Below are 56,960 nucleotides of genomic sequence, written 5' to 3' on the forward strand. Positions count from 1 at the left end.
GCCGGGACGCGCCCTGGACCTCGGGTGCGGCGAAGGAGCGGACGCGGTCTGGCTCGCCCGCCTGGGCTGGCGCGTCACCGCCACCGACATCTCGCGCGTCGCTCTGGACCGGGCCGCCGAGCACGGGGCCGAGGCGGGGGTCGAGGACCGTATCGACTGGCAGTTCCACGACCTCGGGGTCTCCTTCCCGGACGGGGAGTACGACCTGGTCTCCGCGCAGTTCCTGCACTCCATGGGCGACCTGCCGCGCGAGCAGATCCTGCGCCGGGCCGCAGCGGCGGTGGCTCCCGGCGGCGTGCTCCTGATCGTGGGGCACGCCGGCTTCCCGCCCTGGGAGCACGACCACGCGGACATGGAGCTCCCGACTACGGACGAGGTGCTCGCCGCCCTCGAACTGCCCGAAGGCGCATGGGACGTCCTGCTCAGCGCGGAGCACGAGCGGGTCCAGCACGGCCCGGACGGCACGCCCGTCACCCGCACGGACAACGCGCTGAAGGTGCGCCGCCGTTGAAACGGGGATGAGCCGCGCCGGAAGCCATTCGGGTCAATCTCCGGTGCGCGGCGGTAGCCGACGTCGCGCACCGGGGAGGGCCTCTGGCCTGACGGCGAGGTGCGGGAGGACGCGTGGTGAACGGAACAGCGGAGCCGAACGGGGGCGTCGACGCGGATGACCTGTACGGCCGGATCGACGAACTGGCCCGGCACGTCGAGCAGGATGTCATCGGCTGGCGCCACCACCTGCACCAGCACCCGGAGCTGTCCAACCGGGAGGTGAACACCGCCCGCTTCATCACCGAGCGCCTCCGGGCCCTCGGGCTGGACGAGGTGCGGACCGGTATCGCCGGGCACGGGGTGGTGGGGGTCCTCCGGGGCGGCCTGCCCGGTGAGCGGGTGATCGCGCTGCGGGCGGACTTCGACGCCCTGCCGGTCAAGGAGGCCTCGGGGGTGGACTTCGCCTCCACCGTGGTCGACGAGGACTATCCCGGCGGACCGTTCCCGGTCGCGCACGCGTGCGGTCACGACTGCCACACCGCGATGCTGCTGGGCGCGGCCTCGGTTCTGGCGCAGGTGCGCGACCGTCTCGCGGGAACGGTCCTGCTGGTGTTCCAGCCCGCCGAGGAAGGGCCGCCGGTCGACACCGACGGCACGGTGGAGAAGGGCGGGGCCCAGCAGATGGAGGACGAGGGCGCCCTGGCGGACCCCCGGCCGACCATGGTCTACGGCATGCACGTGGCGCCGCTGCCGAAGAACTGCGTCGGCTACCGGACGGGCAATCCGTTCGGCGCCTCCTGCATGATCAAGATCGTGGTGTCGGGCAAGCAGGTGCACGGTTCGACGCCGTGGGAGGGCGTGGATCCGATGCCGCCCGCCGCGGAGATCATCACCGCCACCGGCCAGCTGTACCGGCAGATCAGCGCCTTCGACCCGATCACCGTCACCATCGGACACGTCCAGGACGTGGGCCGCTTCAACATCGTCGGGGAGCGGGTGACCCTGCTCGGCACGATCCGCTGTGCGGCCGAGTCCGACATGGAACGGGTGCAGGGGCTCGTGCGCCGCACCGCCGAGCACATCGCCCAGGCGTACGGCTGTGCCGCACGGACGGACTTCCTCCAGGACGTGCCCGCCGTCCACAACGAACCGGCCTGGGTCGAGGCGGCACTGCCCACGCTGGAGCGGGTGGCGGGCCCGGACCGGATCATGAACACCCCGCCCACCCTGGGCTACGACGACGTATCGGTGTTCGTGAACAAGTACGGCGGACTGTACGTGGTGCTGGGCTGCCAGGACCTGGAGTTCACCGACGGGGAGCCCCGGCCGGTTCCCGGCGGGCGGGGGGTGGTGTTCAATCACAACCCGGCCTTCTACGCGGACGACTCGGTCCTGGTCACCGGGGTCCGGCTCCACGCCAACATCGCGGTCGATCACCTGTCCGGGAAGATCTCCGCTGGAGGGTGAGGCGACCGGCCTCCCACCGGTGCGCCGCGCCCACGAGGCAGGTCGCCCGTGACCGCGGGGCAGCCCGGGACGCGGCTCCCGCGAGCCGAACCCCGTTCCGCGGAGGGGCGATTGAAGCGGAGCCGCCGGCCCGCGAGCCGCTCCCGGAAGGCCGCTCATTCAGGCCGTGATCTGACCTATATGACTTCTAACGTGGTCCTTGCCCGCGCGACAGGAACGACAGAAGGCAGCGATCATGACCGTCAGCGAGACGACCACCCGCGACGTGGCCGAGACCCCGGCGCTCACCGGCGAGCGCGCCGACCTGCTGGAGATGCTGGCCAAGCACCGGCACTTCCTCCGCTTCACCACCCGTGACCTCACTGACGAGCAGGCCGGGCTGCGCACCACGGTGAGCGAGCTGTGTCTGGGCGGTCTCATCAAGCACGTCACCAGTGCCGAACGGGGCTGGGCCGGCTTCATCGTGGAAGGCCCCTCGGCCATGCCGGACTTCACCGCGATGACCGAAGCCGACTGGGCGCGGCGGGCCGACGAGATGCGCATGCTGCCCGGCGAGACGCTGGCCGGAGTGCTGGACGCCTACGAGGACGCCGCCCGCCGGACGGACGAACTGGTGGCCACCCTGCCCGACCTGGATGCCACCCAGCCGCTGCCCAGGGCCCCGTGGTTCGAGGGTGCGGCGCACTGGTCGGCGCGCCGGGTGCTCATGCACATCATGACCGAGACCGCCCAGCACGCCGGCCACGCCGACATCATCCGGGAATCGATCGACGGCGCGAAGAGCATGGGCTGACCTGGACGGGCCGTTGCCCGGCGGGCAGCCGAACCGCAGCGCCCCGCGGGGAGCGGACCTCCGCCAAGGCCCGGGCGCCGCGGCGGAGCCGGGCCGCCGGGAGCCGGCCGTGGCAACGGACGCGTCGCTGTGCGGCTGCGGGCTCGCAGCGGTGGTCGGTGCGCGAGCGTCGCCGAACGGGCCCGGTGGTCGCCGGTGTGACGACAGAATGCGCCCATGGAAGCTGAAGTCGCCGCGCTGCTCGGTGCTGCCGTCGGGTCGCTCGCCACACTCGGCGCGGCGTTCGTGACCGGGCGCGCCGCCGCGCGTTCGCAGTTCGACCAGTGGCGCAGACAGCACCGCAGGGACGCGTGTCTGTCCTACCTCGGCGCCCTGCACGACCGTGATATCGCGATGGACGCGATATGGGAGGCGCTGCGGCCGAGCGCTCCCGACCTGGCGCAGGTCGACGAGCGGGTGGGGCGCTTCGTCGGTCTGGCGCGCGAGGTGCACCGCGCGGCCGAGGTCGTCCTCGTCGAGGGGCCGCCGGTTCTGGTGAAGGCGGCCGGCCGGGTCGGCAGGGCGTCCGGTGATCTCTCCGATGTCATGCGGCGGATGGTGCGGGACGCCCACGCGGCCGACACCGCTCGCAAGGCGGCGGACGCCGCCCTCGCCGCCCAGCGGGAACAGGCCCTCCACGAGGCGGTGAAACGCTTCCGCTCGGTGGCGGCCGAGGTCTTGGACAAGCCGCGCTGACGGCGCCGCCGCACACGCCGAGCGCCCGCCGTCCTCCCCGGAAGGGGCGGAAGGCGGGCGCGCTCGGTGCGGGGTGTCCCCGGCAGGCCGGCCTGCGGGACCGGGTGTCCCGGGGGATCAGGCCTGCGGGGCGGCGGCCTTGATCGCGGAGATGTCGAAGTTCAGCTTGACCTTGTCACTGACCATCACGCCGCCGGTCTCCAGCGCCGCGTTCCACGTCAGGCCCCAGTCGGAGCGCAGGATGTCCGCGCTGCCCTCGAAGCCGACGCGCTCGTTGCCGTAGACGTCCGTCGCGGAGCCGTTGAACTCCAGGTCGATGGCGAGCGGGCGGGTGACGTCCTTGATGGTGAGGTCGCCGGTGACGCGGTACTTGTCGCCGCCCAGCTGCTCGGCTGCGGTCGAGCGGAAGGTCATGAGGGGGAACTTCTCGGCGTCGAAGAAGTCGCCGCTGACCAGGTGACCGTCGCGGTCGGCGATGCCGGTGTCCACGCTGGCGATCTTGACGTCGATCGAGGCGGCGGAGTTGGCCGGGTCGCTGCCGTCCAGCTTCAGGCTGCCCTCGTGCTCACCGAAGGAGCCGCGCACATTGGTGACCATCGCGTGACGGACGGTGAAGCCGATGCTGCTGTGGGCCGGGTCGATCGTGTAGTCGCCGGTGAGGGCGGCCAGGGCCGGGTCGACGGCGACGGTGGTGGCGGCGGGGGCGTCGTTGTTCTTGCGGTTGAACAGAGCCATGGCTCCTCCTCGGGGACGTGATCGAGCGGGGCTCGAAGTAGTTGTTTAACCTTCAACGAGATTCACTGTAGACCCATCTTGTTCAAAGTTCAACATCTGCGGTCCCGACTGTTACGGAAGGCGGCGCGGCGCGGCCGCGTGTTCACGCGACCGTCACCGCATGCCCTCTGGCGGACGCGCGTAGAACTCGGGCAGTATTTTCCTGCCCCATTGTCATGCACAGGAGGAGTCCCTCATGGTGTCCCGTATGACGCTGCGCCCCGTCCTGACCGCCCTCGCCCTCGTGCTCGGCGTCCTCTTCGCCCCCGGAATCGGCGTCGTCGCCGGGACAACGGACGCCTACGCCGTCACCAAGCTCACCCACAGCCAGGCGACCGCCAGATTCAGCTCGTCCGGCATCACCTGGTCGTCCTCCGGCGGCTGCTCCAACCGCAATGTGTCCACCTGTACGTCGTTCGACCAGCTCAACCTGGCGACCGCCCAGGGTGCCCAGACCCTCAAGAGCGCCACGGGCTGCGCGCTCAACATCACCGGCGGCACCGAGACCGGGCACGCCAGTGGCACGTACTCGCACTGGAACGGCTACAAGCTCGACTTCGGCAAGACCACCTGTCTCACCAACTACGTGCACGGCGTGTTCAGTTACATCGGTGTACGCGGCGACGGCGCGCCCCAGTACAAGTCCGGCTCGGGCAACGTCTACGCGGACGAGGGCAACCACTGGGACGTCACGTACTACAACTGCGGCGGCTGCTGACCCGCGCCGCCTGCCGGGAGCCCCGGCGGGCCCGGGCCGCGGGGCTACCGTCCCACGCGGCCCGGTCCTGCCGGGGTGCGCTGCCGCAGGCGCTCGCCCTGCGGCCCGAACATGACCAGGTATTCGACCGGTCCGCCGGGTCCGGCGTTCGTGACACCGTGGGCGGTACGGGTGTCGAACTCGGCGACGTCCCCGGCGGCCAGGATCAGGTCCTGCTCGCCGAGTGCGAGCCAGAGGCGCCCGTACAGGACGCACACCCACTCGTAGCCGTCGTGGGAGATCTGCCGCGGCCGCCCGGGCGGCTCCTCGACCGGCGGCAGGACGTGCTTGTGCGCGTGCAGACCCCCGACGTACGGGGTCAGCGGCAACACCGCCTTGTCGTCGCCGAAGCGCTGCGACGTGGAGATGCGGGGCCCGGACTCCGGTGCCAGCCCGGCCAGTTCGTCCAGTGAGACGCCGTACTCCTTCGCCAGCCGCAGCAGCACCTCCAGGGTGGGCCCGCGCCGGCCGGTCTCGATGCGCGACAGCGTGCTGAGCGAGATGCCGGTCGCGCGGCCGACACCGGTGAGCGTGGCGCCGCGGTGTTCGCGCGCGGCCCGCAGCCGGGGGCCCATGGCCGCCATCGCGGCGGCAGTCCCGTCGTCCGTCATTCCCGTCACCGTGTCTTCCGGTCGTGCCGCGTCCACCCTCTGTGCTGCAAGTTTGCCAGCACGGCAAGGCTTCTCGCCTCCGGTGGCCGCCGCGCCGCATGATCGGCGGGTAGCCACGTCCGCCCGTGAACCGAGGAGAACCCATGCAGCCCGAGCTGTCCGCAGCCCTTCGCCACCGCACCGTCGAGGCCCCGGCCGGGCGCCTGCACCTGGTCGAGCAGGGGACCGGCCCGCTGGTGCTGCTCGTCCACGGCTTCCCCGAGTCCTGGTACTCCTGGCGGCGCCAGCTCCCGGCCCTCGCCGCGGCCGGATACCGGGCGGTGGCGCTCGACGTGCGCGGCTACGGCCGCTCCTCCAGGCCGGCCGCGGCCGACGCCTACCGCATGCTCGACCTGGCGGAGGACAACGTCGCCGTCGTGCGCGCCCTCGGGGAGGAGAGCGCGGTGGTCGTCGGCCACGACTGGGGCTCCAACATCGCGGCCGCCTCCGCCCTGCTCCACCCGGACGTCTTCCGCGCGGTCGCCCTGCTGAGCGTCCCCTACGCACCTCCCGGCGGCCCGCGCCCCACCGATGTCTTCGGCCACATCGGCGGCCCCGAGCAGGAGTTCTACGTCTCCTGCTTCCAGGAGCCCGGACGCGCGGAGGCGGAGATGGAACCCGACGTGCGGGGCTGGCTCGCGGGCTTCTACGCGGCCCTGTCCGCCGACACCATGCCGGGGGCGGACGAGCCCGATCCGCACTTCGTGGCCCGCGGCGGCGGCCGCCTTCGCGACCGCTTCCCCGCCGGCGTGCTGCCGGCGTGGCTGAGCGAGGACGATCTCGACTTCTACGCGGGGGAGTTCGAGCGCACCGGGATGACCGGCGCCCTCAACCGCTACCGCAACATGGACCGCGACTGGGCGGACCTCGCCCGGTTCGAGGGGGCCCCGGTCAGGCAGCCGTCCCTCTTCATCGGCGGTGCGCTGGACGCATCCACGACGTGGATGGCCGATGCCATCGACGCCTTTCCCACGACCCTCCCCGCGCTGAGCGCCTCCCACCTGCTCGACGGCTGCGGCCACTGGATCCAGCAGGAGCGCCCCGACGAGGTCAACCGCCTGCTGACCGACTGGCTCGGGCAGCTCGCGTGACGGACCGGGCCGGGCGGGGGAGCGCACCGGTCGCCACGTCGGCGGCCCCCGCCCGCCGGAACGGGGGCCGCCGGCGTACGGCAGGGCTCAGGACCCCACGGTCACCGTGAAGCGCCTCGGGTTGCCGTCGTTGGCGGCGCCCGAGACGTCGGGCTCGCCGTCGGGGCGTACGTCGTCGTACGGGAAGGCGTAGCCGATCGGGCTGTTGGCGTGGACGACGCGCGACCAGTGGTTGGTCACCGCGCCCTGGTAGTAGTCCGCCACCGTGGTGCCGTTGGGCTGGTCGGGGTGGCTGAGCATGATCGAGCGGTTGAAGCCCGCCGCCAGCCGGGCCAGCAGGCCCTTCTTGTCGTCGGAGTCCGCCGGGTTGTTGGTGAACGGCCCGTGGTTGCAGGTGAAGATGTCCTTGGACACGGGCTTGGTGAAGGTGTGGCCACCGTTGAACGTGAGGGTGTCGCCGCTGACCCGGCCGGTGAAGACGCCGCGTCCGCCCTGGAGGTCGATCCGCAGATCGGTCGAGCGGTACTTCTCCCAGACCTCGTCGATCTGCGCGGTGAACAGGTCCCGGAACGGCATCTGGTCCGGACGGTCGAAGAACGGGGCCATCAGGTTCTGCGGCGAGATGACCCGCAGGACGCTGCCGTCCGAGCCGCGCGTCACCAGCTGGTCCCACGGCTGGCCGTCGGCGGCGGCCTGCGCGGTGAGACCGTCGGCGATCCTCTGCACGGCACCGTCGGGAAGCGGGGCCACCGTGTGGGTGGCGTCGCCCTCCAGCGTCAGGCCGATGGGCAGCGCCGTCACCAGGTCGACGTAGCTGATGTTCGCGTACAGCTGCTGCGGGTTGAACGTGAACTCGCAGAACGACCAGGTGCGCCCGTAGTTCGCGTCCGTGGACGTGGCGAAGGCCGGCTCGACCAGGGCGGGGCCCGGGTTGAGGTAGAAGTCGAGGGTGTCGTCGCGGACGAAGTAGACCCGGGCGCCGTACATCTGCGGCAGCGTCAGGACGACCGGGGCGCCGCCCGCCGCGTTCAGCGGGATGGCGCAGTCGACCGGGAGCGGGGTCTGCGGGGCGGCGGGGGAGTCGGGGCGGTAGACGCTGCCRTCCGGCCGCAGCAGCACCCAGCGGTCGGTGCCCTGCTCGTGACCGGTGACGTAGGCGTTCACCCGGCCGGGCAGCGAGCGGTTCTCCAGGGCCAGTTCGCACGTCGGGTTCCATCTCCGCCTCCGCGCGTCCGGGCTCCTGGAAGCAGGAGACGTAGAACTCCTGCTCGGGGCCGCCGATGTGGCCGAAGACATCGGTGGGGCGCGGGCCGCCGGGAGGTGCGTAGGGGGGCGGTGCCGTTGAGCGTGACGGCGGTGACCGGGCGGGTGCTGCCGGACAGCTGGGCCCCGGTGGCCCGGTCGGTGTACGTGAGGACGCGCGGGAAGTCGTCGGCGACGGCGACGGCGAGCTGCGCCGATCCGATGACGGGTGCGTCCGCCGGGACGGGCGTCAAGACTTGCGACTGAGAGCGCTCTCAAAAGAAGGAAGTCTTCACAACTCGACGCAGGTGGCCGGTATTTGGCGAGGCGACGGTGAACTCACCGCGTTGCGGTGATCAGGAACTGAACACGGCGGGCGCGATGACCTGCGGACACGGACTTGGACTTACGCGGCACGGTTGTTGGACTGGAGAGGCCCTCGGGGCCGTACGTCGTTGACGGTGTCACGACACGGCGACTACGCAGAGCACATGTCGCCAAGATTTACTTCGGTGGGCGCCGCAGCCGCCGCCTCAGCAGCCGTCCTGGCTCTGGTGGGGACCGCCCTGCCCGCCTCAGCCGCCGCCCCCGCCTCAGCCGCGGCCGAATCCGCCGTCCCGGCGGACGCACCCGTCATCGGATCGGCGCAGCTCGCCGTCGCCGTCGCCGACGACTTCCCGCGCGTCCTCACGTACACCGACCGGGCCACCGGGGCCCAGCTGTCCGGCAGCACCCGCCCGGTCACCGCCGTCACGCTCAACGGCACCGCCCACCCGGTGCGCCTCAAGGGCGCCCCCGCGATCACCGCGTCGGCCGCCCGCTACACGCTCGTCTTCGACGGTCTGCCCGGCGTCGAGATCGACGCCTCGCTCTCCGTCTCCGGCCGCGCCACCACCTTCAAGGTGACCGCCGTCCGCGACACCGAGGCGTTCCGGGTCGGCACGATCGACATCCCCGGCCACGACCTCGTCTCCGTCGCGAGCACCGACAACGGGGCCGCGACGGCCTTCACGAAGCTCGACCCCGACTCGACGAAGACCGCCGACGTCTTCGCGAAGGTCACCGACGCCACCAAGGCCGACGCCGCGCCGGTCGGCGGGACCTACGCGATCGTCAACACCGGCTCGCTCGCCGCCGCCGTCGAGTCCAACTCCTCGTACGACAAGCCCTCCGGCGCCACCGGCGGCGACGACGCCCGCTTCTGGCACCAGGCCCGCAAGGACGCCGACGGCTCCACCCGGGTCGGCGTCTGGTCCGGCCAGTGGACCTACCGCGGCGACGGCGCGCCGAAGCCGGAGAGCGGTGACGACCTGCCCTGGGCGAAGGTCGTCGTCACGCCCGACGCCAACGGCGACAAGGCCGTCGACTGGCAGGACGGCGCCGTCGCCTTCCGCTCCATCGGCGTGGTCGCCCCGGGCAGCGAGGACACCGCGGACCGGGTCATCACCCACATCCCGTTCAACTTCGCCAGCCAGGCCACCCACCCGTTCCTGCGCACGCTCGACGACGTCAAGCGGATCTCGCTGTCCACGGACGGCCTCGGCCAGCTCGCGCTGCTCAAGGGGTACGCCTCCGAGGGCCACGACTCCGCCCACCCCGACTACGGCGGCAACTACAACAAGCGCGCCGGCGGGCTCGGGGACCTCAACGAGCTCCTGAAGGACGGCAGGAAGTGGGGCGCCACCTTCGGCGTCCACGTCAACGCCACCGAGGCGTACCCGGAGGCGAAGGCCTTCGACGAGAACCTCGTCGACAAGTCGAAGCCCGGCTGGAACTGGCTCAACCAGAGCTACTACATCGACCAGCGCCGCGACATCAACAGCGGTGACCTGGCCAAGCGCTTCCAGCAGCTGCGGGACGAGACGGACAGCAACCTCAGCATGCTGTACATCGACGTCTACTACACACACGGCTGGATCGCCGACAAGACGCTCCAGTCCCTCCAGAAGCAGGGCTGGAACGTCTCCAGCGAATGGGCCGACAAGTTCGAGCGCGGCTCGCTCTGGTCGCACTGGGCCAACGACCTGAACTACGGCGGCGCGACCAACAAGGGTCTCAACTCGCAGATCATCAGGTTCATCCGCAACGGCGAGAAGGACGTCTGGAACAACGACCCGGTCCTCGGCCAGAGCGCCATCGACGAGTTCGAGGGCTGGACGGGCGAGACCGACTGGAACGCCTTCTACGACAACATCTGGCAGCGCAACCTGCCCGCGAAGTACCTCCAGCAGCAGAAGATCACCCGCTGGGACGGCAACGACATCACCTTCACCGGCGGGGTGAGCGGCACCGTCGAGGACGGGAAGCGCACCTTCTACGACCACGGCCGCAAGGTGCTCAGCGGCACCGACTACCTGCTCCCGTGGGACGGCGGCAAGAAGCTGTACCACTACAGCAAGTCCGGCGGTACGAGCAGGTGGGCGGTTCCCTCCAAGGGCGCGTACACCGTCTACAAGCTCACCGACAACGGCCGGGTCAAGACCGGCACGGTCCGCCCCGTCGACGGGAGGATCACGCTGACGGCCGAGGCCGGACAGCCGTACGTCCTCTACCCGGACAAGGCGCCGAAGGCCGCCGGCGCCCAGTGGGGCGAGGGCACCCTCGTCGACGACCCCGGCTTCAACGACAGCAAGCTGACCGCCTGGTCGAAGACCGGTACCGCCGTCCGCGACACCGACAGCCAGGGCCGCAACAGCGCGAAGCTGTCCGGCACCGGGAAGGCCGCGCTCTCCCAGACCATCGGCGGACTGAAGCCCGGCACGCGCTACACCGCGTCCGCCCTCATCGAGGTCCAGCCCGGCAAGTCCCGGCACACCACCCTGTCGGCCGGCGGGAAGTCCGTCGCCGTGGACCGCTCCACCGCCAAGGACTACGTCGCCGCGTCCGACTGGCACGGCACCTACTTCCAGCGGGCGAAGGTGAACTTCACCGCCCCGGCCAACGGGCGCGCCACCCTGCGCGTCGAGGCCGCCGGCGGCAGCGCGGCGACCGTCCGCGCCGACGACGTACGCATCGTCGCCAACGCCCCCGCCACCAGGAAGAACACCGTCGTCCACGAGGACTTCGAGGACGTCGACCAGGGCTGGGGCCCCTTCCTCAAGGGCGACGCGGGCGGCTCCACCGACCCCCGCACCAGCGTCTCCCAGCTGCACGCCCCGTACACCCAGGCCGGCTGGAACGGGAAGCTGATCGACGACGTGCTCGGCGGCAAGGAGTCCCTCAAGGCCCACGAGGAGAACACCGGCCTCGTCTACCGGACCGCGCCCTGGACCGTGCCGATGACGGACGGCCACCGCTACCGGGTCGCGTACGACTACCAGTCCAGCCACGCCGGCGCCTACGAATGGGTCGACGGCTACGACCGGATCACCGCGGACGGCGACCCCGATTCCGTCGAGACCCGGACCACCGCGATCGGCGCCCAGCACACCACCGCTCACTTCAGTGAGACCGTCACGGCGGGCTGCGGTGACACCTGGACCGGGCTGCGCAAGCGCGGCGACGCACCCGACGGAGCCGACTTCGTCCTCGACTCCTTCACCGTGACCGACCTGGGCGCGGCCCCCGCCGGCGAGCAGGCCGCCTGCGGCACGCTCGGTCTCGACCCGGCCGCCGAGACCCTGGAGCCGGGCACGGCCAACACCGTGAAGGCGAGCCTCACCAACTACGAGGCCACCGCGGCCACCGACGTCTCGGTCGGCCTCACCCTCCCGGAGGGCTGGAAGGCCGAGCCCGCCGGAGCCGTCACCTTCGACTCCGTCGCGGCCGGGGCGAAGGTCACCGCGAGCTGGCAGGTCACCCCGCCGGTGGACGCCAAGTACCAGACGTACCCGCTGAGTTCCGAGGCCACCTACACGGTCGGCGGTGCGCGGCGGACGCTCGGTGCGCAGACCTCGGTACGGACCCTGCCGCCGCCGCCCACCACGGACAGCTGGGCCAGTGACCTCGACTGGACCGCCACCTCGAACGGCTGGGGACCGGTCGAGCGCGACCTCTCCAACGGCGAGACCGGCACCGGCGACGGCACCGCGCTGACCATCGGCGGCACGGTGTACGCGAAGGGCCTCGGCAGCCACGCGCCGGCGAGCATCCGCTACTACCTGGGCGGCCAGTGCACCTCCTTCACCGCCGAGGTGGGCGTGGACGACGTGCAGAGGAGCGCCGGCAGCGTGCAGTTCTCCGTCAAGGCCGACGGCACCGAGAAGGTGAAGTCGCCGGTCCTCAAGGCAGCCGACACCGCCTGGTCGCTGACGGCGGACGTCACCGGCGCGAAGTACGTCGAGCTGATCGCCGGTGACGGCGGCGACGGCAACGGCAACGACCACGCCGACTGGGGCAACGCCCGCTTCCACTGCGGAAGCTGAACGGCTCCATGCGCGGGAGGGCGGGGCCTCTGGCGGCCCCGCCCTCCCGCGCACCATTCTGTGCAGGCCCCCCCACGCGCCCACCGGAGGTAGCCCCGTGTCACTCCTGCCCGTCTGGTCCCGCCGCACCTTCCTCGCCACCGGCAGCGCCACCGCACTCGGTCTGGCGCTCGCCCCGACGGCCCGCGCGGCGCAGGACGAGTTCGAGACGCTCCGGCTGCGCTGGAACGACCTCTCGCTCGGCACCGGCTACGACCCCGCCACCGAGCCCTACGCCTCCAAGCTGGCGGAGACCGGCACACTCGCCGCGGAGTTCCGGTCCACGATGGCCCCCGCCGCCGACTCCCTCTGGGCCGGGCACACCTTCGACCCGCCGTCCGGCATCACCTGGAGCTACAGCCGGCTGTGGACGATGACCCAGGCGTACGCCCAGCAGGGCACCGGCCACACCGGCGACGAGGGCCTCCTCGCCGACATCCTCCGCGGCCTCGACCACCTCTCCACGACGGTCTACAACCCGTCCACGGCCCGGTACGGCAACTGGTGGGAGTGGCAGATCGGCAGCCCGCGGATGCTCATGGACATCGTCGCCGTCCTGCGCCCCCACCTCGGCGAGGAGCGCGTCGCCGCCGCCTGCGCCGCCGTCGACCACTTCATCCCCGACTCCATGCTCACCGACTACAGCGGCACCTCGACCGGCGCCAACCGCGTCGACCTGTGCCGTTCCGTGGCCCTGCGCGGCATCCTCGGCCGGGATGCCACGAAGACCGCGCTCGCGCGCGACGCCCTGTCGCCCGTCTTCCCGTACGTGACGAAGGGCGACGGCCTCTACGCCGACGGCTCGTTCGTCCAGCACACCTGGGTCGCCTACTCGGGCACGTACGGCCAGGTCATGCTCGACGGCCTCGGCCGGCTCTTCGCCCTGCTGGCCGGCTCCACCTGGGCGGTCACCGACCCCAACCGGCAGATCGTCCTCGACAGCGTCGAGCACGCCTACGCCCCGCTGATCCACGACGGTCTGATGATGGACAGCGTCAACGGCCGCGCCATCAGCCGGGGCCTCCTCAAGAGCGACGAGCTCCGCGTCATGCGCAGCGACCACTTCCACGGCCAGGGGCTGATCGCCGCCGTCGCGCTGCTCGCGGGCGGCGCGTCCGCCGCCGAACGCGACCGGTGGAACGGCATGGTGAAGGGCTGGATCGAACGGGACACCGTCAGCCCGGTCCTCGCCGCCCCGCAGTTCGGCGTCGCCGACCTGTCCAGGCTCCAGGCGGCGGCCGACGCCCCCGTCCCGGCCGCGCCCGAACCCGTCGGGCACACCCTGTTCGCCGCCATGGACCGGGCCGTGCACCGGCGCCCCGGCTGGGTCGCCAACCTCTCCATGTCCTCGGAGCGGATCAGCGCCTACGAGTGCGGCAACGGCGAGAACCCGCGCGGCTGGCACACCGGGGCCGGAATGCTCTACTGGTGGGCCGGACCGGCGGGCGGCGGCCAGTACACCGACTGGTTCTGGCCCACCGTCGACTGGTACCGGCTGCCCGGCACCACCGTCTCCACCAAGCGCCTCGCCGACCGGGCCGGCGGCGAATGGGGTGAGCCGAAGCCCGCCGTGCAGTGGGCCGGCGGCGCCCACGACGACGAGTTCGCCGCGGTCGGACAGCATGTGAAGGGCCTCGGCTCCACCCTGGAGGCACGTAAGTCCTGGTTCTGCGCGGCCGATGCGGTCATCTGCCTCGGCGCCGGCATCACGGCAGCCGACGGGGTCCCCGTCGAGACGGTCGTCGACAACCGCAACCTGGGCCCGGACGGACGGCAGGCCCTCACCGTCGACGACCGCGAACACCCCCGCTGGGCCCATCTGGAGGGCCACGGCGGCTGGGTGCTGCCCGGCGGCGCCGCTCTGCGCACCCTGCGCGAGGCCAGGACCGGCGCCTGGTCCGACATCAACACCACCAGCTCCACCGAACGGCAGACCCGTCACTGGCAGACCCTGTGGCTCGACCACGGAACCGACCCCGCCGACGCCGGCTACCTCTACCTCCTGATGCCCGGCGCCTCCCGGCGCACCGTCGCCGCCCGCGCCGCGGACCGGCACTGGCTGACCGTGCTCGCCAACACGGCCGCCGTGCAGGGCGTCGCCGTGCGCTCGCTCGGGCTGACCGCCGCCAACTTCTGGCAGCCGGGAGCCGCCGGACGGCTCTCCTCGACCGGACCGGCCAGTGTCCTCGTACGCGAGGGCCGGAGCACCGCGGCCGTCCGCGTCAGCGGGCCCGACCGGAGCGGCGCCCCGTTCGACGTGGTCTGGGACCGTCCGGTGCGCGAGGTCGTGTCGGCCGACCCCGGCATCGAGGTCCGCGCCACCGGGCGCCGCCTCGTGCTCCGCGTCGACCCGGGAACGGCCGGCGCCACCCTGGGGTGTGACGTCCGGTAGCCCGTTGGACGGACTGTGCGCGCGGTCTGGGAACCATGCGCGGTGCACGCGTACTCTCGGTGGCTATGGGGGAGTTGAGAGCGGACTGGCGGCTCCGGCTACGCCGCGGCGGAGCGGACGGACCGGTGTGCGGAGCCGGAGTGCTCCTCACCCAGGACCGGATGCTGACCTGCGCCCACGTCGTCGGCGAGGCGGACGCCCGGATGTGGGTGGAGTTCGCCGAGAGCCCCGGCATCCCGCCGGTCGGCGCCCGGGTCGCCCCGGACGGCTGGCTGCCGGGCCTCGACGGTGCCGACCGCGAGGACATCGCCGTGCTCGCCCTGGACAGCCCCCGCCCGCAGGCGGCGCCCGCACCGCTCGGCAGGCGGCTGGAGCGCGGCCGGGAGGTGTGGATCGGCGGCTACGCCCAGGCCTTCGACGACGGGATGTGGCTGAGCGGCCGGATCAGCGGACTGCACGGCGACTGGGTGCAGCTCGACGCCGGGACCCACGCGGAAGCCGTGCGCCCCGGGTTCAGCGGCGCCGCCGTCCAGACCCGGGGCGAGCGGCCGGGGACGGAGGAGGTCGTCGGCCTCGTGGTCAGTTACCTGCACGGTACGGACGCGGCCCCGCCCACCGGACCGGGCCTGGCGTTCTCGTACATGATCCCCGTCGACCGCGTCGCCGCGCTCGTTCCGCTCGTCGCCGAGCTCAGCGGGCCGGACGGCTGGGACCGCGGGCTGGAGCGGCGGCTGCGGCACTGGTTCGCGGGCGGTGAGGAGCCCGCGGTGCGGTTCGGGGTCGTCGCGCGCGGAACCGGCCGCGACCGCGCCCTCCAGCACCAGCTCCACCGGGCCCACCTCGTCTGCCGGGGCGGCGCCACCCGGCGCGAGGAACTCGTCGAGACCCTGGTGGCGCAGCTGCGACCGCCCCGCTACCAGCGCAACGCCTACCGCGACTGGCTGCTGGAGGGCGGCAGGGCCCCGGACCGCTCGGACGGCGGCCGGCCCGCCGGATCGGGGCCCGTCCTCGCCGTGATCGGGCTGGACGAGGACCCTGACCCGGTCGCGCTCGTGTCGCTCCTCGTCCGGGTCAGGACGCTCGGATTCCGGCTGCTCGTCATCTTCCGCCGGGCCGACGGCGCCGGACTGGCCGAGGTGGCCGAGCAGTTGCTGCTGCCCGCGCTGGAGGAGCGGGCCGAGGTGCTGGTGCGCCGGGTCGAGCACATCGAGCGGGAGTGGGCCGGGCTGCGGGGCATGGTGGAATCGGCTTCCCTGGCCCCGCTCCCCGCGGTCGACGCGGCGACCCGCCGCCAACGGCTGCGCGAACTGGGCATGCCGGCCGATCCGCAGGACCGGCTGACGGGACTGAAGCAGCTGTTACGGGAGTTACGTGACGACCTCGACCGGTCGAACGGAGCCGTGCAGCCGGAACAGCGGGATCAGCGGGGCCGGCCCGGGCGTCCGGATCAGCAGGATCGGCCCGCGCCGCCCGGTCTGCCGGGCCAGCGGCCCGGACGCGGACCGGCGGAGCGCCGATGAGGATTCCGTGCCCGCACCGCCGCTTCACCGGCGCACCGTGCGGCGGAGCGGTCGAGGCGACCGGCTACTGCGACACCTGTGGCCGCGAGGAGAGCGCCCCCGGACTGCCGCCGCTGCCCGCAGAACCCGAGCGGTACGGCCCCGCCGGACTGCTCGAACTCCCGCTGCTCGACCCCGGCAGCCCCACCGAGCGCCTCGCCGCCGCCGAGCAGCCGGTCCGCATCGCGATGACGTGCTCCACCGAGGCGTGCCGCACCCCGCTCGTCCCGCCGCACACGGCGGCCCCGCCACCGGACGAGGGGTACTGCCCGCAGTGCGGTGCCCCGTACTCCTACCGGCCCGAGCTGACGAAGGACGGGCCACCGCTCCAGGACCAGTACCGCATCCGCGGTCCCATCGCCCACGGCGGCCAGGGCTGGGTCTATCTGGCGGAGGACACCCACCTGGAGGACTTCGTCGCGGTCAAGGGCCTGCTCAACCGCTACGCGGAACGCGGCGCCGCCCAGGCCGGCGAGGAGCGCCGCAGCCTGGTCGCCATCCGGCACGAACGCATCGTCCAGATCCGCGACTTCGTCAGCACCCGCAACGCGGACGGCACGGTGTCGGGCGGCTACATCGTGATGGAGGACGTCGGCGACCGGACCCTGACGGCCGTCGTCGAGTCGACCCGTCAGGGCGCCTTCGTCCTCGACATCGAGCACGTCATCACCTACGGCTGCCAGATCCTGGAGGCCCTCGCCCATCTGCACGGCATGGGCTTCCTGTACGGGGACATGAAACCGTCCAACGTCATCCACCACCTCGACGGGATCAAGGTCATCGACCTCGGCGGCGTCCGCAAGGCGGGCGCAGTCGACCCGCCGCCCGTCATCACCCCGTGGTTCGCCGCCCCCGAGACGGACGGCACGGGCCCCCTCACCGTCGCCCACGACCTGCACACGGTCGGGGTCACCCTGGCCGAACTGGCCGGCTGGGCCGTCGGCGACGATGTGCCGGGGCTCGGCATCAGCTCGTTCCGGCTGGTGGTGGAACGGGCCACGGCCCACGACCCCGAGCGCCGGTTCGGCTCCGCGGAGGACATGGCGGGCCAGCTGCGCGGAGTGCTGCGCGAGATCCGCGCCCTGCGCGGCAAACGCGACCAGCCCGAACCCTCGGCCTACTTCACCCCGTCCACCGAACTGCTCGGCGCCCGCCTGGGCTCGGTACCGGACTACGCGCACTGGCTGCGCCGCCCGCTGTACGGCCGCCGCGAGACACCCCGGGCGCCCGTGCTCGACTCCGGGCTGCCCACCCCGACCGAGATCGCCCGCAGGCTGCCCGTGCCCCGGCCCTATCCGCGGGACCCGCAGGCCGCCCGGTTCGGGGTCAGCAGCTACGACCCGGGGCAGCCGCTGACCCAGCCGGACCGCGGCGAGCGGTCGGTGGAGATCTGCCTGCACAACGCCCGGCTGCTGCTCGGCCAGGACGGCGACGAGGCGCTTGTCGCTGCCCGGGAGCAGGTCCAGGCCGCAGCCGCGATACCGGGCCCGGGACCCGTCCGGCAGTGGCGGCTCAGCTGGCACTGGGGCCTCGTCGCGCTGCGCAGCGCCGATGCGCTGGACGACCGGCAGCCCATGCTCGAAGCGGCCCTGGAACACTTCTCCGCCGTGCACCGGGCCCTGCCGGGCGAGTACGCGGCCAAGCTGGCGCTGGCGTACTGCGCGGAACAGCTCGGCGACGGCCGGCCGGCCGGGGCGGCTCCCTCCGCGTACGAGCTCTTCCGGGCCGTGCACGCCCGCAACCCCTCGCACGTCGGCGCGGCCCTGGGCCTGGCCCGGCTCGCTCTGGCGCGTGGCGACCGGACCGCGGCGACCGAGGTCCTGGACCTGGTGCCGGACGAGTCGCGGGACCACACCGTCGCCCGGATCGCCGCGCTCCGCATCCGGGCGGCCCGGCTCGCGACGGGGGACCGGCCGCTGCCCGGGGAGGCGGAGATCGACGCCTGCCTGGCCGCCCTCGCGCCGGAGCCGGGCACGCCGTCCCCGGTGGTCACGGGCGACGAGGCGGCCTGGCTGCTGCGGACCGAGCTGTACGAGTGGAAGCTCGACGCCGTCCGCGCCGCGGGCCGGGACCCGCGGCCCCGGGGCGGCCCGCTGCGGATCGGGCTGCCACCCCCGGCCGTTCCCGGGGAGCGGGCGGTACGGGCGGAGCTGGAGCAGTGCTACCGCCGGCTGGCCCGGCAGCGGCGGCTACCGGCCGAGTACGAGCGGCTGATCGACCTCTCCCACGCGGTCCGCCCGCAGACCCGCTTCTGAGGCCGTCACCGAGGGCCTCCGGAGCGAACGCAGGACCTGCCCACCCCGTCCCGTACCCCTGGAGGCAGTTCATGGGCGCCATCGCCCCCTCGTCCGGGCTGGAGTTCACGGTGTCCCTGGACGTCCGGCGCGATCAGCAGCCGCACCACGACACCCGGATCGACGCCCATCTGCGGGTCAAGGCCGCCGGCACCGGCCCCCACGACGAGGTTCCCGCCGTCGAACTCGCCGTCGTCATCGCGCTGGACGTCGCCGCCGGGCGCCGGGAATCCGCGGCGGCGGCCCTCGCCGCCACGTTGCGGGCCCTGCCCGACGGGGTCTCCTTCGCCGTCCTGGGAGGCGCCGACGCGAGCGGGGAGCCGTCCCGCTGCTACCCGCTGCGCGGCCGGTGGGCGCTGGCCGACACGATGGAGAAGCGCCGCGCCGCGTTCAGCGCGGGCCGGATCGTCCCGGCGGCGGACGACCGGCCGCCGCCCGGCTATCCGGCCTGGCTCGCCGCCGCCCGCGCACTGTTCGCCACCCGCTCGCTGCCCCTGCGGCATCTGCTGCTGATCACCGACGGCAGCGGCGGGGACCCGGCGGACGACGCCGGGACCGACAGGGGCGGGAGCGCCCTCCGGGAGGAACTCGCCACCTGTGACGGCGCGTTCACCGCGGACGTGCTGGCGGTCGGCGGCGACTGGGACCCCGCGCCGCTGCTCGCCGTCGTCGAGCGCCTGCACGGCACCGCCGAACACGCCCCCGACCGGTTCGCCCCCGCGGCCACCGGTGCACTGCGACGGCTGCGCCGGGTCCGCAGCCCCGAACTGCCGGTCGTGGTGACCGCGCGTCCGGCGGTGCGCGCGGTCGAACTGACCGAGACGGCCCCCCGCCAGCAACGGCTCGCCCCCGCCCCGGGGCAGGAGGAGCCGCTCCGGGTCCGCTTCCCCACCCACCAGTGGGAGCCGGGCACCCGCGACTACCTCCTCACCGTGCACGCCGACGCGAGCACCGACCCGCTCGGCGTCCTGCTGCAACTGGCCACCGTCTCCGTCGGCGACGCCACCGCCCCCCTGCTGGTCCGCTGGCTGCCGCCGGGAGTCGCCGTGGGCGCGGGGGCCACCGGCGGCGGGGGCGGCACGCTCCAGGCGATGAACGCCGCCACCCAGATGCGGACCGCCCTCAACCGCGGATACGCCGCACTCGACCCGATGAGCCGCGACGAGGCCGAGCAGCAGTTCGGCCTCGCGGTCCGGCTCGCCACCGAGATCGGCGCCGACTGGGTCCTCCAGGACGTGCGCGAGGTGGCCGACATCCTCGACGGCCCGCGCGGACTGGTCAGGGTCGGCCCGACCGTCGACCGCGGGACCGTACGCCGGGGACAGCTGCACGTCGCCTCGGGCCACGGGCTGGAACTGCCGGGCCACACCACGGGGAAGCCGGTGAAGTGCCCGCACTGCCGCCATCTCGCCGGGCCCCGCGCCCGGTTCTGCATCGCCTGTGGAAGGAGCCTGTGATGCCCTCGCCCACCCGGTGGACGCACGCCTTCCGGACCCGCCGCCGCACCCGCTCACGCACCAGGCGGCTGCTGGAACGGCACTTGGTCGTCATGGTGGTGACCGCGCTCGTCTCGATGACCGCTCTGCTCGTCTCCTACCGCGAGGTGCAGAACGCCGCGGGCGAGATGCGCACCCGGGGCGCCCCCGCCGTCCAGGGGGCCGCCGCCACCCAACTCGCCCTGCTGCGCGCCCACCAGGAGGCGAAGAGCTCGCTCGAGAACGGGATCGACGAGGTGGTCGGCGCCGGGGCGCGGTACGAGACTCAGCTGGCGGCCGCGGACCAGGGCCTGTCCCGGCTCTCCGACGTACAGATCGACGGGGAGCGCGGCCGCGGCGTCCTCAAGACGGTCAAGGGCCTGCTGACCTCGTACAGCAGCTCCATCACGCCCGGCGCCGTCAAGTACGTGCACGACGAGCGGATGCAGCAGGAGAAGTTCACGGAGGCCGGAACCATCCTCGACCGGCCGGGCACCGGGGTCGTGCCGCGCCTGGACGTCCTCCAGGAGCACCAGATGCGGCGCGTGGACCGGGTCAGCTCGCTGGGCGCCCTCCAGCAGACCGGCTGGACGGTCGCCGAACTCGGCCTGCTGGTCCTTGCCCTGACCTGCCTCAGCGCCCTGTGGGTGCTGCGCACCCGCTGCGGCCGCAGCCAGGACCCCTGGCTGCTGGCGGCCCTGCTCGTGACCGTCGCGCTCGCCGTCGTTCCCCTGTGGGCCACCGCCCACACCCAGGAACGGCTGGACACCGCCCGCCACCGGCTTGTCGCCATCGAGCGGCGGGCCCACGACCACGCGGACCTGGCCGCCTCCCAGACGCACGTCACCGACAACTCCACCGCCCTGCGCGGCCGGCTGGCCGCGCGGAGCTGGCAGAGCTGGACGTACTACGGGGCACTGGGCGGCGGCGCCCTGATCGTCCTGCTGCCCGCCATCGGCATCGTCCGGCGCCTGAACGCCGACTACTGGAGGGCCGGATGATCCCGCACCCCCGCGCGCTCCTGCTCGTCCTGGCCCTCTTCATGACGGCGGCCGGCTGCGGACTCGCCGCCCCCGGCGGCAGCGACGAGGAACCGAAGGTGACGATCCTCGGGCCGTGGACCGACGACCAGGAGCAGCGGTTCAAGGACGTCCTGGACGGGTTCGGGATCCCGTACACGTATCAGGGCACCGCCGCGACCCGTGAGGTGCTGCTCGCGGAGGTCCAGGCCGGCGACCCGCCCGACATCGCGATCCTGCCGGGCGTCGGCGAACTCGTCGAGTACGCGGACGAGGGCCGGCTGCGCTCCCTGAAGGGGCTGTACGACCCCGAGGAGTACGGCAACCCGTGGCGGCCCGGGGCCCAGGGCGTCAAAGGTGATCTGTGGGTACCGCTCAAGGCCGACCTCAAGTCCATCGTCTGGTACCGCGACGGCGACGCCCCGGAGCCCCGCCCCGCACCGCTGGCCTCGTGGTGCGTCGGCATGGGCGACGACGGGGCGTCCGGCTGGCCCGGCAGCGACTGGATCGAGGACCTCATCCTCCAGCGCGCGGGCCCGGTCCTGTACGCGCGCTGGGCGACCGGGGACCTGGAGTGGACCGACGACCGCGTGGTCGCCGCCTGGACCACCTGGGCCGGGATGCTCGCCCAGGACCCGGACCGGGCCGGCGCCATGCTGCCCGCCGACCACCGCGGAACGGCCGGGGGACACGGGCTCCTCTTCGGCGGCGGCTGCGACCTGGAGCACCAGGGCTCCTTCGCCCGCGCCTTCTACGGCGACCACAAGGACCGGGCCGCCTTCGCGGACTCGGCGCCGCTGCTGCCGGGCGGCCCGTACACGGTGAAGGCCCATGAGGTGTCGGCGGACTTCGCGGCGCTCTTCGGCCGGAGCGGCCCGGCCCGCGAGATGATCCGGCGGCTCGCCTCCCGGGACGCCCAGGAGGAGTGGGGCCGCACGGGCGGGGTGTTCTCGGCGAACGCCGCGGTCCCGCCCAGGACGGGTACGGTCGACCGGCAGGTGAGCCGGCGCTTCACGGACCAGCGGGTGCCGCTCTGCCTGGACGCGTCGGACGTCATGCCGGCGGCGGTGCGGGACGCGTTCTACGAGGCCGTGCTGCTCACGATGGCGCACCCCGCGGAGCCGGTACGGTCGAGGCTGGCGGACATCCAGAAGGTCCAGGACGCCCAGGCCCGGGACACCCGCAGGCTGACCGGGGTGTGCGGCAGACCACAGTGAACCTTTGTGGAACATCAACAAACGAAGACCGGTACGGGCTGGCACTTCGCCTGCATGGCCCAAGGCTTCTGTCAGGCTCCACCAGGAAACCGGGCAGGAGACTGTACGGAGTCGACGGCAGGGTTTTCCCGCTCGGGTTCGTAGGGTCGGTACATGACCGTTGTGGACGAAACCCAGGGTGAGCCGAGCGATACCCGTGGCCGCGTGGCGGAACTGCTGGCACTGCGTGAGCAGGCCCGGCGCGGACCGAGTGACCGGGCGACCGAGGCGCAGCACGCCAAGGGCAAGCTGACGGCGCGCGAGCGCATCGAGCTGCTCGTGGACCCGGGTTCGTTCAAGGAGGTCGAGCAGCTGCGCCGGCACCGGGCGACCGGTTTCGGCCTGGAGGCGAAGAAGCCCTACACCGACGGGGTCATCACCGGCTGGGGCACGGTCGACGGCCGCACGGTCTTCGTCTACGCACACGACTTCCGGATCTTCGGCGGCGCGCTGGGCGAGGCCCACGCCACGAAGATCCACAAGATCATGGACATGGCCATCTCGGCCGGTGCCCCGCTGGTCTCGCTCAACGACGGCGCGGGCGCCCGTATCCAGGAAGGCGTCTCCGCCCTCGCCGGTTACGGCGGCATCTTCCAGCGCAACACCCGGGCGTCCGGTGTCATCCCGCAGATCAGCGTGATGCTCGGCCCGTGCGCGGGCGGCGCGGCCTACAGCCCCGCCCTCACGGACTTCGTCTTCATGGTCCGTGAGACCTCGCAGATGTTCATCACCGGTCCGGACGTCGTCAAGGCGGTCACCGGCGAGGAGATCACCCAGAACGGCCTCGGCGGCGCCGATGTGCACGCCGAGACCTCGGGCGTCGCGCACTTCGCGTACGACGACGAGGAGACCTGCATCGCCGAGGTCCGCTACCTGATCGGGATGCTGCCCTCGAACAACCGCGAGAACCCGCCCGTCGTGGAGAGCGACGACCCGGCCGACCGGCGCGGCGACGTCCTGCTGGACCTGGTCCCGGCCGACGGCAACCGCCCGTACGACATGCACAAGGTCATCGAGGAGCTCGTCGACGACGGCGACTACCTGGAGATCCACGAGCGCTGGGCCCGCAACATCATCTGCGCGCTGGCCCGCCTGGACGGCAAGGTCGTCGGCATCGTCGCCAACCAGCCGCAGTCGCTCGCCGGCGTCCTGGACATCGAGGCGAGCGAGAAGGCCGCCCGCTTCGTCCAGATGTGCGACGCGTTCAACATCCCCATCGTCACTCTGCTGGACGTACCCGGCTTCCTGCCCGGCGTCGATCAGGAGCACGGTGGAATCATCCGGCACGGCGCGAAGCTGCTCTACGCCTACTGCAACGCGACGGTGCCGAGGATCTCACTGATCCTCCGCAAGGCCTACGGCGGTGCGTACATCGTCATGGACAGCCAGTCCATCGGCGCGGACCTCACCTACGCATGGCCGACCAACGAGATCGCGGTGATGGGCGCCGAAGGTGCCGCCAACGTCATCTTCCGCCGGCAGATCGCCGACGCCGAGGACCCGGAGGCCATGCGGACCCGCATGGTCAAGGAGTACAAGGCCGAACTGATGCACCCGTACTACGCCGCCGAGCGCGGCCTGGTCGACGACGTCATCGACCCTGCCGAGACCCGCGAGGTCCTGATCGCCTCGCTGGCGATGCTCCGCTCCAAGCACGCCGACCTGCCGTCCCGCAAGCACGGCAACCCCCCGCAGTAGTCCGCGGCCCCGCAGCAACCCTGCAAGGCCCCCGCGAAGACCTGCCGAACAGACGGAGAGACACACATGAGCACTGCCACCGAGTCCGTGCTGCGCGTCGAGAAGGGTCTGGCCGACCCCGAGGAGCTGGCCGCCATAACGGCTGTCCTGCTCGCCCGCGCCGCCTCCCAGCCCGCCGACGCCCCGGCCCGCCTCGGCCGCAACACCGCGGGCTGGCGCCGCCTGGAGCGCACCCCGGGCTTCCGCGCCCCGCACAGCTGGCAGGGCTGAGAACGGCCGGGCAGACGGCCCGCAGCACGCGAGAGGCCCCGCATTCCCGAAGGAATGCGGGGCCTTCCTGTCGAGCAGCAGCGACACGCCCTAAGGGCTTGCAGAAGAGTAAGTTGCGTGTTTCCAGCCCTGACACCACAGTTCAGGCCGCGTGTTCGACAGCAGGTTGATTCCCTGCAAGCCCTTAGCCGCAGTGCACGTTGTTGAGCTTCCGCGTAAAGGTCACCCCAGGCACGGTAGCGCTGCCGGGGAACGACAGGCTGCCTTGGGCGTCGATGCAGTCTCCGGGGGCAGAGACGTAGACCGGACCGGCATAGTAGGTGTAATCGCCCAGGTCGTAGTCCGCGCTGGTGCCGTTCGCCTTGCTGATGTGGACCCACATCTCAGTGGTCTCACCCTGATTCTCGCTCGTCGGGTAGACGACAGCACAGTTCTTTCCCGTGCCCGAGCTGTAGTAGATGTCCAAATACCCCGCGGCGCCCGATCCGTAGATGGGGTCCACGGAGTAATGCCCCACGCGGGAGTATCCGGATCCGCATGCGGCGGAAGGGCTGGCCGCGCTCGCCGAAGGGGCGAGAACCAACATGGCCGCTGTGGTGGCGAACAGCGTCGACATGACAGTAAGAACATTCCGGAACCGCATGGTGCCCCTTTTCGGTGGTGCCGATTGACTGGTCGTGATCATGCCAGAAGAATCGGCGTCCCGACCCGCCAACGCATGGCTGTGGCCCCGCACCTGCGAGGTGCGGGGCCACAGCCGCCATGGCAGGGGAAGAGCCGGGGGCCTCAGCGCAGGCGCGCCATCAGAGCATGCTCCACCAGAGTGATCAGCGCACTCTTGGCGTCGGAACGATGCCGCGCATCCGTCGTGAGAATCGGCGTGTCCGGCCCGATCTGGAGCGCTTCGCGGACCTCGTCCGGGGTGTAGGGCTGGTGTCCGTCGAAGCCGTTGAGGGCGATGACGAACGGCAGTCCGCTGTTCTCGAAGTAGTCGACCGCGGGGAAGCAGTCGGCGAGGCGGCGGGTGTCGACCAGGACGACGGCGCCGATGGCGCCCCGTACGAGGTCGTCCCACATGAACCAGAAGCGGTCCTGTCCGGGCGTACCGAAGAGGTACAGGATCAGGTCCTGGTCCAGGGTGATGCGGCCGAAGTCCATGGCCACCGTCGTGGTGGTCTTGTCCCCGGTGTGGGTCAAGTCGTCGATGCCCGCCGAGGCGGACGTCATCACGGCTTCGGTACGCAGCGGATTGATCTCCGAAACGGCACCGACAAACGTGGTCTTACCCACGCCGAAGCCCCCTGCCACCACGATCTTCGCCGAGGTAGTGGAGCGGGCCGCTCCGCCGCTAGAGCTTGCGAAGTCCACTGAGCACCCTTTCGAGCAGTGTCACATCTGGCTGGCCGCCGGCGGACTCGTCGCCGCCGGGCTGGTGGATAGCGACGAGTCCGGCCTCAGCCAGGTCGGCTACGAGGATCCGGGCAACGCCGAGCGGGATCGAGAGCAAGGCCGAGATCTCGGCCACCGACTTGATCTCGATGCACAGCCGGCAGATCCGCTGGTGCTCGGGCAACTGCCCTTGCAGCCGGGACGGATCAGCCGTAGTACTGACCAACGCCTCAATGGCGAGTTGGTAGCGCGGTCGGGTCCGTCCACCTGTCATGGCGTACGGACGCACGAGCGGATTGTGCGCCGCGGGCGCGGCCGGCTCGGGGGCCCGCCGCGGCTGCACCGGCTGAATGCGGGGCTGCTGGGGGGAGTCGTACCGGTGCGGGCGCTGCGGCCGGTGGGGCTGCTGCGGCTGCTGCGGCCAGTCGGAGCCCTGGACGTGCTGGGGCTGCTGCGGCTGCCGGTATGGCTGATAAGGCTGCTGCGCGCCCTGTCTGCCGGGTGCGGAGGGGAAGCCGAAACCATTGTCCCCGTGCTCACCCGGAGTGTGCTGGCCACCGTTGAACTGGTGCCCGCCTGGGGGTGTACCCACGATTCCTCCTCCGCCTGCCGGTCCCGATCCCAGTGGGTCCGCGCCACCGCACCCTATGGCGCGGTGACGCGAAACGCACTGTCTGTCTACTAGTTAAGAAGACTTCCCTGAAGCTCGGCACGGAGGTCCGGGGTGAGGACACTGCCGGCGCGGTCGACCAGAAGGGCCATTTCGTACCCAACCAGACCGATATCGGCGTCCGGGTGTGCGAGTACGGCCAACGAAGATCCATCGGAAACGGACATGATGAAGAGGAATCCTCGCTCCATCTCCACAACTGTCTGATTCACGGCGCCGCCCTCGAAGATCCGCGAGGCACCCGCGGTCAGCGAGGTCAGACCGGAGGCGACAGCCGCCAACTGGTCCGCACGGTCGCGCGGGAATCCCTCGGACATCGCCAGCAGGAGTCCGTCGGCGGAGACCACCACGGTGTGGGACACCCCAGGGGTGTTGTCCACGAAGTTGGTGATCAACCAGTTCAGATTCTGCGCCGCCTGGCTCATCGGGCTCACACTAACGCTCCTGGTTGTAGGTATTACTGGTGTCCGAACCCGCGTTACGTCCGCGCAGCACGCCACGTCGCAGGTTGCTCAACCTGCCACGCACGTCCTCCGGGGCGCGGGAGACCTGGGGGCCGCCCTGCTGGGTCTGTTCGGCCGTGCCCTCGACCAGATTGGCCTTGGGCACGCGCCGGGGAAGACCGGACGGGGTGATCCCGCCCGCCTTCGGCTCCCGGAGCTTCTCGGCCCGCTCCCAGCGCTCGTCGTTCGCCGAGCGCCAGTCCTCGGGACCGGTCTCCTCCGCCTGCGCGGGCGACGGCTGCCGCTGCGGCAGTTCCTCCTGCTGCTGCGGCGCCGGCTGCTCGGCGACGGGCTGCTCGTTGCCGCGGCCGGTGGGCTGCCAGTGCTGCTGGCCGCCGCGGCGCGGCAGACCGGCATCGGTCAGCTCGTGGCCGGCGTTCGGGACGGGTCCCGAACGGTCGAAGCCTACGCGTTCCTGCGAAGGCGCGGGAGCGCTCGGAGGAGATTCCGGCCCGTCCTGCGCCACCGGCGCGAACGCGCCCTGGTACGTGCCCTGATCAGCCCACTCTTCCTGCTGGGGCTGGGCGGCGTACTGCCCGTCGTAGGCCTGAGCGGGTGCCTGGGGAGCCGCGTACGGCGTCTCCTGGTAGCCCTCCTGGCCGCCGCCGTAGCCGGGCTGTCCGGCATAGCCGGTGTCCCCACGGTACGGGTCGTAGCCGCCTTCGTAGGAAGGCTGCTCGTACTGCTGCTCCTGCTGTCCGCCGGCCTGCTGCTCCTGGGCGTACGGGTCCGGGGCGTAGGCGGCCTCGCCGTACGGGGCCTCGGCGTACTGCTGCTGCGGCTCCTCCTGCTGCGGGAACGGCGGGCGCTCGCCACCGGTCTGCGCCTCCAGCGCCGCACGGCGCTCCTCACGCATCAGCGAGCGGCCCACCGGGTCGAGCTGAGCGGAGTCCTCGGACGGCTCCTCGTAGCGCGAGTCGTCGAAGCCGAGCTCCGCCGCCGTACGCAACTGGGGCTGCAGCGGAGCCGCGTCGAACGCCTGCTGCTGCGGAATGATCGAGGAGACGGTGAAGTCGTCCTGCGCGGGGGCGCCGTCGCCGCCGCCACCGTGGGTGATCGCGTCCGGCAGCATGACCAGCGACGTGGTTCCGGCCTGCTCGCCCGAGGGGCGCAGCTGGACCCGGATGCCGTGCCGGTCGGCGAGGCGGCCGACCACGAACAGGCCCATGCGCTGGGACACCGCGGCGTCCACCGTCGGCGGGTTGGCGAGCTTGTGGTTGATGTCGGCGAAGTCCTCGGCGGTGAGGCCGATGCCCTTGTCGTGGATCTCGATCATCACGCGGCTGTCGGGCAGCCGGGTCGCGGTGACCCGCACCTTGGTCTGCGGCGAGGAGAACGTGGTGGCGTTCTCCAGCAACTCGGCCAGCAGGTGCACGAGGTCGGTGACGGACTGGCCGTGGATCTCGGTCTCCGGCACGCCCGAGAGCTCGATGCGCTCGTAGGACTCCACCTCGGAGGAGGCGGCCCGCAGGACGTCCACCAGCGGAACCGGCTGGTTCCAGCGGCGGCCGGGCTCCTCGCCGGCGAGGACGAGGAGGTTCTCGCCGTTGCGCCGCATACGGGTCGCCAGGTGGTCCAGCCGGAAGAGGCTCTCCAGCTGGTCCGGGTCCGCCTCGTTGTTCTCCAGGTCGGTGATGAGGGTCAGCTGGCCCTCGATGAGCGACTGGTTGCGGCGCGAGAGGTTGGTGAAGATCGCGTTGACGTTGCCCCGCAGCATGGCCTGCTCGGCTGCCAGCCGGACCGCCTCGCGGTGCACCTGGTCGAAGGCGCGGGCGACCTCGCCGATCTCGTCCTGGGTGTTGATCGGGATCGGCTGGACACGGGTGTCGACCCGGCCCGGGTCGGTCCGGGAGAGCTGGTCGACGAGCGAGGGCAGCCGCTGCTCGGCGATGGAGAAGGCGGCCGTACGCAGCCGGCGCATCGAGCGGCTCATCTGCCGGGCCATGAGCCCGGCCAGGATGAAGGCGGCCAGCAGGGCGATGATCACGATCGCGGCGTTGACGATGGCGTCGGTCCGGGCGCTGGAGGAGATCTCCGCGGCCTCGGTCACCGCCTTGTCGACGAGCTCGTCCTCGACCGTGGTGTAGCCGTCGAACTTCGCGGTGGCGGCGGCCATCCAGGTCTCGGGGGTGATCCCCTTGGCCTTCAGGTCGGCCTGCAGGGTGTCGGACGACTGTCCCTGGCCGATCTGCTGGGCCATGCCGTCGTATACCGAGCCGTCGACGGTGGGGGGCATGACGAACGGCACACCGGCCGCGTCCGCCTGCTCCTTGGCGGCCTTGAGCTTGGCGGCGCCCTCGGCCGCCTTGCCCGCCATGACCGTCTTCAGCCGGGCGGCGTCGGCCTCCGTACCACCGGAGACGAATTCGCCGAGGGCGATCTGCTCCAGGTAGTTGTACGAGCCGAATGCCTTGACCTGGTCGTTGAACTTGCCGCTCTCCCGGCTGGGCCGCACCAGAAGGTGCATGCCGATGGAGCGCTGAAGCGATTCTGCAGCCTTGGCCAGCTCGATCGCGTAGACGGTACGGCCGTAACTGGTGATGTTTCCGGTGCCGAGGCCCAGCTCGTTGCAGAACTCCATCAGGGAGTGCTGGACCTGGGTGTATCCCTCTTCGGTCTTCACCGGGTCCATGGCGGCGGTGTAGGCGGCCTTGCGCAGCTCCGGGAGCTTGGGCTCCTCCAGCTTGAACAGCTTGAGGCGGCGATCCAGACCCTGCTTGCCGGGCATGTCCTTGACGGCCGCGTCGAACTTCTGAGCGGCGGCGTCGGTGGTGGCGCGGGCCCGGGTGACGACGTCGGAGTCGCGCTGGTTGGACAGCAGCGGCTGAGCGGTGAGGTCGCGCTCGTTGAGCAGCGCCTGTCCGTACTCGGCGGACGCGCGCACGATCAGCGCGGTCTTCTCGGCGTCCTGGGCCTCCTGCCAGGTGTCGAGCGAACCCTTCACCTGGAAGCCGCCCATGATCAGGCCGACCAGAACCGGGATCAGGAGGATCGCGTTCAGCCGGGTGGGCACCCGCCAGTTGCGCGGGGACAGCCGACTGGTGCTGCCACCGGCCGGTATCCCTTCGGACACATCGGCGGACGGCGGCACGGTGCGCGCCGGCGGGGTGAAGTTGCCCCGCTCGGCCTGCGCCGTCGCGCCCTCGTTGTTACGCCTCACTCGACCAACAACCTCTCGGCGTCGGCACCTACGTTGTGCCGTGTTTCGTTCAGGGCCGTACTACTCGGGAGTTCGTCGAATTGCAGCACGGCTACCGGCCGCGTTCCAAACAGTCGGAATGTGCGATTCCGAGTGGCTCACGCCTCAGATAAAACGGGCATAAAGAACGAGCCCCGCCAAAAGGCGGGGCTCATGTGAGCACAGCGATACCGCTCGTGCGCATCGGGTATTGACCGTGGGGTAATTCTCTTTCGAAACGTTATGAACACGGGGGTGGATCGTGTCAAAGGACACAGTCCGCCCCCGTGTGACTACGGCAATTGTCGTACGGCAATACCGACTTGTGCCTACTTGAGCCGCGCCATCAGAGCGTGCTCCACCAGCGTGATCAGACCGCTCTTGGCGTCACCGCGGTGCCGCGCGTCAGTCGTGATGATCGGGGTGTCGGGTCCGATCTGGAGCGCTTCGCGGACCTCGTCGGGGGTGTAGGGCTGGTGTCCGTCGAAGCCGTTGAGGGCGATGACGAACGGCAGTCCGCTGTTCTCGAAGTAGTCGACCGCGGGGAAGCAGTCGGCGAGGCGGCGGGTGTCGACCAGGACGACGGCGCCGATGGCGCCGCGTACGAGGTCGTCCCACATGAACCAGAAGCGGTCCTGTCCGGGCGTACCGAAGAGGTACAGGATCAGGTCCTGGTCCAGGGTGATGCGGCCGAAGTCCATGGCCACCGTCGTGGTGGTCTTGCCGCCGGTGTGGGTCAGGTCGTCGATGCCCGCCGAGGCGGACGTCATCACGGCTTCGGTACGCAGCGGATTGATCTCCGAAACGGCACCGACGAACGTGGTCTTGCCCACGCCGAACCCACCCGCCACCACGATCTTCGCCGAGGTGGTGGCCCGGGCTGCACCGCCGCCACTAGAGCTTGCGAAGTCCACTGAGCACCCTTTCGAGCAGTGTCACATCCGGCGCGCCGCCGGCCTCTCCGTTGCCCGGCTGGTGGATGGCCACCATGCCGGCTTCCGCCAGGTCCGCGACGAGGATCCGGGCCACACCGAGCGGCATCGACAGCAGGGCCGACACCTCGGCCACCGACTTGACCTCGCGGCACAGGTGGCAGATCCGCTGGTGCTCGGGGAGCAGTGTCCCCAGATGCGCGGGATCGGCCGTGGTGCTGACCAGCGCCTCTATCGCTAGCTGGTAGCGCGGTCGGGTCCGTCCACCAGTCATGGCGTACGGACGGACCAGCGGCTGGTCGCCTTCACCTTCGTACGACGCGCGGTTCAACGCGCCGTACGGATCGGGTGAGGCGGGTGGCGGGGTCATGAATCCTCCGGGCGTGACAGCAGGGTGTCGGCTTGCCGTCTGAAGGGGCCGGTGGGGGGCTGTAAGCGGCCGGACGGGCGAGTGATGGGGGCGGTACCTGGGCTAATCGTCTGTGTCACCGGTTCACGGCCGCCTAGTGGAGCAGGCTGCCCTGCAGCTCGGCGCGGAGGTCCGGAGTCAGGACGGTGCCCGCCCGGTCCACCAGCAGAGCCATCTCGTAGCCGACCAGACCGATGTCGGCGTCCGGATGGGCCAGCACGGCCAGTGAGGAGCCGTCCGAGATGGACATCAGGAAGAGGAACCCGCGTTCCATCTCCACCACGGTCTGGCTGACGGCGCCGCCCTCGAAGATCCGGGAGGCACCCGCGGTCAGCGAGGTCAGACCGGAGGCGACAGCCGCCAGCTGGTCGGCGCGGTCGCGCGGGAAACCTTCGGACATCGCCAGCAGCAGGCCGTCTGCGGAGACCACCACCGTGTGCGACACCCCGGGGGTGTTGTCCACGAAGTTGGTGATCAACCAGTTCAGATTCTGCGCGGCCTGACTCATCGGGCTCAACTAACGCTCCTGCTGGTGAGTGGGGCCGATTGGGAAACTGCCGGTCGACGGGCCGTTGTTGGCCTGACGTCCCTGCTGGATGCCCCGGCGGAGATTGGTCAGCCGCCCGCGCACATCATCGGGCGCACGCGACACCTGGGGACCGGACTGATGGTTCTGCTGCTGGGCGGTACCCGGCACCAGATTGGCACGCGGGACCCGGCGAGGCAGACCGGACGTAGTAATTCCGCCTGCCGCGGGCTTCTTCACCCGCTCCGCCTGCCGGACGAGTTCGTCGTTCGGCGAGGCACGCCAGGAGCTTGTGGCGCCCGTGTCACCCGCACCGCGWCGCGGTGCGGTGGGAGCGGGACGCTCCTCGGCGGGCTGCTGGGGGAAACCGGGAGCCTGCGGCGCGGCGGCGGGCGGCTGTTGGCCACCCTGCTGCGGACCGTGGAACCAGTTGGTCTCCAGCGTGTCGTACAGCGGGGTACGGCCGTCGCCGGGACCGGCCGGCGGCAGTGCCTCGGGCTGCGGCTGCTGCGGCAGGACCGGCCGGTAGTCCGCGCCCGGAGCCGGCGCGACCGGCGGACGCGGCGCACCGAAGTCCCCGTTGTCGCGGTCCCGCTGACGCGGCGCGGGCTGGCCCTGGGGGGCCTGTGCGGGCTGACCGAAGTCAGGGCGGGCGAACTGCGCGGTGCTCGCCGGGTCCGGGGCCTGCGGCGCGGGCCGCTGCTGCGGAGCCGGTGCCGAGAAGTCCGGGCGGGCGAACTCGGCGGTGGCGCCGGGGCCCTGACGGCTGTCCATCGGCGGACGCGGGCTGAGCGGCGGCGGGTTCAGCGGCCGCTGGAACTGGCCGGCGGACTCGGGCTCCTCATGACCGCGGGGCGCGTCGAGCGGGGAGCGCCGCGGTGCGGACGGCTCCTCGTTGCTGCCCCAGCTGGTGGTCTGCGGACGCTGCGGCTGGGGGTTGCCACCCGGCAGTTCCGCACGGGGACCGCCGACCGGCGGCAGTTGACGCTCGTTCTGACCGGGACCGCCGGGCTGCTGGAAACCGCCGCCCCGGCCGTCCTGCCGGGCCTGCTGCGGCTGGGGCGCCTGCCGGGCGGGACCGCTCTGCTCCGGACGCTTCTGGTCGAAGAGGCTGGGCCGGTCCGAGTCCGTGCGGGCGCCGTCGCCCTGGCCGCGGGCACCGAGCCGGGCACCGCCGCCGAAGGCACCGGAGAGCCCGCCACCCTGACGCGGCTGCTCCGGGCGCGAGGCGTCCGGCTGACGGCCCTGGGGACCGGTGCCGGTGCTCTGGAAGCCCGGGTTCTGCGGGCCGCCGGGCTGACCGGGCTGGCCCGGCTGGTTCGGCGGACGGGTCGCGCCGCCGTCGCGGGCCGGCAGGGCCGCCCGCGGACCGGAGCCCGCGCCGACCTGGCCGCGGTTGGCGCCAGGACCGGCGGCGAGCCGCCCGCCCGGGGCCGACGGAGCGCTCTCGAGACCGGTGCGGGGCGCGTTGCCGCCGGCGAGGAGGCCGCCGGGGGCGGGGGACTGCTGGCCCGGCGCCTGCTTCGGAGCGGGCTGCTTGCCGCCGTGCGCGACATCGACCGGGAGCATGACCAGCGCGGTCGTACCGCCGGAGTCGGACGGGCGCAGCTGGATGCGGATGCCGTGACGCAGCGACAGCCGGCCGACCACGAACAGGCCCATGCGGCGCGAGACCGAGACGTCCACGGTGGGAGGCGACGCGAGCCGCTCGTTGATCGCCGCGAGGTCTTCGGGGGAGAGGCCGATGCCCGTGTCGTGGATCTCGACGAGCACCCGGCCGTCGGGCAGCGCGTGACCGGTGACCCGGACCTTCGTCTGCGGCGAGGAGAACGACGTGGCGTTCTCCAGCAGCTCGGCGAGGAGGTGCACGAGGTCGTTGACGACCCGGCCGGCGACCTCGGTGGCGGGCACCGCGGCCAGTTCGATGCGCTCGTACTGCTCCACCTCGGAGGCGGCGGCACGGAGCACGTCGACCAGCGGCACCGGACGGGTCCACCGGCGGCCCGGCTCCTCGCCCGCGAGGACGAGGAGGTTCTCGCCGTTACGGCGCATGCGGGTCGCGAGGTGGTCGAGCTTGAAGAGCGAGGACAGCTGGTCGGGGTCGGCCTCGCGCGACTCCAGCTCCGAGATGAGCGAGAGCTGACGCTGGATGAGGCCCTGCGAACGGCGCGAGAGGTTGGTGAACATCGCGTTGACGTTGCCCCGGAGGAGGGCCTGCTCGGCGGCCAGACGGACGGCCTCGCGGTGCACGTCGTCGAACGCCGCGGCCACCTTGCCGATCTCGTCGCGGGAGTGCACACCGACCGACTCGACGGAGGTGTCGACGTCCTGCGGGTCCGTCTCCGAGAGCTGCTTGACGAGCTCGGGCAGCCGGTCCTGGGCGACGCGCGTGGCCGTGTCCTGCAGTCGCCGCAGCGAACGGATCATGGACCGGGCGACGACGAAGGCGCCGACCAGCGAGACACCGAGCACGAGCAGGATGAGCGCACCGGAGATGATCGCCTCGCGCTGGGACTCGTCGCGCAGTTCGCGCGCCTTGCCCTCCATGTCGCTGAGGAGCGTCTCCTCGATCTGCTTCATGGCCTGGATCTTGGTGGAGTCCTGGTCGTACCAGTCCATGTACGAACGGCGGGCGCCGGGGCTGCTGATGCCGTTCGTGTTGGTGAGGACCTTCTTGGCGTAGGTGTCCGCCGCCTTGATCTCGGGCTGGCCCTCGTCGAGCGTGGACGTCAGCTCGTCGGCGCTCTGGCCCGTGGTGGTGTAGATCGCCTCGAAGGAGCGGCGGGCCGCGTCCTCCTTGTTCAGGGCGGCCTCACCGAACTGCTGGTCGTTGCGGTCGAGGTGGGGCTGCTTGTCGTTGCCGCCCGGCAGCGCGGCGGCGATGATCGCGCGCTGGACCGACGCGTACTCCTTGGCGGAGGAGAAGGCCGCCAGGGCACGGGTCCGCTTGATCATCTCGGGGTTGCTGGTCGCCTGCGCCATGTCCTGGGAGAGGCTCAGCAGCGAGGCGATCAGCTGGCTGTAGGCGTCGACCGTCTGGAGACTCGGACTGTCCTTGGAGTACGCCTGCTTGCGGATGTCACGGATGGAGCCGAGCTGCGAGGCGATCTGCTGGACGCTGGAGTGGATGCTCTCCAGGGCCTCGTCGCCCTCGGTGTCACCGATGTCGTTCGTCGCGGTGAAGAACGCCTTCTTCGCGCGGTCGGTCTTCTTCCGCGGCTCCGTGACCTTGAAGTCGTCCGCCGGCACCCCGTTGGACAGCGGGCCCGCCGACCGGTCGCGCTCCTCCTGGAGCGCCTGGGCCAGCGAGGTCGCCTGCTTCGTCATCCGGGTGAGCAGCTGCATGTGCTCCAGCTGCTGGATGTCGTTCATGGAGTCGTTGATGCGGAGACCACCCAGCGTGGTCGCGGCGACCACGGGGAGGGCGAGCAGGGAGACCAGACGCGTGCTGATGCGCCAGTTACGAAGAGCTACTCGTGATCCCGTGTTGACCGGGCCCCGCGACTTGAGCGGAGAGACCGGATCGGACCCACCGCCCGCCGTGGAGCCGGGGCGCCGCTCGCGCTCGCTGTTGTCGCCGGCCGCGGCCGGTCCGGGGTTCTGGGCGTGCTGGGGCGAGGAACCGCGGTCGGTCCCGCCGCGCGGCTCCTGTTCCGCCGCAGCGCTGCCATCCCTCTTGAAACGTCCCTGCACTAGCGTCGCAACCTCTGGACCAGGCGTTCTCCCGTCATGGACGGAAGGAACGGTGTCGGCGTCGTGGGGCGTTGTGGCGCCCCATGGTGGTCGTGAGTGACCGGCGCACTTCCCCTTCCCGCCGCCACTCGGCGCTGCGTAGCGCCCCTGCGCGCCGGCTTGAAACCCGCGGCGGTGCGTGGAATTCCAGCACAGTGCCGGATCTCCAACAAGGGCCAGGTACCGGGCTGTGACCTGGGTGACACGTTGTGATGGCGGTGTAACAAGACGTGGAGACCGTTCACTGCCATACCGGACGATTGCGGGTGAATCAGGTCACGTGGGCCGGTGTCCCAGTCGACATGATCAGGAGCGGAATGGTTAATTCAGTGATGCAATGTCCGTTTCTTCCCGCCGCACCGGCCGCCCGAATTGGCGGGATTGTCTGTCACTTCGTGAGCAAACTCACAGGATGATCGCCGTCTCTTCCGGGTCTGCGGAGGGAATCGGATGTTTAGCCTGACGCTTTACAGGGATGGCAAAACCGACAACCGGCGCCCCTTCCGGGCGGCGCCCCTACCGACAGGGTTCGTACGGCAGATGAAGACGACGATGATGTTCCGCAACATTGCCAACCCCCGGCGCACCACGCTGGCGCACCTCAAGGACGCCGAAGCGCTGCAGACGCCGGAGCGGCCGGAGCACGCAGTCGACCTGCCGACGCAGACGGCCAACCCGCGCCGCACCATCCTGATGACGGCGCCCGCAGCCACCACGGCCGCCGCGGAGTAATGCGCACAGCGTCCCCGCTCACCCGCGTTAGCCTGGAGCGTCAGTCTTCAGCTACCCAGCAAGTGAGGGGCGACAGCAACCCGTGCGCATCGCCAGGTTCTCCATCGACGGCAATGTCGCCTTCGGCGCGGTCGAGGGCGACGGGCCCGATGGTCTCGTCCTCGACATCATCAAGGGCATCCCGTACGCCGACTTCGAGCTCTCCGGGACCAAGGTCCCGCTGAGCAAGGTCCGGCTGCTGCCGCCGGTGCTCCCCAACAAGGTCGTGGGCATCGGCCGCAACTACGCGGAGCACGCCGCGGAACTCGGCAACGAGGTCCCCGACGTCCCCGTCGCCTTCTTCAAGCCCACCACCTCGGTGATCGGCTCCGGCGACGCCATCGAGTACCCCTCCTTCTCCGAGGAGCTGCACCACGAGGCCGAGCTGGCCGTGGTCATCGGCCGCATGTGCCGTGAGGTGCCCCGGGAGCGGGTCAAGGACGTCATCTTCGGCTACACCTGTGCCAACGACGTCACCGCGCGCGACGCCCAGAAGCGCGAGAAGCAGTGGGCCAGGGCCAAGGGCTTCGACACCTCCTGCCCGCTCGGCCCCTGGGTGGAGACCGACCTCGACCCCGGTGACCTCGCCATCCAGGCCACCGTCAACGGCGAGCAACGCCAACTGGGCCGGACGAGCGACATGATCCGCTCCATCGAGGACCTGGTCGTCCACATCACGGAAGCCATGACGCTGCTTCCGGGCGACGTGATCCTCACCGGCACTCCGGCAGGGGTCGGACCCCTCCATGTCGGCGACGAGGTCGCCGTCACCATCGAAGGCATCGGCACTCTCACCAACAAGGTGATCAAGCGTGGTTAACGCACCAGTCCGCGTACGTTTCTGTCCCTCCCCGACCGGCAACCCCCACGTGGGCCTGGTCCGGACAGCTCTCTTCAACTGGGCCTTCGCCCGGCACCACCAGGGCACCCTGGTCTTCCGCATCGAGGACACCGACGCGGCGCGCGACTCCGAGGAGTCGTACCAGCAGCTCCTCGACGCGATGCGCTGGCTCGGCCTCGACTGGGACGAGGGCCCCGAGGTCGGCGGCCCGCACGCCCCGTACCGCCAGTCGCAGCGCATGGACCTCTACAAGGACGTCGCCGAGAAGCTCCTCGCCGCCGGCCACGCGTACCACTGCTACTGCACCACCGAGGAGCTCGACGCCCGCCGTGACGCCGCCCGCGCCGCCGGCAAGCCGTCGGGCTACGACGGCCACTGCCGCGACCTGAGCGCGGAGCAGAAGGCCGCGTACGAGGACGAGGGCCGCACGTCCATCGTCCGCTTCCGGATGCCCGACGAGGCCCTCACCTTCACCGACCTGGTCCGCGGCGACATCACCGTCCAGCCGGAGAACGTGCCGGACTACGGCATCGTCCGCGCCAACGGCGCCCCGCTCTACACGCTGGTCAACCCGGTCGACGACGCGCTGATGGAGATCACCCACGTCCTGCGCGGCGAGGACCTGCTCTCCTCCACCCCGCGCCAGATCGCCCTGTACGCGGCGCTCACCGAACTGGGCATCGCCAAGCAGACCCCGCAGTTCGGCCACCTGCCGTACGTCATGGGCGAGGGCAACAAGAAGCTCTCCAAGCGCGACCCGCAGGCCTCGCTCAACCTCTACCGCGAGCGCGGCTTCCTGCGGGAGGGGCTGCTCAACTACCTCTCGCTGCTCGGCTGGTCGATCGCCGAGGACCGGGACATCTTCGACATCGACGAGATGGTCGCGGCGTTCGACATCAAGGACGTCAACGCCAACCCGGCCCGCTTCGACCTCAAGAAGTGCGAGCACATCAACGCCGAGCACATCCGCAAGCTGGATGTGAAGACGTTCACCGAGGCGTGCGGCCCCTGGCTGCAGGCCCCGTTCGCCCCCTGGGCCCCGGAGGCCTTCGACGCGGACGTGTTCGCGGAGATCGCCCCGCACGCCCAGACCCGGGTCACGGTGCTCTCCGAGATCACGGCCAACGTCGACTTCCTCTTCCTCGACGAGCCGGCGACCGACGAGGCGTCCTGGGCCAAGGCGATGAAGGAGGGCTCCGACGCCCTCCTCGTCACGGCCCGCGCCAACCTGATCGCCGCCGAGTGGAACGCGGAGGCGCTGAAGGCCGCCATCCTCGCCGCCGGCGAGGAGCACGGCCTGAAGCTCGGCAAGGCGCAGGCCCCGGTCCGCGTCGCCGTCACCGGCCGCACGATCGGCCTGCCGCTCTTCGAGTCCCTGGAGATCCTGGGCCGCGAGCGCACGATCGCCCGCATCGACGCGGCACTGGCGAAGCTGGCCGCGTAACGGCGCGTACGGACAGGACACGGACGGGCCCGGCGACCGCACACAGCGGCCGCCGGGCCCGTCGGTCCGTTCCGGCGCGCGTAGAGTCGGAACATGCCGATCAGAGCCGTCCTCTGGGACGTGGACGACACCCTCTTCGACTACACGACGGCCGCCGCCACCGGCATGTCCCGGCATCTCGCCGCCGAGGGGCTGCCCGAGGCCTACGCCACCGCCGGCGAGGCACTCGAAGCCTGGGCTCGGCTCACCCGGCTCCACTGGCAGCGGTTCTCCGACGGGGAGACCGACTGGCAGGGCCAGCGCCGCGACCGGGCCAGGGACTTCCTCGCGCGCCCGCTGGACGACGCGGCGGCCGACGCCTGGTTCGAGCGCCACATCGCCCACTACGAGGCCGCCTGGGCGCTCTTCCCGGACGCCGTTCCCGCACTCGACGCGCTGACCGGGGTCTACCGGCACGCCGTGCTGTCCAACTCCGCCCTGGAGCAGCAGCACCGCAAACTGACCGCGCTCGGCGTGCGCGACCGCTTCGAGACCGTGCTGTGCGCGGCGGAGCTGGGCATCTCCAAGCCCGCCCCCGAGGCCTTCCTCGCCGCCTGCGAGGCCCTGGACCTGCCGCCGGCGGAGGTCGTCTACGTGGGGGACGAACCCGACATCGACGCCCGCGGCGCGGTGGCCGCGGGTCTCGCGGGCATCTGGCTGGACCGGTACGGGCGGGGCGGGCGGCCCGAACTCGTCCGGATCACGGCCCTGGACCAGCTGCCCGGCCTGCTGGCAGGCAATACCCGTTTTGGAGCGCCGGACACCTTCGGGTAATGTTCTTCCTGCGCCGCCCAAGCGGAACGAAAGATCCGGACGGGAAGCGCAGACAGAGACAACACCCCTCAGGGGTTGCGTTTCAGTGGGCTATGGTGTAATTGGCAACACTACGGTTTCTGGTACCGTCATTCTAGGTTCGAGTCCTGGTAGCCCAGCGCAAGACAGCAAGACAAGTAAGTTGCAGGAACAAGCCCCCGTTGTGTAGCGGCCTAGCACGCTGCCCTCTCACGGCAGTAGCGCCGGTTCGAATCCGGTCGGGGGTACAGATCCTTCCCGCGAGAACACCTGGGTCGCACCCACGTTTTCGATGCAGGATCGCTAGGGCCCCCGTTGTGTAGCGGCCTAGCACGCTGCCCTCTCACGGCAGTAGCGCCGGTTCGAATCCGGTCGGGGGTACTTGTAACACCATGGGCTATGGTGTAATTGGCAACACTACGGTTTCTGGTACCGTCATTCTAGGTTCGAGTCCTGGTAGCCCAGCGCAAGACAGCAAGATCAAGCAAGTCGCAGGACCCAAGCCCCCGTTGTGTAGCGGCCTAGCACGCTGCCCTCTCACGGCAGTAGCGCCGGTTCAAATCCGGTCGGGGGTACAACAGAGCAGCAGACGAAGGCCCTTCACTCCGGTGAGGGGCCTTCTGCTTGTGTGCGTGGGCCGTTGGCGGCCCGGAATCCGTACGGCGTCGGATCAGAGCCCGTACCGCCGGGCGGACTCCTCCTCCTGGGCCAGCCGTCGCAGCGCCGCCAGCAGCGGCTCGTGCAGCACCGCGGCGGCGACCGCCATCTCCACCTGCTCCGACTCGGTCGGATAGGTCTCCATCATGTCCAGGTCGCGGACCGCCACTTCGTGCATCAGGCGTGCGTGGTCCGCCAGGTAGTCGCCCTCGCACGGATAACCGAGGCGGATCAGGGTGGCCAGGGACGCGACCAGTGACCGGTGCGCGGGGGAGAGGGAGCCGATCTCCCGCGCGGTCGACCAGCCCAGCCGGTCCAGCAGCCGCTCGACCTCGGCGGTGGCCGCCACCGTCTCCGGCGCCTCCTCGTCCGGGTCCGGGCCGTGCGGCAGTGACCACAGGGCCGCGCCCAGCCGGATCGTCCGGCCCAGGGACGCGTCGTCCGCGTGGTTCAGCACCTCGCGGGCCGTGGCGACGGGCAGGCGGCCCACCTGGAGCAGGGCCCGGATCAGCCGCAGCCGGCGTACATGGCTGTCGTCGTACTCGGCCTGCGTCGCACTCACCCGCTGCCCCGGTGGCAACAGTCCCTCGCGCAGGTAGTACTTGACCGTCGCCGTGCTCACGCCGCTCCGCTCACTCAGTTCCGAGAGCCGCATTCCGTCCCCTCCCTTGCGCCGCCCCTCGGGCGGTGCCACGATCCAACCATTGGATAGTTCAACTCTCCAACGAAGCCAGGGGGCCCGCATGTTTGCGAAACCGATTCCGGGACGGACGACCGCGGCGGCCGGAGGGGATGTGGTGATCCTGCTGATCGGCATGCGGATCAACCACTTCCGGGGGGTGCACCACTGGCTTCCGGTCCTCCTCGCGATGCCGCGGCTGCTGCGGGAGTTGAGCCGGGACAAGAGCCGGGGGCTGCTGCGGTACCAGCTGCTGACCGGTTCGCCGAGGACGTACTACGTCGTGCAGTACTGGGAGTCGAAGGAGAAGCTCTACGCGTACGCCGTGGCGCCGGACATGCTGCACCGCAAGGCGTGGGCGATGATCAACCGCAAGGAGAAGAAGTCCCGGCAGCACGTGGGGCTGTGGCACGAGACCTATGTCGTACCCGAGGGCGGCTACGAGTCCATCTACGCGGATATGCCGGCGTACGGACTGGCCGCGGCGACCGGGTCGCTGCCGATCGAGAAGCGGGGCCGCCGTGGGGCGGACCGGTTCGCGCATCGTTCCGGCGCGGAGTGAGGTTCTGGAGGCGGGCCGCCACGACGCTGGGGCGGCCTCGGGAGATGGTGTACGGAGGCAGGCTCAGCCGGTACGGCGCAGTGCCTCGCTCAGCCGGGCGGCCGAGTCGATGACGGCCTGGGCGTGCATCCGGCCGGGGTGGCGGGTCAGCCGTTCGATCGGTCCGGAGACCGAGACGGCGGCGACCACCCGGTTCGAGGGGCCGCGCACGGGGGCGGAGACCGAGGCGACGCCCGGTTCACGCTCGCCGATCGACTGGGCCCAGCCCCGGCGACGTACGCCGGAGAGTGCCGTCGCGGTGAAGCGGGCACCCTGGAGGCCGCGGTGGAGGCGCTCCGGCTCCTCCCAGGCCATCAGGATCTGGGCGGAGGAGCCCGCCTTCATGGTGAGCGTGGAGCCGACCGGCACGGTGTCCCGCAGACCGGACAGCCGCTCCGCCGCCGCCACGCAGATGCGCATGTCGCCCTGCCGGCGATAGAGCTGGGCGCTCTCGCCGGTGATGTCGCGGAGGTGGGTGAGCACCGGTCCCGCCGTGGCGAGCAGCCGGTCCTCGCCCGCCGCTGCGGCGAGCTCCGACAGCCGGGGGCCGAGAATGAAGCGGCCCTGCATGTCCCTTGCCACCATGCGGTGGTGTTCCAGTGCCACGGCCAGCCGATGAGCCGTGGGTCGTGCGAGCCCGGTCGCCGCTACCAGCCCGGCGAGGGTGGCCGGCCCGGACTCCAGGGCGCTCAATACCAGAGCTGCCTTGTCGAGAACGCCGACGCCGCTAGAGTTGTCCATACGACGATACTCGCGTCTCACTCTGTGAAACGCAAGTTCAATTTTCCAGGGAAGTTGCGAACCTGTACGGGCGGCCCCACAACGGCCCGTAGCCACCGCCCCGCACGGGGGTCCGGACGGGGGCGCACCGAATCTCTAGTTGGGCCGGCGACGACGCCGGCCGGAGGGAAAGCGATGGGTAGGACACTCGCGGAGAAGGTTTGGGACGACCATGTCGTCCGGCGCGCCGAAGGTGAGCCCGACCTCCTCTACATCGATCTGCACCTGCTGCACGAGGTGACCAGCCCGCAGGCCTTCGACGGTCTGCGGCAGGCCGGACGCCCGGTGCGGCGCCTCGACCTCACCATCGCCACCGAGGACCACAACACCCCCACCCTCGACATCGACAAGCCGATCGCCGACCCGGTCTCCCGCGCCCAGCTGGAGACCCTGCGCAAGAACTGCGCGGAGTTCGGCGTCCGGCTGCACCCGCTGGGCGACATCGAGCAGGGCGTCGTGCACGTGGTCGGCCCGCAGCTGGGCCTGACCCAGCCCGGCACCACCGTCGTCTGTGGCGACTCCCACACCTCCACGCACGGCGCGTTCGGCGCCCTGGCGTTCGGCATCGGCACCAGCCAGGTCGAGCACGTGCTCGCCACCCAGACGCTGCCGCTGGCCCGCCCGAAGACGATGGCGATCACCGTCGACGGCGAACTGCCCGACAGCGTCACCGCCAAGGACCTGATCCTCGCGATCATCACGCGGATCGGCACCGGCGGCGGCCAGGGCTACATCCTCGAATACCGCGGTTCCGCCATCGAGAAGCTCTCGATGGAGGCCCGGATGACCATCTGCAACATGTCGATCGAGGCCGGTGCGCGGGCGGGCATGATCGCCCCGGACCAGACCACCTTCGACTATCTGCAGGGCCGGGACCACGCCCCGCAGGGCGAGGACTGGGACGCGGCCGTCGCGTACTGGAAGACGCTGCGCACGGACGACGACGCGGTCTTCGACGCCGAGGTGGTCATCGAGGCCGCCGAACTGGCGCCGTTCGTCACCTGGGGCACCAACCCCGGCCAGGGCGCGCCGCTGTCGGCCAACGTCCCCGACCCCGCTTCGTACGAGGACGCATCGGAGCGCAACGCCGCCGAAAAGGCCCTGGAGTACATGGGGTTGACCGCCGGCCAGCCGCTGCGCGAGATCAACGTCGACACCGTCTTCGTAGGCTCCTGCACCAACGGCCGGATCGAGGACCTGCGGAACGCCGCCGCGGTCCTGGACGGCCGCAAAGTCGCCGACGGCGTACGGATGCTGGTCGTCCCGGGTTCCGTCCGGGTCGCCCTGCAGGCCGTGGCGGAGGGCCTGGACAAGGTCTTCACCGCTGCCGGCGCCGAATGGCGGCACGCGGGTTGCTCGATGTGCCTGGGCATGAACCCCGACCAGCTGGCCCCCGGCGAGCGCTCCGCCTCGACCTCGAACCGCAACTTCGAGGGCCGGCAGGGCAAGGGCGGCCGTACGCACCTGGTCTCCCCGCAGGTCGCCGCCGCCACCGCCGTGCTGGGCCATCTGGCCTCGCCGGCCGACCTGTCCGACGTCCGTACGCCCGCCGGAGTCTGAGAATCATGGAAGCTTTCACCGCACACACCGGCCGGGCCGTCCCGCTGCGCCGCAGCAACGTCGACACCGACCAGATCATCCCCGCCCACTGGCTGAAGAAGGTCACCCGGGACGGCTTCGAGGACGGACTCTTCGAGGCCTGGCGCAAGGACGAGAACTTCGTCCTCAACCGCCCCGAGCGCAAGGGGGCCTCGGTCCTGGTGGCCGGCCCCGACTTCGGTACCGGCTCGTCCCGCGAGCACGCCGTCTGGGCGCTCCAGAACTACGGCTTCAAGACCGTGATCTCCTCCCGGTTCGCCGACATCTTCCGCGGCAACTCGCTGAAGAACGGGCTGTTGACCGTGGTCCTGGACCAGCAGGTCGTCGACGCCCTCTGGGACCTGGCCGAGGCCGACCCGACGGCCGAGATCACCGTCGACCTGGAGAAGCGGCAGGTCCTCGCCGAGGGCATCACCGCCGACTTCGAGCTCGACGAGAACGCCCGCTGGCGACTGCTGAACGGGCTGGACGACATCAGCCTCACCCTTCAGAACGAAGCGGACATCGCGGCCTACGAGGCGGCCAGGCCGGCCCACAAGCCCCGTACAATTAACGCCTGAGCAGCGCGTTTCCCGTACTGCGCCCCCTGCCTTCTGGTAGGGGGCGCAGTCGCTTGTTGAGACCCCGTCGGGCGACAACTCGCCCCAGATGGCACAATCGGTGCATGGAACGCGACAGCCAACTCAAGCTTTACGGCCAAGTCGCCGACCAATTGAAGGAAGCGCACTCACGAGTGCGTGCACTGCAAGTCCCGGAGGGCGTACGGATGGCGCTGAACCGGAAGCTGTTGGTCGTCACGGCCGCGGCAAAGCACGATCTACCGGATGCGGCAAGGCGTCTGGACCGGTTGATGAAGGACCTCGATGAGGGCCGATTCCCCGAAGGTGACTGACTCTGCGGAACTGCGCAGCGGTCGACTTCGTTGCGGCACTAGGGTGATTAGCCCGTTTCGTGTTTGATTTGCGGTATATATCTGCCTAACGTGCGAAAAAGCCTGAACAGTTTCGTTCGGGCGATGTCTCCGAAGGGGAAGACGTGAACAAGGCGCAGCTCGTAGAAGCGATTGCCGACAAGGTCGGCGGCCGTCAGCAGGCCGCGGACGCCGTCGACGCGGTGCTCGACGCGATCGTTCGTGCGGTTGTCGCAGGTGACCGGGTTTCGGTCACCGGCTTCGGCTCGTTCGAGAAGGTCGACCGCCCCGCCCGTTACGCCCGCAACCCGCAGACGGGTGAGCGCGTACGGGTCAAGAAGACCTCGGTGCCCCGCTTCCGTGCGGGCCAGGGCTTCAAGGACCTGGTGAGCGGCTCGAAGAAGCTCCCCAAGAACGACGTGGCCGTGAAGAAGGCCCCCAAGGGCAGCCTCTCGGGCGGTTCTTCCACCCGTACGACGGCCAAGGCCGCCGCCAAGAAGGCGACCGCCAAGAAGGCCGTGGCGAAGAAGGCAGCCACCGCCAAGAAGACCGTGGCGCCCGCGAAGACCACGGCCGCGGCCAAGAAGACCACCGCGAAGAAGACGTCCGCGGCGGCGAAGAAGACCACGGCGGCCGCGAAGAAGGCGGCCCCGGCGGCGGCGAAGAAGACGACGACCGCCAAGAAGGCCGTCGCGGCCAAGACCGCGCCCGCCAAGAAGACCACGGCGAAGAAGGCGCCCGCGAAGAAGACCACCGCGCGCAAGACCACGGCCAAGAAGGCCACTGCACGCAAGAAGTGAGGACCGGAACCTCAGGGCTCCTCACACACGCGCCGGGCCGGGCTCCCCTCGGGGAGCCCGGCCCGCGGGCTGTTCCGGGACGCTCAGAACGTCTGCAGCGTGATCAGGGTGATCCGCAGCGCGGCGCCCTCGCCCTGCCCCTCGATCCGCACCCGTTGCCCCGGACGCAGCAGCCGCAGGCCGCCGGCGTCGAAGGCCGGTGCGTCGAAGTCCACCGGGGTGCCGTCGTCGAGCAGCACGCTGCCGGTGCGGGTCTCGGGGTCGTACGTGTACGAGGTCGCCTGCATGGGCGGCAGCCTATCGGTCCGCCGCCCGGACCCCCGCGGCCCAGCGCCCCGCCGTGTACGGACCGACCCCCAGCGCCAGCGCCGCCCGCAGATCGTCGCCCGTGTCCACGTCCTGGCGCACCGAATCGATACCGGACAGCGTGATCTCCACCGCCCCCGACGCGAGATGCCGGGCCCTGGACGGGCCGCCGAAATGCGGGCCCAATTCCACTCCCGGCCCAGCGGCGAGAAATGTCGTTCCGATTCCTGCGGCATCGCACACGAAAGCCCGGGGGAAAGCCGCGGAAAATTCGAGTACGCGGGACAATTCCACCGGCCGGAGCGCGGGCAGATCGGCGTTGAGCGCGGCGACGGCCGACCGCGGCCTGCCCGCGCGCACGACGCGTTCACCGTGTGCGAGCGCGGCGTTGAGTCCGGCCGCCGGGGCGTCGGCCACGATCCGGGCCCCGAGCGCCGCCAGCGCCGCTCCGGCCGTCGTGTCGTCCGTGACGACGACCACATCGGCGACCTCCGGGCACGACAGCGCGGCCGACACGGTGTCGCGGGCGAACGCCAGGGCCAGCCGGGGCCGCAACAGGGCGCCGGAAGCGGGCGTCAGCCTGCTCTTCGCCCGCGCCAGGGGCTTCAACGGGACGACCAGTGACCAGGGGCCGGTCGAGTCGGTGTTCGTGGCGGTCTCCCCCTCGGTGCGCATGGCCGCCTATTCTCGCCTGCCGGTGCGACAACCCGGAGGGTCGGTCCGGAAGGTGAGGCGTACGGTGTTCTCGACAGAGCAGGGGCCTGGGGCGAGACTTGACCGTCGGTAGTCGGTCAGGAGTCAGTTCCACAGTCAGGCCATACAGGAAGGTGTCCGAGTGTCCCGCCGCAGAATCGGCTTCTGGTACCGCCTGGCAGCGGTCATCGCGAAACCGCCGCTGGTGATTCTGTTCAAGCGCGACTGGCGGGGAATGGAACACATTCCGGCCGACGGCGGATTCATCACCGCGGTCAATCACAACTCGTACCTGGACCCGCTTTCGTACGGGCATTTCCAGTACAACACCGGACGGGTGCCGCGGCTCCTCGCCAAGGCGGGCCTCTTCAAGACCCCCTTCGTCGGGATGATGCTGCGCGGCACCGGCCAGATCCCCGTGTACCGCGAGACGACGAACGCGCTGGACGCCTTCCGGGCCGCCGTCGACGCCATCGAGCGGGGCGAGTGCGTCGCCTTCTACCCCGAGGGCACCCTCACCCGCGACCCCGACATGTGGCCCATGGCCGGCAAGACCGGCGCCGCCCGCGTCGCGTTGATGACCCGTGCCCCGGTCATCCCGGTCGCGCAGTGGGGCGCCAACCTGGCGGTGCCGCCGTACGCCAAGGAGAACAAGGTCCGCCTCTTCCCCCGCAAGACCCTCCAGGTCCAGGCGGGACCGCCCGTCGACCTCTCCCGGTTCTACGACCAGGAGCCGACGCCCGACGTGCTGCGCGAGGCGACCGAGGTCATCATGCTCGCGGTCACCGCACAGCTGGAGGAGGTGCGCGGCGAGAAGGCGCCCGCCGAGCCCTACGACCACCGCAAGGCCCGAGCACAACAACGGCGCAAGGCCGAAGGAGAGGGACCCAAGTGACGCACCCCGTAAAGGCAGCCGTCTTCGGAACCGGCTCATGGGGTACGGCCTTCGCCATGATCCTCGCCGACGCGGGCTGCGACGTGACGCTCTGGGGGCGCCGGGCCGAGGTCGCCGAGGCCGTCAACACGACCCGTACCAACCCCGACTACCTGCCGGGCATCGAACTTCCCGCGTCGATCCGGGCCACCACGGACGCCGCCGAGGCCCTGCGCGGGGCCGACTTCGCGGTCCTCGTCGTGCCGTCCCAGACGCTGCGCGCCAACCTCGCCGACTGGGCCCCGCACGTAGAGCCGCAGACGGTCCTGGTCTCGCTGATGAAGGGCGTCGAACTCGGCACCGCGAAGCGGATGAGCGAGGTCATCGAGGACGTCACGAAGATCTCCGCCGACCGTATCGCCGTCGTCACCGGACCCAACCTCGCCAAGGAGATCGCCGAACGCCGCCCCGCCGCAGCGGTCGTCGCCTGCCAGGACGAGTCCGTCGCACGCCGCCTCCAGGCCGCCTGCCACACCCCGTACTTCCGCCCGTACACCAGCACCGACGTGGTCGGCTGCGAACTCGGGGGCGCCGTCAAGAACGTCATCGGGCTGGCCGTCGGCATCGCCGACGGCATGGGGCTCGGCGACAACACCAAGGGCTCGCTCATCACCCGCGGCCTGGCCGAGACCATCCGCCTCGGTGTGGCCATGGGCGCCGACCCGCTGACCTTCTCCGGACTCGCCGGCCTCGGCGACCTGGTGGCGACCTGCTCCTCGCCGCTCTCCCGCAACCACACCTTCGGAACCAACCTCGGCCGCGGCATGACGCTCCAGGAGACCATCGCCGTCACCAAGCAGACCGCCGAGGGCGTCAAATCGTGCGAGTCCGTGCTCGACCTGGCCCGACGGCACGGAGTCGAGATGCCTCTCACCGAGACGGTCGTCTCCATCGTCCACGAGGGCAAGCCGCCCATGGTCGCGGTCAAGGAACTCATGTCGCGCAGCGCCAAGGCCGAACGGCACTGAGAAGCTGACCCCGTTCGGCCCCGGACGGCCCCGGCCGCGCTGACGCGACCCGTACCAGCAGGTACGCTCATCGCGATATGAGCAGCGAGAACCTCCCCCAGAGTACGGAGCAGCAGCTCCGCAAGCCGCGTGTGGCCGTCGTGTTCGGCGGCCGCAGCTCCGAACACGGCATTTCGGTGGTCACGGCCGGTGCGGTCCTGAACGCGATCGACCGGACGAAGTACGACGTCCTGCCGATCGGCATCACGACGGACGGCCGCTGGGCGCTCACGGCCGACGAACCCGAACGCATGGCCATCACGGACCGCAAGATGCCCGACGTGGCCCAACTGGCCGAGTCCGACGAGGGCGGCGTGGTGCTCTCCGTCGATCCCGGCAGCCGTGAAGTGGTCTACAGCGAGCCCGGATCGGTCCCCAAGGCGCTCGGCGAGGTCGACGTCGTCTTCCCCGTCCTGCACGGTCCCTACGGTGAGGACGGCACGCTCCAGGGTCTCCTGGAGCTCTCCGGCGTACCGTACGTCGGCGCCGGCGTCCTCGCCTCGGCGGTCGGCCAGGACAAGGAGTACATGAAGCGCGTCTTCACCTCCTTCGGGCTGCCCGTCGGGCCGTACCTGGTCGTGCGCCCCCGCGAGTGGGACCACGACCCCCAGGGCGCCCGCGCGCGCATCACGGACTTCGCCGGCGAGCACGGCTGGCCGCTCTTCATCAAGCCCGCCCGGGCCGGCTCCTCCATCGGCATCACGAAGGTCGACGACGCCTCCGGCCTCGACGAGGCGATCGAGGAGGCCCGCCGCCACGACCCCAAGTTCCTTGTGGAGTCGCTGCTGCGGGGACGCGAGATCGAGTGCGGGGTGCTGGAGTTCGAGGACGGTCCGCGCGCCAGCGTGCCCGCCGAGATCCCGCCGGTCACCTCGCACGACTTCTACGACTTCGAGGCCAAGTACATCGACGCGGCGTCGGGCATCGTGCCCGCCCCGCTCACCGACGAGGAGACCGCCGAGGTCCAGCGGCTCGCGGTAGAGGCCTTCGACGCCGCTTCCTGCGAGGGACTGGTGCGAGCCGACTTCTTCCTCACCGAGGACGGCGGCTTCGTCATCAACGAGATCAACACCCTGCCGGGCTTCACTCCGATCTCCATGTACCCGCGCATGTGGCAGGAGAGCGGCGTCAGCTACCCGCAGCTGGTGGACCGGCTCATCCAGGCGGCGCTGGACCGTCCGACCGGCCTGCGCTGAGCGGCACCGGGACGGCCGAGGGGGTGCGCTCCGACCGGAGCGCACCCCCTCGCGGCCCTCACAGGCCGCTGGGAACCGTCTTCTTGACCGGTGCGGCGAAGGCGGCCAGCGGCGTCGCGTCGTGTGCGTACGCCGACGAGAACGTGACCTCGACGTACGCCTTGCGCAGGGTGGTCGTGAACCGGGGTCCGTCGTCCCGTTGCTCCAGCAGCCAGTTGACGCCGTCGGCCTCGGCGGCCTTCGCCTGGGAGTCGTCCATCTTCGCGGGGCGCGCGACACCGCAGCGCAGTACGATCGCCCCGTCCCCCCACCCGGCGGTCAGATCCGATCGGGGCGCGGGATCCGTGCGCTCCAGACCGGCTACGGAACGCGGCAGCTCCTTGTGCAGGGCGCGGCAGTAGGCTGCGGCTTCCGAGGAGGGCGTGGGCACCGCGACCGATGCCGACGGATCCGTGGAAGTGCAGCCCACCGCCGCCAGGAGCACCAGGGCGGCGGACGGACCGAGGAGCACGGGGTGGGGGAGCCGGCGGCAGGAAGATGTCACCGGCCCAGCGTAGACGGGGGCTACAGGTGAACGACCGGACAGGTCAGGGTTCGGGTGATGCCGTCCACCTGCTGGACCTTGGCGACCACCATGCGTCCGAGTTCATCGACCGTGTCGGCCTGGGCCCGCACGATCACGTCGTAGGGGCCGGTGACGTCCTCTGCCTGGATCACTCCCGGAATCTTGGCGATGGTCTCGGCGACTGTCGACGCCTTGCCCACCTCGGTCTGGATAAGGATGTACGCCTGTACCACGGAACCTCCAGGGCGGCCACGAGGATCATGTGGGGGAAAGGGACGCCACGTTATCGCGTTGCCATGGGCCGCGGGGAGACCTGCGGGCCGGATGACGCCCACAGCGTGGCGTACACAACACACAAGTTGACGTATGTCTTGACAGTACCGACAGCAGTGAAGGGCCGCGACCGCAAGCTCAGCGGTGCGGACGGGGGACGGGCGGGACGGGTGTGCCCGTGACCACCAGGGCGGTGCACGGTCCGGACGCCCGGCCGCAGAAGCAGGCCGGACGCGCGTCCGGCCCCATAGATGAGAGGTGAGACTCGGTGAAGGGAACCGTGGGCGAGTTGGGGGAGTTCGGGCTCATCAGGGAACTGACCTCCCGGCTCACCACCACTCCGGCGGTGCGGCTGGGCCCCGGCGACGACGCCGCGGTCATCGCGGCCCCCGACCGCAGGGTCGTGGCCAGCACGGACATCATGCTGGAGGGACGGCACTTCCGGCGTGACTGGTCGACCGCGTACGACGTCGGCCGCAAGGCCGCCGCGCAGAACCTCGCCGACATCGCCGCCATGGGCGCCGTGCCCACCGCACTGCTCCTCGGTCTCGTCGTCCCCGCCGAACTCCCGGTCACCTGGGCCGGGGAACTGATGGACGGCATCCGCGACGAGTGCCAGGTCGCGGGGGCGGCCGTCGTCGGCGGCGATGTCGTGCGCGGCGAGACCATCACCGTCTCGATCACCGCGCTCGGCGATCTGCGCAACCACGAACCCGTGACCCGGGCGGGCGCCCAGCCCGGCGACGTCGTCGCCGTCACGGGCTGGCTCGGCTGGTCCGCCGCCGGGTACGCCGTGCTCTCGCGCGGATTCCGCTCGCCCCGCGCCTTCGTGGAGGCCCACCGACGCCCCGAACCGCCGTACCACGCGGGTCCCGCGGCGGCCGGACTCGGCGCCACCGCGATGACGGACGTCAGCGACGGGCTCGTCGCCGACCTCGGCCATATCGCCGAGGCCAGCAAGGTCCGCATCGACCTGCGTTCCGGGCTGATCGACATCCCGTCCCAGATGTCCGACATCGGGCAGGCCGTCGGCGTGGACCCGCTCCAGTGGGTGCTCACCGGCGGCGAGGACCACGCGATCGTCGCGACGTTCCCCCCGGACGTGAAGCTGCCGGCCCGCTGGAAGGTGATCGGAGAGGTCCTCAACCCCTCCGCGCTGCCGCAGGTGACGGTCGACGGGGCGCCCTGGACGAGCAAGGGCGGCTGGGACCACTTCGGAGACATCGAGGACGCCCAGTAGATTGCGGCGTATGCCGATACCCTCCGCACTCCCCGCCGTACCGCCCCGTGTGCTCACCGTCGCCGGATCCGATTCCGGCGGCGGTGCGGGCATCCAGGCCGACCTGAAGACGATGCTGGCGTTCGGGACCCACGGCATGAGCGTGCTGACCGCCGTCACCGCGCAGAACTCGCTGGGTGTGCAAGGCGCCTGGGAACTGCCCGCCGAGGCCGTACGCGCCCAGTACCGCAGCGTCGTGGACGACATCGGTGTGAGCGCGGTCAAGACCGGCATGCTGGCGTCGGCGCTGCTCGTCGAGACCGTCGCCGCGCTCCTCGCCGGCACGGACGCCCCCGTGGTCGTCGACCCGGTCGGCGTCTCCAAGCACGGGGACCCGCTGCTGGCCGCCGAGGCGCTCGACTCGGTCCGTACGAAACTGCTGCCCGTCGCGACCGTGGCGACCCCGAACCTCGATGAGGTGGCGCAGCTCACCGGAATCGAGGTCACCGACGAGGCCGGAATGCGGCAGGCCGCGGCCGTCCTGCTCGGATACGGGTCCCGCTGGGTCGTCGTCAAGGGCGGCCATCTGCCGGGCGAACCCGTCGACCTGCTCACGGACGGCACCGAGGAGCACTGGCTGCGCGCCCCCCGTCACGACAACCGCCACACCCACGGCACGGGCTGCACGCTCGCCTCCGCCATCGCCTGCGGACTGGCCCTCGGCCAGGACGTGCCCACGGCGGTACGGGCCGCGAAGACCTATGTCACCGGCGCGATCATGGCGGGCTTCCCGCTGGGATCGGGAATCGGCCCGGTCGACCACGGATGGCGGCTGAGGGACGCCCGCTGACCCGCTCGTGCGGCGAGGAGGAAGCAGAAGCACAGCAAAAAGCCGGTCCACCGAGGTGGACCGGCTTTTTGGGCAACCGGTAGGGCTGCGCTACGACGGGAACGTCAGCGCGCGACCTTGCCGGCCTTGATGCACGAGGTGCAGACGTTGAGCCGCTTCGGCGTCCGCCCGACCACGGCACGCACGCGCTGGATGTTGGGATTCCAGCGACGGGACGTACGGCGGTGCGAGTGCGAAATGCTGTTGCCGAAGCTCGGCCCCTTGCCGCAAACGTCGCAGTTGGCAGCCACGGGTCACTCCAAAACTTCAGATGCACTTACAGTGAATTCCGGCACGCCGGATTCATTGAATGAAGTGGCGGTGCCGGGGGATGTTCCCGACTCTCGCCGGGCAACCGAAGCAGCATACAACGGCTGCGTCGGAGATACGAAACTACCATGGGTGCACAGCCGCCCGCCCCGCCCCGGGGCTGCCCCGGCCGTCGGCCGGAGCCGGTGCCGCGCACTAGTCTGCGGTGCAGCACGCCGTCCCGGTACGCGTTTCGAGGAGGACCATCAGGTGCCGCAGACCGCCGACGACCTGGACGCCGTCGCGGTGCGTACCTGGTGCTCACTGGCGCTGGACGCACTGGGCCGGGAACGCGAGGCCATCGACGCGATCAACGTGTATCCCGTCGCCGACGGCGACACCGGCACCAACCTCTACCTGACCGTGGAATCGGCGGCGGCGGCCGTCGAGGCCGTCTTCGCCGCCCACGAGACCGGTACCTCGGTGCCCTCCACCGCCGACGCGGTACGCGCCATGGCGCACGGGGCGCTGATCGGGGCGCGCGGGAACTCCGGCACGATCCTGGCGCAGCTGCTGCGGGGCATGGCCGAGGTCCTGGGCGAGGGAGCGGAGGCCGGCCGGCTGTGCCTCGCGCTGACCAGGGCCGCTGTTTCGGCCCGCGAAGCGGTCGCGCACCCCGTCGAGGGAACCGTCCTGACCGTGGCCGCCGAAGCCGCCGCCGCCGCGGAACGGGTGGCGGACGGCGCCGGAGCGCCCGCAGTGGTGCGGGCGGCGTACGAAGGGGCCCGCGCGGCCCTGGACGCGACCCCGGGACAGCTCGCCGTCCTCGGCCGGGCCGGGGTCGTCGACGCCGGCGGCCGGGGACTGGTCGCGGTGCTCGGCGCGCTGGTCGAGGCGGTCTCGGGCCGGGCCCCGGAACGGGCGTACGAGGCTCCCGCCGCTCCGGCTCCGGCCGCCCTGGCCGCCGGGGACTGCCCCGCGGCCGACGGCCCGCAGGACGGGCCGGCCTTCGAGGTCATCTACCTGCTGGAGGCCGGGGACCAGGCGGTGGAGCGGCTGCGCACCCGGCTCGACGGGCTGGGCGACTCCCTCGTGGTGGTCGGCGGCGACGGGCTGTGGAACGTCCATGTGCACGTTAACGACGCCGGAGCGGCGGTGGAGGCCGGTGTCGAGGCCGGGCGGCCTTACCGCATCCGTATCACCCACTTCGCCGCGGACCGGCTGCACCCCCGCCCCGAGCCCGCCCAGCGCGCCGTCGTCGTGGTCGTCCCGGGCGACGGCCTCGGCGGCCTGTGCGCGGAGGCCGGGGCGACGACGGTGCTCGCGCGGCCCGGGGAACCCCCGGCCAGCGGTGAACTCGTGGACGCCATCCGCCGCGCGCACGCCCGCGAGGTGGTGCTCCTGCCCAACGACGGGGACCTGCGCCACACCGCTGCCGCCGCCGCCGAGCAGGCCCGGGCCGAGGGCATCCGGGTCGCCCTCATCCCCACCCGGGCCGCGGTCCAGGGCATCGCGGCGCTGGCCGTCCACGAACCGGACCGCAGCTTCGACGAGGACGTCGTCGCGATGACCGCGGCGGCCGGCGCCACCCGCTACGCCGAACTGACCGTCGCCGAACGGCAGTCCTGGACCATGGCGGGCATCTGCCAGGCCGGCGACATCCTCGGCCTGATCGACGGCGATGTGGCCGTCATCGGCGAGGACGTCCCCGAGACGGCCCGGAAGGTGCTGGACCGGATGCTGGCGGCCGGCGGCGAACTGGTCACCCTGGTCCTCGGGGAGGACGTCCCCGACACCCTGGCCGACACGCTGGAGGAACACGTCCGCGAGGGCTACCTGGCGGTGGACACGGTGGTCTACCGCGGCGGCCACCAGTGCGCTCCGCTGCTGATCGGCGTGGAGTAGCCCCGCCCGGCGCACACTGCGTACGGCCGGCCGCCTGCGTGCCCGGCTTCCGCCGCGGGAAGTGTGCCCTCGATCGCCGGACGGTCTCCCATGCCGGCGCCCGGCCGAATCAAGCCCGTCCGGCGMTCGAGGACGAGACTCCGCGCCGGGCGACTCCGGCGCTGCGCCGCCCCCCGCTCGTCCCGCCGGCGCCGGGCGACCTGGCGCGCCACCCGCAGCGCCGGTGGGGGCGACAGCGCGGGGCGGGCGATCCCTGTCGATGATCGCGAACGAGCAGTGGGGGAGCCGATCCCTGGAGCTGCCGGCGCCATTGCCACCAGGAGTTTCGGGCGGGCCCGTGGTGCCCGGCGGACAACTGTCAGTGGCGTGGTGTGCAATGGATCGCGTGTCTGCGTTCGACGAACCCCTCAAGAAGCTGCTCGGTGGCGCCACCGCGAAGGTGATGGCCGAGCACCTCGACCTGCACACGGTCGGTGATCTCCTGCATCACTACCCGCGGAGGTACGAGGAGCGCGGCCGGCTCACGGCGCTGACCGACCTCCCGCTCGACGAGCACGTGACGGTCGTCGCGCAGGTCGACGACGCCCGCGTGATGACGTTCAACGGCGGCCGGGGCAGGCGCCTCGAAGTGACCCTCACCGACGGCCACGGCCGGCTCCAGCTGGTCTTCTTCGGTCACGGTGTCCACAAGCCGCACAAGGAACTGCTCCCGGGCCGGCGGGCCATGTTCGCCGGCAAGGTGTCCGTCTTCAACCGCAAGATGCAGCTGGCCCACCCCACGTACCAGCTGCTGGACGCCGAGTCCGCCGACGAGGCCGGGGCGACCGAGGCCGTCGACGCCTTCGCCGGGAAGCTGCTTCCGATCTACCCCGCCTGCAAACAGCTCGACTCCTGGCGCATCGCCAAGGCGGTCGACGCCGTACTGCCCAGCGCCCGGGAAGCGGTGGACCCGCTCCCGGCCACGCTGCGCGAGGGCCGCGGCTTCACCCCGCTGCCCGAGGCCCTCCTGAAGATCCACCGGCCGCAGACCAAGGCCGACGTCGCCGCGGCCAGGGACCGGCTGAAATGGGACGAGGCCTTCGTCCTCCAGGTCGCCCTGGCCCGCCGCAGATACGCGGACACCCAGCTGCCCGCCGTCGCCCGCAAGCCGGTCCCCGGCGGACTCCTCGACGCGTTCGACGCCAAGCTGCCGTTCACCCTGACCGACGGCCAGCTCAAGGTCTCCAAGGAGATCTTCGACGAGCTGGCCACCGAGCACCCGATGCACCGGCTGCTCCAGGGAGAGGTCGGTTCGGGGAAAACCATGGTGGCGCTGCGCGCCATGCTCGCCGTCGTCGACGCGGGCGGGCAGGCCGCCATGCTCGCGCCCACCGAGGTCCTGGCGCAGCAGCACCACCGGTCGATCACCGAGATGATGGGGGAGCTGGCCGAGGGCGGCATGCTGGGCGGCTCCGACCAGGGCACGAAGGTGGTGCTGCTCACCGGTTCGATGGGCATGGCCGCCCGCCGGCAGGCCCTCCTCGACCTGGTCACCGGCGAGGCCGGGATCGTCATCGGGACGCACGCCCTGATCGAGGACAAGGTGCAGTTCCACGACCTGGGACTGGTCGTCGTCGACGAGCAGCACCGCTTCGGGGTGGAACAGCGCGACGCCCTGCGCTCCAAGGGCAAGCAGCCGCCGCATCTGCTCGTCATGACCGCCACCCCCATTCCACGAACGGTCGCGATGACCGTCTTCGGCGACCTGGAGACCTCCGTCCTGGACCAGCTGCCGGCCGGCCGCTCGCCGATCGCCAGCCATGTCGTCCCCGCCAAGGACAAACCCCATTTCCTCAGCAGGGCCTGGGAGCGGGTCCGCGAAGAGGTGGAGAACGGCCACCAGGCCTACGTGGTCTGCCCCCGCATCGGGGACGACGAGGACGACGCCTCCAAGAAGAAGGGCAAGAAGAAGGCGGCCGAGGAGAAGGCGGAGACGGAGGGGGACAAGCGCCCTCCGCTCGCCGTCCTGGAGATCGCCGAGCAGCTGGCCAAGGGGCCGCTGACGGGTCTGCGCGTCGAGGTCCTGCACGGCAGGATGCACCCCGACGACAAGGACGACGTGATGC

At 71.2% G+C, this 56,960-nt stretch carries 50 protein-coding genes, 5 tRNA genes and 1 pseudogene (2 of these 56 running past the window's edge); 36 read left to right on the forward strand and 20 right to left on the reverse strand.

The window, feature by feature from the left end; translation table 11 throughout:
• The 4 genes from EAO72_RS34695 to EAO72_RS34710 form a co-directional block, all read left to right on the forward strand.
• Window positions 1–511, forward strand: partial view of an SAM-dependent methyltransferase gene (locus EAO72_RS34695; protein WP_148021011.1) — the 3' portion only. Its footprint begins 128 nt before the window's first position; 511 of the gene's 639 nt are visible here — the last part of the coding sequence; the start codon falls outside the window, past its left edge; its stop codon occupies window positions 509–511.
• Between the two features lie 116 nt (window positions 512–627).
• The gene (locus EAO72_RS34700; protein WP_148021012.1) at window positions 628–1,959 is read left to right on the forward strand and encodes a M20 metallopeptidase family protein; all 1,332 of its coding nucleotides are present in this window, start codon (window positions 628–630) and stop codon (window positions 1,957–1,959) included.
• Window positions 1,960–2,194: 235 nt separating this feature from the next.
• Entirely contained in the window at window positions 2,195–2,752 is a 558-nt protein-coding gene (locus EAO72_RS34705) for a DinB family protein (protein WP_148021013.1), read from the forward strand.
• Window positions 2,753–2,968: 216 nt separating this feature from the next.
• A complete protein-coding gene (locus EAO72_RS34710) occupies window positions 2,969–3,487 on the forward strand; it encodes a proline dehydrogenase (RefSeq protein WP_148021014.1) in 519 nt (172 codons plus the stop codon).
• A gap of 117 nt (window positions 3,488–3,604) precedes the next feature.
• Here the strand turns inward: EAO72_RS34710 and EAO72_RS34715 are convergent, their stop codons facing one another.
• Window positions 3,605–4,222, reverse strand: a complete 618-nt coding sequence (locus EAO72_RS34715; RefSeq protein WP_148021015.1) for a YceI family protein — start codon at window positions 4,220–4,222, stop codon at window positions 3,605–3,607.
• 235 nt (window positions 4,223–4,457) lie between these two features.
• Here EAO72_RS34715 and EAO72_RS34720 point away from each other — a divergent pair, with 235 nt between their 5' ends.
• Window positions 4,458–4,979 (forward strand): hypothetical protein, encoded by a 522-nt coding sequence (locus tag EAO72_RS34720; RefSeq protein ID WP_148021016.1) that lies wholly within the window; start codon window positions 4,458–4,460, stop codon window positions 4,977–4,979.
• 44 nt (window positions 4,980–5,023) lie between these two features.
• On the opposite strand, the gene EAO72_RS34725 is transcribed toward EAO72_RS34720, so the two are convergent.
• Window positions 5,024–5,629 carry a helix-turn-helix domain-containing protein gene (locus EAO72_RS34725; RefSeq protein ID WP_148021017.1) on the reverse strand — a complete coding sequence of 202 codons (606 nt, stop codon included), beginning with the start codon at window positions 5,627–5,629 and terminating at the stop codon, window positions 5,024–5,026.
• A gap of 143 nt (window positions 5,630–5,772) precedes the next feature.
• Between EAO72_RS34725 and EAO72_RS34730 the strand changes: the two genes are divergently transcribed.
• On the forward strand, window positions 5,773–6,759 hold the full coding sequence (locus EAO72_RS34730) for an alpha/beta hydrolase (RefSeq protein WP_148021018.1): 987 nt from the start codon (window positions 5,773–5,775) through the stop codon (window positions 6,757–6,759).
• A gap of 87 nt (window positions 6,760–6,846) precedes the next feature.
• On the opposite strand, the gene EAO72_RS34735 is transcribed toward EAO72_RS34730, so the two are convergent.
• On the reverse strand, window positions 6,847–8,055 hold the full coding sequence (locus EAO72_RS34735) for a glycoside hydrolase family 64 protein (RefSeq protein WP_148021019.1): 1,209 nt from the start codon (window positions 8,053–8,055) through the stop codon (window positions 6,847–6,849).
• A gap of 11 nt (window positions 8,056–8,066) precedes the next feature.
• Window positions 8,067–8,243: pseudogene (locus EAO72_RS44200) on the reverse strand (hypothetical protein); the annotation flags it as partial.
• A 249-nt stretch (window positions 8,244–8,492) separates the two neighbouring features.
• On the opposite strand from EAO72_RS44200, the gene EAO72_RS34740 reads away from it, so the two are divergent.
• The 9 genes from EAO72_RS34740 (at window position 8,493) to EAO72_RS34780 (ending at window position 24,367) form a co-directional block, all read left to right on the forward strand.
• Window positions 8,493–12,365: an endo-alpha-N-acetylgalactosaminidase family protein gene (locus EAO72_RS34740; protein ID WP_148021020.1), complete on the forward strand. Its 3,873-nt coding sequence runs from the start codon at window positions 8,493–8,495 to the stop codon at window positions 12,363–12,365.
• Between the two features lie 106 nt (window positions 12,366–12,471).
• Window positions 12,472–14,796, forward strand: a complete 2,325-nt coding sequence (locus tag EAO72_RS34745) for a polysaccharide lyase 8 family protein (RefSeq protein WP_148022206.1) — start codon at window positions 12,472–12,474, stop codon at window positions 14,794–14,796.
• A 65-nt stretch (window positions 14,797–14,861) separates the two neighbouring features.
• On the forward strand, window positions 14,862–16,316 hold the full coding sequence (locus EAO72_RS34750; RefSeq protein ID WP_187285311.1) for a S1 family peptidase: 1,455 nt from the start codon (window positions 14,862–14,864) through the stop codon (window positions 16,314–16,316).
• On the forward strand, window positions 16,313–18,610 hold the full coding sequence (locus EAO72_RS34755; protein ID WP_148021021.1) for a tetratricopeptide repeat protein: 2,298 nt from the start codon (window positions 16,313–16,315) through the stop codon (window positions 18,608–18,610). Before EAO72_RS34750 ends, EAO72_RS34755 begins: the two co-directional genes overlap by 4 nt.
• A 71-nt stretch (window positions 18,611–18,681) precedes the next feature.
• Window positions 18,682–20,106: a hypothetical protein gene (locus EAO72_RS34760; RefSeq protein WP_148021022.1), complete on the forward strand. Its 1,425-nt coding sequence runs from the start codon at window positions 18,682–18,684 to the stop codon at window positions 20,104–20,106.
• Window positions 20,106–21,125 (forward strand): hypothetical protein, encoded by a 1,020-nt coding sequence (locus EAO72_RS34765; RefSeq protein WP_261991729.1) that lies wholly within the window; start codon window positions 20,106–20,108, stop codon window positions 21,123–21,125. The genes EAO72_RS34760 and EAO72_RS34765 overlap by 1 nt, the downstream gene beginning before the upstream one ends.
• Window positions 21,122–22,360, forward strand: coding sequence for a carbohydrate ABC transporter substrate-binding protein (locus tag EAO72_RS34770; RefSeq protein WP_148021024.1), 1,239 nt, complete (start codon window positions 21,122–21,124; stop codon window positions 22,358–22,360). Before EAO72_RS34765 ends, EAO72_RS34770 begins: the two co-directional genes overlap by 4 nt.
• Before the next feature lie 153 nt (window positions 22,361–22,513).
• The gene (locus EAO72_RS34775; protein WP_148021025.1) at window positions 22,514–24,097 is read left to right on the forward strand and encodes an acyl-CoA carboxylase subunit beta; all 1,584 of its coding nucleotides are present in this window, start codon (window positions 22,514–22,516) and stop codon (window positions 24,095–24,097) included.
• 66 nt (window positions 24,098–24,163) lie between these two features.
• Window positions 24,164–24,367 carry an acyl-CoA carboxylase subunit epsilon gene (locus EAO72_RS34780; protein ID WP_148021026.1) on the forward strand — a complete coding sequence of 68 codons (204 nt, stop codon included), beginning with the start codon at window positions 24,164–24,166 and terminating at the stop codon, window positions 24,365–24,367.
• A 184-nt stretch (window positions 24,368–24,551) separates the two neighbouring features.
• Here the strand turns inward: EAO72_RS34780 and EAO72_RS34785 are convergent, their stop codons facing one another.
• From EAO72_RS34785 to EAO72_RS34825, 9 genes are all read right to left on the reverse strand, one after another.
• Complete coding sequence (locus tag EAO72_RS34785; RefSeq protein ID WP_148021027.1) at window positions 24,552–24,983, reverse strand: spore-associated protein A; 432 nt, start codon at window positions 24,981–24,983, stop codon at window positions 24,552–24,554.
• Window positions 24,984–25,153: 170 nt separating this feature from the next.
• Window positions 25,154–25,735 carry a GTP-binding protein gene (locus EAO72_RS34790; protein ID WP_148021028.1) on the reverse strand — a complete coding sequence of 194 codons (582 nt, stop codon included), beginning with the start codon at window positions 25,733–25,735 and terminating at the stop codon, window positions 25,154–25,156.
• A complete protein-coding gene (locus tag EAO72_RS34795) occupies window positions 25,716–26,348 on the reverse strand; it encodes a DUF742 domain-containing protein (RefSeq protein ID WP_148021029.1) in 633 nt (210 codons plus the stop codon). The genes EAO72_RS34790 and EAO72_RS34795 overlap by 20 nt, the downstream gene beginning before the upstream one ends.
• An 89-nt stretch (window positions 26,349–26,437) precedes the next feature.
• Window positions 26,438–26,851, reverse strand: a complete 414-nt coding sequence (locus EAO72_RS34800; RefSeq protein ID WP_018551717.1) for a roadblock/LC7 domain-containing protein — start codon at window positions 26,849–26,851, stop codon at window positions 26,438–26,440.
• Between the two features lie 10 nt (window positions 26,852–26,861).
• Window positions 26,862–30,089, reverse strand: a complete 3,228-nt coding sequence (locus EAO72_RS34805; protein WP_148021030.1) for a sensor histidine kinase — start codon at window positions 30,087–30,089, stop codon at window positions 26,862–26,864.
• Between the two features lie 347 nt (window positions 30,090–30,436).
• Window positions 30,437–31,021: a GTP-binding protein gene (locus tag EAO72_RS34810; protein WP_148021031.1), complete on the reverse strand. Its 585-nt coding sequence runs from the start codon at window positions 31,019–31,021 to the stop codon at window positions 30,437–30,439.
• The gene (locus EAO72_RS34815) at window positions 31,002–31,409 is read right to left on the reverse strand and encodes a DUF742 domain-containing protein (protein ID WP_148021032.1); all 408 of its coding nucleotides are present in this window, start codon (window positions 31,407–31,409) and stop codon (window positions 31,002–31,004) included. Before EAO72_RS34815 ends, EAO72_RS34810 begins: the two co-directional genes overlap by 20 nt.
• A gap of 133 nt (window positions 31,410–31,542) precedes the next feature.
• Window positions 31,543–31,956 (reverse strand): roadblock/LC7 domain-containing protein, encoded by a 414-nt coding sequence (locus EAO72_RS34820; RefSeq protein ID WP_006127850.1) that lies wholly within the window; start codon window positions 31,954–31,956, stop codon window positions 31,543–31,545.
• A 9-nt stretch (window positions 31,957–31,965) separates the two neighbouring features.
• Complete coding sequence (locus EAO72_RS34825) at window positions 31,966–35,667, reverse strand: sensor histidine kinase (RefSeq protein ID WP_148021033.1); 3,702 nt, start codon at window positions 35,665–35,667, stop codon at window positions 31,966–31,968.
• Between the two features lie 579 nt (window positions 35,668–36,246).
• Here EAO72_RS34825 and EAO72_RS34830 point away from each other — a divergent pair.
• From EAO72_RS34830 to EAO72_RS34870, 9 genes are all read left to right on the forward strand, one after another.
• Window positions 36,247–36,438, forward strand: a complete 192-nt coding sequence (locus EAO72_RS34830; RefSeq protein WP_148021034.1) for a hypothetical protein — start codon at window positions 36,247–36,249, stop codon at window positions 36,436–36,438.
• Between the two features lie 82 nt (window positions 36,439–36,520).
• Window positions 36,521–37,297, forward strand: coding sequence for a fumarylacetoacetate hydrolase family protein (locus tag EAO72_RS34835; protein ID WP_148021035.1), 777 nt, complete (start codon window positions 36,521–36,523; stop codon window positions 37,295–37,297).
• Complete coding sequence (gene gltX / locus EAO72_RS34840; protein ID WP_148021036.1) at window positions 37,290–38,762, forward strand: glutamate--tRNA ligase; 1,473 nt, start codon at window positions 37,290–37,292, stop codon at window positions 38,760–38,762. Before EAO72_RS34835 ends, gltX begins: the two co-directional genes overlap by 8 nt.
• A gap of 93 nt (window positions 38,763–38,855) precedes the next feature.
• On the forward strand, window positions 38,856–39,575 hold the full coding sequence (locus EAO72_RS34845; protein ID WP_148021037.1) for an HAD family hydrolase: 720 nt from the start codon (window positions 38,856–38,858) through the stop codon (window positions 39,573–39,575).
• An 86-nt stretch (window positions 39,576–39,661) separates the two neighbouring features.
• A tRNA-Gln gene (locus tag EAO72_RS34850) sits at window positions 39,662–39,733 on the forward strand.
• A gap of 35 nt (window positions 39,734–39,768) precedes the next feature.
• Window positions 39,769–39,841, forward strand: a tRNA-Glu gene (locus tag EAO72_RS34855).
• Window positions 39,842–39,901: 60 nt separating this feature from the next.
• Window positions 39,902–39,974 (forward strand) — tRNA-Glu (locus tag EAO72_RS34860).
• A 12-nt stretch (window positions 39,975–39,986) separates the two neighbouring features.
• A tRNA-Gln gene (locus EAO72_RS34865) sits at window positions 39,987–40,058 on the forward strand.
• A 37-nt stretch (window positions 40,059–40,095) separates the two neighbouring features.
• A tRNA-Glu gene (locus tag EAO72_RS34870) sits at window positions 40,096–40,168 on the forward strand.
• Window positions 40,169–40,263: 95 nt separating this feature from the next.
• On the opposite strand, the gene EAO72_RS34875 is transcribed toward EAO72_RS34870, so the two are convergent.
• Window positions 40,264–40,905: a MerR family transcriptional regulator gene (locus EAO72_RS34875; RefSeq protein WP_148021038.1), complete on the reverse strand. Its 642-nt coding sequence runs from the start codon at window positions 40,903–40,905 to the stop codon at window positions 40,264–40,266.
• Window positions 40,906–40,993: 88 nt separating this feature from the next.
• On the opposite strand from EAO72_RS34875, the gene EAO72_RS34880 reads away from it, so the two are divergent.
• A complete protein-coding gene (locus EAO72_RS34880; protein ID WP_148021039.1) occupies window positions 40,994–41,491 on the forward strand; it encodes a DUF4188 domain-containing protein in 498 nt (165 codons plus the stop codon).
• A 63-nt stretch (window positions 41,492–41,554) separates the two neighbouring features.
• On the opposite strand, the gene ndgR is transcribed toward EAO72_RS34880, so the two are convergent.
• Entirely contained in the window at window positions 41,555–42,271 is a 717-nt protein-coding gene (ndgR, locus tag EAO72_RS34885) for an IclR family transcriptional regulator NdgR (RefSeq protein WP_003966003.1), read from the reverse strand.
• 174 nt (window positions 42,272–42,445) lie between these two features.
• Here ndgR and leuC point away from each other — a divergent pair, with 174 nt between their 5' ends.
• The 4 genes from leuC to EAO72_RS34905 all read left to right on the forward strand — a co-directional run bounded on the left by leuC (window position 42,446) and on the right by EAO72_RS34905 (window position 45,619).
• Complete coding sequence (gene leuC, locus EAO72_RS34890) at window positions 42,446–43,870, forward strand: 3-isopropylmalate dehydratase large subunit (protein WP_148021040.1); 1,425 nt, start codon at window positions 42,446–42,448, stop codon at window positions 43,868–43,870.
• Between the two features lie 5 nt (window positions 43,871–43,875).
• Window positions 43,876–44,469, forward strand: a complete 594-nt coding sequence (leuD, locus tag EAO72_RS34895) for a 3-isopropylmalate dehydratase small subunit (protein ID WP_148021041.1) — start codon at window positions 43,876–43,878, stop codon at window positions 44,467–44,469.
• Between the two features lie 104 nt (window positions 44,470–44,573).
• Window positions 44,574–44,801: an SCO5555 family protein gene (locus EAO72_RS34900; RefSeq protein WP_136330716.1), complete on the forward strand. Its 228-nt coding sequence runs from the start codon at window positions 44,574–44,576 to the stop codon at window positions 44,799–44,801.
• 143 nt (window positions 44,802–44,944) lie between these two features.
• Window positions 44,945–45,619: an HU family DNA-binding protein gene (locus EAO72_RS34905; protein WP_148021042.1), complete on the forward strand. Its 675-nt coding sequence runs from the start codon at window positions 44,945–44,947 to the stop codon at window positions 45,617–45,619.
• Between the two features lie 83 nt (window positions 45,620–45,702).
• Here EAO72_RS34905 and EAO72_RS34910 read toward each other — a convergent pair whose 3' ends face one another.
• Window positions 45,703–45,906: a hypothetical protein gene (locus EAO72_RS34910; protein ID WP_148021043.1), complete on the reverse strand. Its 204-nt coding sequence runs from the start codon at window positions 45,904–45,906 to the stop codon at window positions 45,703–45,705.
• 10 nt (window positions 45,907–45,916) lie between these two features.
• On the reverse strand, window positions 45,917–46,600 hold the full coding sequence (gene cofC / locus EAO72_RS34915) for a 2-phospho-L-lactate guanylyltransferase (RefSeq protein ID WP_148021044.1): 684 nt from the start codon (window positions 46,598–46,600) through the stop codon (window positions 45,917–45,919).
• Between the two features lie 160 nt (window positions 46,601–46,760).
• Between cofC and EAO72_RS34920 the strand changes: the two genes are divergently transcribed.
• The 3 genes from EAO72_RS34920 to EAO72_RS34930 all read left to right on the forward strand — a co-directional run bounded on the left by EAO72_RS34920 (window position 46,761) and on the right by EAO72_RS34930 (window position 49,755).
• Window positions 46,761–47,513 (forward strand): lysophospholipid acyltransferase family protein, encoded by a 753-nt coding sequence (locus tag EAO72_RS34920; protein WP_148021045.1) that lies wholly within the window; start codon window positions 46,761–46,763, stop codon window positions 47,511–47,513.
• Window positions 47,510–48,520, forward strand: coding sequence for an NAD(P)H-dependent glycerol-3-phosphate dehydrogenase (locus tag EAO72_RS34925; RefSeq protein ID WP_148021046.1), 1,011 nt, complete (start codon window positions 47,510–47,512; stop codon window positions 48,518–48,520). The genes EAO72_RS34920 and EAO72_RS34925 overlap by 4 nt, the downstream gene beginning before the upstream one ends.
• Before the next feature lie 77 nt (window positions 48,521–48,597).
• Window positions 48,598–49,755: a D-alanine--D-alanine ligase family protein gene (locus tag EAO72_RS34930; RefSeq protein WP_148021047.1), complete on the forward strand. Its 1,158-nt coding sequence runs from the start codon at window positions 48,598–48,600 to the stop codon at window positions 49,753–49,755.
• 58 nt (window positions 49,756–49,813) lie between these two features.
• Here the strand turns inward: EAO72_RS34930 and EAO72_RS34935 are convergent, their stop codons facing one another.
• Window positions 49,814–50,299 carry a DUF3515 domain-containing protein gene (locus EAO72_RS34935; protein ID WP_187285312.1) on the reverse strand — a complete coding sequence of 162 codons (486 nt, stop codon included), beginning with the start codon at window positions 50,297–50,299 and terminating at the stop codon, window positions 49,814–49,816.
• A 20-nt stretch (window positions 50,300–50,319) separates the two neighbouring features.
• Entirely contained in the window at window positions 50,320–50,553 is a 234-nt protein-coding gene (locus EAO72_RS34940; RefSeq protein ID WP_064070330.1) for an Lrp/AsnC family transcriptional regulator, read from the reverse strand.
• 308 nt (window positions 50,554–50,861) lie between these two features.
• Between EAO72_RS34940 and EAO72_RS34945 the strand changes: the two genes are divergently transcribed.
• Together EAO72_RS34945 and thiD are read left to right on the forward strand one after the other, a co-directional pair.
• Entirely contained in the window at window positions 50,862–51,833 is a 972-nt protein-coding gene (locus tag EAO72_RS34945; protein WP_148021048.1) for a thiamine-phosphate kinase, read from the forward strand.
• Between the two features lie 10 nt (window positions 51,834–51,843).
• The gene (gene thiD, locus EAO72_RS34950; protein WP_148021049.1) at window positions 51,844–52,662 is read left to right on the forward strand and encodes a bifunctional hydroxymethylpyrimidine kinase/phosphomethylpyrimidine kinase; all 819 of its coding nucleotides are present in this window, start codon (window positions 51,844–51,846) and stop codon (window positions 52,660–52,662) included.
• A 104-nt stretch (window positions 52,663–52,766) separates the two neighbouring features.
• Here thiD and rpmB read toward each other — a convergent pair whose 3' ends face one another.
• On the reverse strand, window positions 52,767–52,952 hold the full coding sequence (rpmB, locus tag EAO72_RS34955; protein ID WP_003965989.1) for a 50S ribosomal protein L28: 186 nt from the start codon (window positions 52,950–52,952) through the stop codon (window positions 52,767–52,769).
• Window positions 52,953–53,220: 268 nt separating this feature from the next.
• Here rpmB and EAO72_RS34960 point away from each other — a divergent pair, with 268 nt between their 5' ends.
• The gene (locus EAO72_RS34960; protein ID WP_148021050.1) at window positions 53,221–54,855 is read left to right on the forward strand and encodes a DAK2 domain-containing protein; all 1,635 of its coding nucleotides are present in this window, start codon (window positions 53,221–53,223) and stop codon (window positions 54,853–54,855) included.
• Window positions 54,856–55,231: 376 nt separating this feature from the next.
• Window positions 55,232–56,960, forward strand: partial view of an ATP-dependent DNA helicase RecG gene (gene recG / locus EAO72_RS34965; protein WP_187285313.1) — the 5' portion only. The gene runs 497 nt beyond the window's last position; only the first 1,729 of its 2,226 coding nucleotides appear in the window; its start codon is at window positions 55,232–55,234; the stop codon falls past the right edge of the window.

The sequence above is a fragment of the Streptomyces sp. OR43 genome, assembly GCF_008042275.1.
Taxonomy (GTDB): Bacteria; Actinomycetota; Actinomycetes; order Streptomycetales; family Streptomycetaceae; genus Streptomyces.

Bases quoted from the DNA above. Each gene is read 5' to 3' on its own strand.
- EAO72_RS34705 (WP_148021013.1), top strand. From the start codon at position 2,195: ATGACCGTCAGCGAGACGACCACCCGCGACGTGGCCGAGACCCCGGCG.
- EAO72_RS34710 (WP_148021014.1), top strand. From the start codon at position 2,969: ATGGAAGCTGAAGTCGCCGCGCTGCTCGGTGCTGCCGTCGGGTCGCTC.
- EAO72_RS34715 (WP_148021015.1), bottom strand. From the start codon at position 4,222: ATGGCTCTGTTCAACCGCAAGAACAACGACGCCCCCGCCGCCACCACC.
- EAO72_RS34720 (WP_148021016.1), top strand. From the start codon at position 4,458: ATGGTGTCCCGTATGACGCTGCGCCCCGTCCTGACCGCCCTCGCCCTC.
- EAO72_RS34725 (WP_148021017.1), bottom strand. From the start codon at position 5,629: ATGACGGACGACGGGACTGCCGCCGCGATGGCGGCCATGGGCCCCCGG.
- EAO72_RS34730 (WP_148021018.1), top strand. From the start codon at position 5,773: ATGCAGCCCGAGCTGTCCGCAGCCCTTCGCCACCGCACCGTCGAGGCC.
- EAO72_RS34740 (WP_148021020.1), top strand. From the start codon at position 8,493: ATGTCGCCAAGATTTACTTCGGTGGGCGCCGCAGCCGCCGCCTCAGCA.
- EAO72_RS34750 (WP_187285311.1), top strand. From the start codon at position 14,862: ATGGGGGAGTTGAGAGCGGACTGGCGGCTCCGGCTACGCCGCGGCGGA.
- EAO72_RS34755 (WP_148021021.1), top strand. From the start codon at position 16,313: ATGAGGATTCCGTGCCCGCACCGCCGCTTCACCGGCGCACCGTGCGGC.
- EAO72_RS34760 (WP_148021022.1), top strand. From the start codon at position 18,682: ATGGGCGCCATCGCCCCCTCGTCCGGGCTGGAGTTCACGGTGTCCCTG.
- EAO72_RS34765 (WP_261991729.1), top strand. From the start codon at position 20,106: ATGCCCTCGCCCACCCGGTGGACGCACGCCTTCCGGACCCGCCGCCGC.
- EAO72_RS34770 (WP_148021024.1), top strand. From the start codon at position 21,122: ATGATCCCGCACCCCCGCGCGCTCCTGCTCGTCCTGGCCCTCTTCATG.
- EAO72_RS34775 (WP_148021025.1), top strand. From the start codon at position 22,514: ATGACCGTTGTGGACGAAACCCAGGGTGAGCCGAGCGATACCCGTGGC.
- EAO72_RS34780 (WP_148021026.1), top strand. From the start codon at position 24,164: ATGAGCACTGCCACCGAGTCCGTGCTGCGCGTCGAGAAGGGTCTGGCC.
- EAO72_RS34785 (WP_148021027.1), bottom strand. From the start codon at position 24,983: ATGTCGACGCTGTTCGCCACCACAGCGGCCATGTTGGTTCTCGCCCCT.
- EAO72_RS34800 (WP_018551717.1), bottom strand. From the start codon at position 26,851: ATGAGCCAGGCGGCGCAGAATCTGAACTGGTTGATCACCAACTTCGTG.
- EAO72_RS34815 (WP_148021032.1), bottom strand. From the start codon at position 31,409: ATGACCCCGCCACCCGCCTCACCCGATCCGTACGGCGCGTTGAACCGC.
- EAO72_RS34820 (WP_006127850.1), bottom strand. From the start codon at position 31,956: ATGAGTCAGGCCGCGCAGAATCTGAACTGGTTGATCACCAACTTCGTG.
- EAO72_RS34830 (WP_148021034.1), top strand. From the start codon at position 36,247: ATGAAGACGACGATGATGTTCCGCAACATTGCCAACCCCCGGCGCACC.
- EAO72_RS34845 (WP_148021037.1), top strand. From the start codon at position 38,856: ATGCCGATCAGAGCCGTCCTCTGGGACGTGGACGACACCCTCTTCGAC.
- EAO72_RS34875 (WP_148021038.1), bottom strand. From the start codon at position 40,905: ATGCGGCTCTCGGAACTGAGTGAGCGGAGCGGCGTGAGCACGGCGACG.
- EAO72_RS34880 (WP_148021039.1), top strand. From the start codon at position 40,994: ATGTTTGCGAAACCGATTCCGGGACGGACGACCGCGGCGGCCGGAGGG.
- ndgR (WP_003966003.1), bottom strand. From the start codon at position 42,271: ATGGACAACTCTAGCGGCGTCGGCGTTCTCGACAAGGCAGCTCTGGTA.
- leuC (WP_148021040.1), top strand. From the start codon at position 42,446: ATGGGTAGGACACTCGCGGAGAAGGTTTGGGACGACCATGTCGTCCGG.
- leuD (WP_148021041.1), top strand. From the start codon at position 43,876: ATGGAAGCTTTCACCGCACACACCGGCCGGGCCGTCCCGCTGCGCCGC.
- EAO72_RS34900 (WP_136330716.1), top strand. From the start codon at position 44,574: ATGGAACGCGACAGCCAACTCAAGCTTTACGGCCAAGTCGCCGACCAA.
- EAO72_RS34910 (WP_148021043.1), bottom strand. From the start codon at position 45,906: ATGCAGGCGACCTCGTACACGTACGACCCCGAGACCCGCACCGGCAGC.
- cofC (WP_148021044.1), bottom strand. From the start codon at position 46,600: ATGCGCACCGAGGGGGAGACCGCCACGAACACCGACTCGACCGGCCCC.
- EAO72_RS34930 (WP_148021047.1), top strand. From the start codon at position 48,598: ATGAGCAGCGAGAACCTCCCCCAGAGTACGGAGCAGCAGCTCCGCAAG.
- thiD (WP_148021049.1), top strand. From the start codon at position 51,844: ATGCCGATACCCTCCGCACTCCCCGCCGTACCGCCCCGTGTGCTCACC.